The organism is Cupriavidus sp. GA3-3 (assembly GCF_000389805.1).
In the GTDB taxonomy this organism is placed as follows: domain Bacteria; phylum Pseudomonadota; class Gammaproteobacteria; order Burkholderiales; family Burkholderiaceae; genus Cupriavidus; species Cupriavidus necator_D.
This window is the reverse complement of sequence record NZ_KB944502.1, coordinates 88,830-145,360: the sequence shown is the minus strand read 5'-3', so window position 1 is coordinate 145,360 and position 56,531 is coordinate 88,830. Positions and strand designations below refer to the sequence as shown.

At 67.7% G+C, this 56,531-nt stretch carries 51 protein-coding genes and 1 pseudogene (1 of these 52 only partly in view); 32 read left to right on the top strand and 20 right to left on the bottom strand.

The annotated features are described in order from the left end of the window. Positions 1–916, top strand: the 3' portion of a protein-coding gene (locus tag C265_RS26145; RefSeq protein ID WP_010814397.1) for a Na/Pi cotransporter family protein. 764 nt of this gene lie to the left of the window's left edge; only the last 916 of its 1,680 coding nucleotides appear in the window; its start codon lies off the left edge, out of view; the stop codon is at positions 914–916. A gap of 9 nt (positions 917–925) precedes the next feature. Here the strand turns inward: C265_RS26145 and C265_RS26140 are convergent, their stop codons facing one another. Continuing rightward, the gene (locus tag C265_RS26140; protein WP_010814398.1) at positions 926–1,411 is read right to left on the bottom strand and encodes an adenosine-specific kinase; all 486 of its coding nucleotides are present in this window, start codon (positions 1,409–1,411) and stop codon (positions 926–928) included. A 142-nt stretch (positions 1,412–1,553) separates the two neighbouring features. Here C265_RS26140 and C265_RS26135 point away from each other — a divergent pair, with 142 nt between their 5' ends. Further along, a complete protein-coding gene (locus C265_RS26135; RefSeq protein WP_010814399.1) occupies positions 1,554–2,147 on the top strand; it encodes a histidine phosphatase family protein in 594 nt (197 codons plus the stop codon). Positions 2,148–2,272: 125 nt separating this feature from the next. Here the strand turns inward: C265_RS26135 and uvrA are convergent, their stop codons facing one another. Next, on the bottom strand, positions 2,273–5,134 hold the full coding sequence (gene uvrA / locus C265_RS26130) for an excinuclease ABC subunit UvrA (protein WP_010814400.1): 2,862 nt from the start codon (positions 5,132–5,134) through the stop codon (positions 2,273–2,275). A gap of 366 nt (positions 5,135–5,500) precedes the next feature. Here uvrA and C265_RS26125 point away from each other — a divergent pair, with 366 nt between their 5' ends. The 5 genes from C265_RS26125 to C265_RS26105 all read left to right on the top strand — a co-directional run bounded on the left by C265_RS26125 (position 5,501) and on the right by C265_RS26105 (position 10,666). After that, on the top strand, positions 5,501–6,751 hold the full coding sequence (locus tag C265_RS26125) for an MFS transporter (RefSeq protein ID WP_037025351.1): 1,251 nt from the start codon (positions 5,501–5,503) through the stop codon (positions 6,749–6,751). Between the two features lie 182 nt (positions 6,752–6,933). After that, positions 6,934–7,485, top strand: coding sequence for a single-stranded DNA-binding protein (locus C265_RS26120; RefSeq protein WP_010814402.1), 552 nt, complete (start codon positions 6,934–6,936; stop codon positions 7,483–7,485). Positions 7,486–7,688: 203 nt separating this feature from the next. Next, positions 7,689–8,732, top strand: coding sequence for a porin (locus tag C265_RS26115; RefSeq protein WP_010814403.1), 1,044 nt, complete (start codon positions 7,689–7,691; stop codon positions 8,730–8,732). 15 nt (positions 8,733–8,747) lie between these two features. After that, positions 8,748–9,734 (top strand): tripartite tricarboxylate transporter substrate binding protein, encoded by a 987-nt coding sequence (locus C265_RS26110; protein ID WP_037025349.1) that lies wholly within the window; start codon positions 8,748–8,750, stop codon positions 9,732–9,734. Then, positions 9,731–10,666 (top strand): BMP family protein, encoded by a 936-nt coding sequence (locus C265_RS26105; RefSeq protein ID WP_010814405.1) that lies wholly within the window; start codon positions 9,731–9,733, stop codon positions 10,664–10,666. The genes C265_RS26110 and C265_RS26105 overlap by 4 nt, the downstream gene beginning before the upstream one ends. A gap of 27 nt (positions 10,667–10,693) precedes the next feature. On the opposite strand, the gene C265_RS26100 is transcribed toward C265_RS26105, so the two are convergent. Further along, complete coding sequence (locus C265_RS26100) at positions 10,694–11,866, bottom strand: diguanylate cyclase (RefSeq protein ID WP_037025345.1); 1,173 nt, start codon at positions 11,864–11,866, stop codon at positions 10,694–10,696. A 397-nt stretch (positions 11,867–12,263) separates the two neighbouring features. Here C265_RS26100 and C265_RS26095 point away from each other — a divergent pair, with 397 nt between their 5' ends. Continuing rightward, positions 12,264–12,602 (top strand): RcnB family protein, encoded by a 339-nt coding sequence (locus C265_RS26095; RefSeq protein ID WP_010814407.1) that lies wholly within the window; start codon positions 12,264–12,266, stop codon positions 12,600–12,602. Positions 12,603–12,687: 85 nt separating this feature from the next. Here the strand turns inward: C265_RS26095 and C265_RS26090 are convergent, their stop codons facing one another. After that, positions 12,688–12,981 (bottom strand): hypothetical protein, encoded by a 294-nt coding sequence (locus C265_RS26090; protein ID WP_010814408.1) that lies wholly within the window; start codon positions 12,979–12,981, stop codon positions 12,688–12,690. A 63-nt stretch (positions 12,982–13,044) separates the two neighbouring features. Between C265_RS26090 and C265_RS32365 the strand changes: the two genes are divergently transcribed. From C265_RS32365 to C265_RS26070, 5 genes and pseudogenes are all read left to right on the top strand, one after another. Continuing rightward, the gene (locus C265_RS32365; protein ID WP_143010711.1) at positions 13,045–13,251 is read left to right on the top strand and encodes a hypothetical protein; all 207 of its coding nucleotides are present in this window, start codon (positions 13,045–13,047) and stop codon (positions 13,249–13,251) included. A gap of 203 nt (positions 13,252–13,454) precedes the next feature. Beyond that, complete coding sequence (locus C265_RS33135; protein ID WP_010814409.1) at positions 13,455–14,426, top strand: collagen-like protein; 972 nt, start codon at positions 13,455–13,457, stop codon at positions 14,424–14,426. A gap of 180 nt (positions 14,427–14,606) precedes the next feature. Then, positions 14,607–15,107: a potassium transporter Kef gene (locus C265_RS26080; protein ID WP_010814410.1), complete on the top strand. Its 501-nt coding sequence runs from the start codon at positions 14,607–14,609 to the stop codon at positions 15,105–15,107. 117 nt (positions 15,108–15,224) lie between these two features. Beyond that, positions 15,225–15,425 (top strand): annotated as a pseudogene (locus C265_RS26075) (DUF308 domain-containing protein); the annotation flags it as partial. A gap of 118 nt (positions 15,426–15,543) precedes the next feature. Further along, complete coding sequence (locus tag C265_RS26070) at positions 15,544–15,894, top strand: hypothetical protein (protein ID WP_010814412.1); 351 nt, start codon at positions 15,544–15,546, stop codon at positions 15,892–15,894. Positions 15,895–15,917: 23 nt separating this feature from the next. On the opposite strand, the gene C265_RS26065 is transcribed toward C265_RS26070, so the two are convergent. Then, complete coding sequence (locus C265_RS26065; protein WP_010814413.1) at positions 15,918–16,826, bottom strand: MurR/RpiR family transcriptional regulator; 909 nt, start codon at positions 16,824–16,826, stop codon at positions 15,918–15,920. A 287-nt stretch (positions 16,827–17,113) separates the two neighbouring features. On the opposite strand from C265_RS26065, the gene C265_RS26060 reads away from it, so the two are divergent. Genes C265_RS26060 through C265_RS26035 form a run of 6 tightly spaced genes read left to right on the top strand, consistent with a single transcriptional unit; the run spans position 17,114 to position 23,697 of the window. After that, on the top strand, positions 17,114–17,635 hold the full coding sequence (locus tag C265_RS26060; protein WP_037025339.1) for a type IV pilin protein: 522 nt from the start codon (positions 17,114–17,116) through the stop codon (positions 17,633–17,635). A 2-nt stretch (positions 17,636–17,637) separates the two neighbouring features. Continuing rightward, complete coding sequence (locus C265_RS26055) at positions 17,638–18,132, top strand: GspH/FimT family pseudopilin (protein WP_010814415.1); 495 nt, start codon at positions 17,638–17,640, stop codon at positions 18,130–18,132. Next, positions 18,129–18,752, top strand: coding sequence for a prepilin-type N-terminal cleavage/methylation domain-containing protein (locus C265_RS26050; protein WP_010814416.1), 624 nt, complete (start codon positions 18,129–18,131; stop codon positions 18,750–18,752). The genes C265_RS26055 and C265_RS26050 overlap by 4 nt, the downstream gene beginning before the upstream one ends. After that, positions 18,749–19,792 carry a PilW family protein gene (locus C265_RS26045; protein WP_010814417.1) on the top strand — a complete coding sequence of 348 codons (1,044 nt, stop codon included), beginning with the start codon at positions 18,749–18,751 and terminating at the stop codon, positions 19,790–19,792. Before C265_RS26050 ends, C265_RS26045 begins: the two co-directional genes overlap by 4 nt. Positions 19,793–19,826: 34 nt before the next feature. After that, complete coding sequence (locus C265_RS26040; protein WP_010814418.1) at positions 19,827–20,384, top strand: pilus assembly PilX N-terminal domain-containing protein; 558 nt, start codon at positions 19,827–19,829, stop codon at positions 20,382–20,384. Positions 20,385–20,424: 40 nt separating this feature from the next. Continuing rightward, positions 20,425–23,697: a pilus assembly protein gene (locus C265_RS26035; RefSeq protein WP_010814419.1), complete on the top strand. Its 3,273-nt coding sequence runs from the start codon at positions 20,425–20,427 to the stop codon at positions 23,695–23,697. A 10-nt stretch (positions 23,698–23,707) separates the two neighbouring features. Here C265_RS26035 and C265_RS26030 read toward each other — a convergent pair whose 3' ends face one another. The 5 genes from C265_RS26030 to C265_RS26010 are packed head-to-tail and all read right to left on the bottom strand — an operon-like array spanning position 23,708 to position 29,007. Further along, entirely contained in the window at positions 23,708–25,198 is a 1,491-nt protein-coding gene (locus C265_RS26030; protein ID WP_010814420.1) for an efflux transporter outer membrane subunit, read from the bottom strand. A gap of 11 nt (positions 25,199–25,209) precedes the next feature. Next, positions 25,210–26,373 carry an ABC transporter permease gene (locus tag C265_RS26025; RefSeq protein WP_010814421.1) on the bottom strand — a complete coding sequence of 388 codons (1,164 nt, stop codon included), beginning with the start codon at positions 26,371–26,373 and terminating at the stop codon, positions 25,210–25,212. Continuing rightward, complete coding sequence (locus tag C265_RS26020) at positions 26,370–27,338, bottom strand: ABC transporter ATP-binding protein (RefSeq protein ID WP_010814422.1); 969 nt, start codon at positions 27,336–27,338, stop codon at positions 26,370–26,372. Before C265_RS26020 ends, C265_RS26025 begins: the two co-directional genes overlap by 4 nt. After that, positions 27,335–28,315: an HlyD family secretion protein gene (locus C265_RS26015; RefSeq protein ID WP_010814423.1), complete on the bottom strand. Its 981-nt coding sequence runs from the start codon at positions 28,313–28,315 to the stop codon at positions 27,335–27,337. Before C265_RS26015 ends, C265_RS26020 begins: the two co-directional genes overlap by 4 nt. Further along, positions 28,312–29,007, bottom strand: a complete 696-nt coding sequence (locus tag C265_RS26010; RefSeq protein ID WP_010814424.1) for a TetR/AcrR family transcriptional regulator — start codon at positions 29,005–29,007, stop codon at positions 28,312–28,314. The genes C265_RS26015 and C265_RS26010 overlap by 4 nt, the downstream gene beginning before the upstream one ends. A gap of 183 nt (positions 29,008–29,190) precedes the next feature. On the opposite strand from C265_RS26010, the gene C265_RS26005 reads away from it, so the two are divergent. Next, complete coding sequence (locus tag C265_RS26005) at positions 29,191–30,561, top strand: carbohydrate porin (protein ID WP_099045629.1); 1,371 nt, start codon at positions 29,191–29,193, stop codon at positions 30,559–30,561. Between the two features lie 15 nt (positions 30,562–30,576). Here the strand turns inward: C265_RS26005 and queF are convergent, their stop codons facing one another. Then, positions 30,577–31,410, bottom strand: a complete 834-nt coding sequence (queF, locus tag C265_RS26000) for an NADPH-dependent 7-cyano-7-deazaguanine reductase QueF (RefSeq protein ID WP_010814426.1) — start codon at positions 31,408–31,410, stop codon at positions 30,577–30,579. 17 nt (positions 31,411–31,427) lie between these two features. Further along, a complete protein-coding gene (ilvA, locus tag C265_RS25995) occupies positions 31,428–32,966 on the bottom strand; it encodes a threonine ammonia-lyase, biosynthetic (RefSeq protein WP_010814427.1) in 1,539 nt (512 codons plus the stop codon). Positions 32,967–33,278: 312 nt separating this feature from the next. Here ilvA and otsB point away from each other — a divergent pair, with 312 nt between their 5' ends. Genes otsB through C265_RS25975 form a run of 4 tightly spaced genes read left to right on the top strand, consistent with a single transcriptional unit; the run spans position 33,279 to position 37,781 of the window. Beyond that, complete coding sequence (gene otsB, locus C265_RS25990) at positions 33,279–34,082, top strand: trehalose-phosphatase (RefSeq protein WP_010814428.1); 804 nt, start codon at positions 33,279–33,281, stop codon at positions 34,080–34,082. 13 nt (positions 34,083–34,095) lie between these two features. Then, a complete protein-coding gene (locus C265_RS25985) occupies positions 34,096–35,961 on the top strand; it encodes a glycoside hydrolase family 15 protein (RefSeq protein WP_010814429.1) in 1,866 nt (621 codons plus the stop codon). A gap of 48 nt (positions 35,962–36,009) precedes the next feature. Next, complete coding sequence (gene otsA, locus C265_RS25980) at positions 36,010–37,401, top strand: alpha,alpha-trehalose-phosphate synthase (UDP-forming) (RefSeq protein ID WP_010814430.1); 1,392 nt, start codon at positions 36,010–36,012, stop codon at positions 37,399–37,401. 35 nt (positions 37,402–37,436) lie between these two features. Next, positions 37,437–37,781: a 4a-hydroxytetrahydrobiopterin dehydratase gene (locus C265_RS25975; RefSeq protein ID WP_010814431.1), complete on the top strand. Its 345-nt coding sequence runs from the start codon at positions 37,437–37,439 to the stop codon at positions 37,779–37,781. Positions 37,782–37,793: 12 nt separating this feature from the next. Here C265_RS25975 and C265_RS25970 read toward each other — a convergent pair whose 3' ends face one another. The 8 genes from C265_RS25970 to C265_RS25935 all read right to left on the bottom strand — a co-directional run bounded on the left by C265_RS25970 (position 37,794) and on the right by C265_RS25935 (position 45,941). Then, entirely contained in the window at positions 37,794–38,399 is a 606-nt protein-coding gene (locus C265_RS25970) for an NTP transferase domain-containing protein (RefSeq protein ID WP_010814432.1), read from the bottom strand. Between the two features lie 19 nt (positions 38,400–38,418). Next, positions 38,419–39,456: an XdhC family protein gene (locus C265_RS25965; protein ID WP_010814433.1), complete on the bottom strand. Its 1,038-nt coding sequence runs from the start codon at positions 39,454–39,456 to the stop codon at positions 38,419–38,421. After that, positions 39,429–39,986 (bottom strand): CoxG family protein, encoded by a 558-nt coding sequence (locus tag C265_RS25960; RefSeq protein ID WP_010814434.1) that lies wholly within the window; start codon positions 39,984–39,986, stop codon positions 39,429–39,431. The genes C265_RS25965 and C265_RS25960 overlap by 28 nt, the downstream gene beginning before the upstream one ends. Continuing rightward, positions 39,977–41,233 carry a VWA domain-containing protein gene (locus C265_RS25955; RefSeq protein WP_010814435.1) on the bottom strand — a complete coding sequence of 419 codons (1,257 nt, stop codon included), beginning with the start codon at positions 41,231–41,233 and terminating at the stop codon, positions 39,977–39,979. The genes C265_RS25960 and C265_RS25955 overlap by 10 nt, the downstream gene beginning before the upstream one ends. 2 nt (positions 41,234–41,235) lie before the next feature. Next, positions 41,236–42,132: a MoxR family ATPase gene (locus tag C265_RS25950; RefSeq protein WP_010814436.1), complete on the bottom strand. Its 897-nt coding sequence runs from the start codon at positions 42,130–42,132 to the stop codon at positions 41,236–41,238. Between the two features lie 95 nt (positions 42,133–42,227). After that, positions 42,228–43,028, bottom strand: a complete 801-nt coding sequence (locus C265_RS25945; RefSeq protein ID WP_010814437.1) for a xanthine dehydrogenase family protein subunit M — start codon at positions 43,026–43,028, stop codon at positions 42,228–42,230. A gap of 27 nt (positions 43,029–43,055) precedes the next feature. Further along, on the bottom strand, positions 43,056–45,431 hold the full coding sequence (locus C265_RS25940) for a xanthine dehydrogenase family protein molybdopterin-binding subunit (protein WP_010814438.1): 2,376 nt from the start codon (positions 45,429–45,431) through the stop codon (positions 43,056–43,058). A 12-nt stretch (positions 45,432–45,443) separates the two neighbouring features. Continuing rightward, positions 45,444–45,941: a (2Fe-2S)-binding protein gene (locus C265_RS25935; protein WP_010814439.1), complete on the bottom strand. Its 498-nt coding sequence runs from the start codon at positions 45,939–45,941 to the stop codon at positions 45,444–45,446. A 346-nt stretch (positions 45,942–46,287) separates the two neighbouring features. Between C265_RS25935 and C265_RS25930 the strand changes: the two genes are divergently transcribed. The 8 genes from C265_RS25930 to C265_RS25895 all read left to right on the top strand — a co-directional run. Further along, positions 46,288–46,866, top strand: coding sequence for a YqaA family protein (locus tag C265_RS25930; protein WP_010814440.1), 579 nt, complete (start codon positions 46,288–46,290; stop codon positions 46,864–46,866). Positions 46,867–47,046: 180 nt separating this feature from the next. After that, positions 47,047–51,021, top strand: coding sequence for an FAD/FMN-binding oxidoreductase (locus C265_RS25925; RefSeq protein WP_010814441.1), 3,975 nt, complete (start codon positions 47,047–47,049; stop codon positions 51,019–51,021). Between the two features lie 9 nt (positions 51,022–51,030). Further along, on the top strand, positions 51,031–51,468 hold the full coding sequence (locus C265_RS25920; protein WP_010814442.1) for an HIT family protein: 438 nt from the start codon (positions 51,031–51,033) through the stop codon (positions 51,466–51,468). 123 nt (positions 51,469–51,591) lie between these two features. Continuing rightward, complete coding sequence (locus C265_RS25915; RefSeq protein WP_010814443.1) at positions 51,592–53,457, top strand: ABC transporter ATP-binding protein/permease; 1,866 nt, start codon at positions 51,592–51,594, stop codon at positions 53,455–53,457. Between the two features lie 72 nt (positions 53,458–53,529). Next, positions 53,530–53,952, top strand: coding sequence for a gamma-butyrobetaine hydroxylase-like domain-containing protein (locus C265_RS25910; RefSeq protein WP_010814444.1), 423 nt, complete (start codon positions 53,530–53,532; stop codon positions 53,950–53,952). Between the two features lie 34 nt (positions 53,953–53,986). Then, entirely contained in the window at positions 53,987–54,718 is a 732-nt protein-coding gene (gene ubiE, locus C265_RS25905; protein WP_010814445.1) for a bifunctional demethylmenaquinone methyltransferase/2-methoxy-6-polyprenyl-1,4-benzoquinol methylase UbiE, read from the top strand. 63 nt (positions 54,719–54,781) lie between these two features. Continuing rightward, positions 54,782–55,771: a Tim44 domain-containing protein gene (locus tag C265_RS25900; protein ID WP_011614522.1), complete on the top strand. Its 990-nt coding sequence runs from the start codon at positions 54,782–54,784 to the stop codon at positions 55,769–55,771. Positions 55,772–55,901: 130 nt separating this feature from the next. Next, positions 55,902–56,531: SCP2 domain-containing protein (locus tag C265_RS25895; protein WP_037025330.1), on the top strand; the 630-nt coding region annotated here is incomplete at its 3' end.

Here is a 56,531-nt window from a genome sequence, read left to right as displayed (position 1 = left end):
GCTGCTGGGCCAGGCCGAGGAGCTGCTGGCGCTGCTGGACCATGACCCGCAACGGCTGATCGTCAATTTCCACCTGCTGTTCAACGTCGCGCTGGCGGTGCTGCTGCTGGGCGCCACCGCGCCGCTGGCGCGGCTGTGCGAGAAGGTGCTGCCCGGGCGCAACACCGGCGACAGCCAGGTCACGCCGCGCCACCTCGATACGGCCGCGCTGTCCACGCCCACGCTGGCGCTGGCCAACGCCGCGCGCGAAGTGCTGCGCATCGGCGACCGCGTCGAGCAGATGCTGGACAACATGCTGCGCGTGCTGCGCACCAACGACGCCAAGCTGGCCGACGCCACCTGCCGCATCGACAACGAGGTGGACGACCTCTACACCGCGATCAAGCTCTACCTGACGCGCATCAGCCTGGAAGCGCTGGACGAGCGCGACGGCCAGCGCTGGACCGAGATCATCTCGCTCACCATCAACCTGGAACACGCGGGCGACATCATCGAGCGCATCCTGCTCGATACCAAGGACAAGAAGATCGCCCACAACCTGATGTTCTCGGAGGCGGGAATGCAGGAAATCGCCGAGATGCACGCGCGCCTGGTCGCCAACCTGCGGCTGGGCCTGTCGGTGTTTCTCAACGGCGACCTCAAGAGCGCCCAGGCGCTGATGGCGGAAAAAGCGAACTTCCGCGAGCTGGAGCGCAAGTACGCGCGCACCCACCTGCAGCGCGTGGCGGTGCAGACCGCCGAGAGCATCGAGACCAGCTCATTGCACCTGGATGTGATCAGCGAGCTCAAACGGCTGAATTCGCTGTTCTGTGCGACGGCTTATCCGGTGCTGGAGCAGGCTGGGGTGCTCAACCGCAGCCGGATGAAGGAAGACGATGTGCCGGCGGTGCCGGCGGTGCAGGCAGCGCAGCACTGAGCGGCGACGCTAGAGCTTGTAGCCGAACTTCCGCAACAGCGCCTTGCGCTCCGCCACATCGGCATCGGTCTCGATCCCCAGCGGCGAGGCACCATCGATCACGCCCACCACGCCGCGTCCGGCATCGGTCTGGGCGATGATCACCTCGGTCGGGTTGGCCGTTGCGCAGAAGATGCGGCACACCTCCGGCACTGCCCGCACCGCGGCCAGCACGTTGACCGGAAAGAACCCGTCGCCGAGGAAGATCACGAAGGTATGCCCGGCGCCGATGGCGCGGGCGTTCTCGCAGGCCAGGTCGATCAGGTCTTCATCTGTGCCCGACCAACGCACCAGGCGCTTGCCCGAGGCCTCGCAGAACGCCAGCCCGAAGAGGATGCCCGGCACCGTGCCGACCAGCGCCTCGTGCAGGTCTTCCACGGTCTTGATGAAATGCGAATGGCCGAAGATGAAGTTGGTGGCTTCCGGCTTGGTGACCGGTACGACCGTCAGTTCCATGGCTGGCTCCAGAATGGCGGCGCGGCTTGCCGCCATCCGGTTCATGGTAGGGCGCGGGGTGGTGAATGCAAGCGGGCAGGGATCCTCGCATGGCACGCGTACCTGCTATACCGGATGGACTGGCCCGTCACCGGAGACGCCGATGCCGCTTCTTCGCCTCTTCCTCGCATGGCTTGCCATGGCGCCGTGCGTGGCCGCCGCCCAGGTCGTTCCGGCATCACAGGGCGAAATCGCCGTCAGTGAACTGAAGCGCCCCAATGTCGTCGTCGTGCTGCGGCATGCGAGTGCGCCGGGGGTCGGCGATCCGCCGGGCTTCAAGCTGGACGACTGTTCGACCCAGCGCAACCTGGACGCGAACGGCCGGCAGCAGGCGGCGAGGCTCGGTAGCAGCTGGAAGGCGGCGGGCTTCCGGCCGACGCGGGTCTACAGCAGCGCCTGGTGCCGCTGCCAGGACACCGCCCGCCTGATCGACCTGGGTCCGGTGCGGGTCCAGCCATTGCTCAATTCATTTTTTGGCGCGGATGCACAGCGCCGGGAAGCGCAGACCGCGCAGCTTTCGCGCTTTATCGACGGGCTCGATCCGCGCGGCGGGCCTTACCTGCTGGTCACGCACCAGGTGGTGATCACCGCGCTGAGCGGCCACGGCGCCGACAGCGGTGGCGGCGTCGCGATCGAACTGCAGCCGGGCGGAGCGCCGCGCCGCGCGCGGGTGCTGCCCAACGCCGGGCTGGACTGAAGGGGCAGGCCCGCCTCAGCAGCGGCAAGCTCACCTCATCTTGATACACCTCAACTTGTGCAATCGCTTGCGTAAGCGAGTCGCGACAATTCTTGCCGGGCCTGTATCCGAAAATTCCTAAGGCCTTACCGCTCCAGCAATGGCTTCAGATACTTGCCCGTAAAGCTCGCCTTGCTCCTGGCCACATCCTCCGGCGTGCCGCGCGCGATCACCTGGCCGCCACCGGCGCCGCCTTCCGGCCCCATGTCGATCAGCCAGTCCGCGGTCTTGATGACATCGAGGTTGTGTTCGATGATGACCACGGTATTGCCCTGGTCGCGCAGCTTGTGGATGACCTTGAGCAGCAGCTCGATATCGTGGAAGTGCAGCCCGGTGGTGGGCTCGTCCAGGATATAGAGCGTGCGCCCGGTGTCGCGCTTGGACAGCTCCAGCGACAGCTTGACGCGCTGCGCCTCGCCGCCCGACAGCGTGGTCGCCGACTGGCCCAGCCGGATATAGCCCAGGCCCACGTCCAGCAGCGTCTGCAGCTTGCGCCGCACCACCGGCACCGCGCTGAAGAACTCGTGCGCCTGCTCGACGGTCAGGTCCAGCACCTCGGAGATGTTCTTGCCCTTGTACAGAACTTCCAGCGTCTCGCGGTTGTAGCGCTTGCCGTGGCAGACATCGCACGGCACATAGACGTCGGGCAGGAAGTGCATCTCGACCTTGAGCACGCCGTCGCCCTGGCACGATTCGCAGCGCCCGCCCTTGACGTTGAACGAGAAGCGGCCCGGGTCGTAGCCGCGCTCCTTGGCCGACGGCACGCCGGCGAACAGTTCGCGGATGGGCGTGAACAGGCCCGTATAGGTGGCCGGATTGGAACGCGGCGTGCGCCCGATCGGGCTCTGGTCGACGTTGATGACCTTGTCGAAATGCTCGAGCCCCTCGATGCGGTCGTGCGGCGCCGGCTCCGGCGTCGAGCCGTACAGGTGGCGCGCCACCGCATGGTAGAGCGTGTCGTTGATCAGCGTCGACTTGCCCGAGCCGGACACGCCGGTGATGCAGGTCAGCAGGCCCACCGGCACTTCGGCGGTGACGTTGCGCAGGTTGTTGCCGCTGGCGTTGACGATGCGCAGCAGGCGCTCATCGTCGGGCGCGGCGCGCTCCTTCGGCACCTCGATGCGGCGCTGGCCGGACAGGTACTGGCCGGTCAGCGATGCCGGCGACTCCTCGATCTGCCGCGGCGTGCCCTCGGCCACGATCATGCCGCCGTGCACGCCGGCGCCCGGGCCGATGTCGACCACGTAATCGCAGGCGCGGATCATGTCCTCGTCGTGCTCGACCACCAGCACCGAGTTGCCGATGTCGCGCAGGTGCTTGAGCGTGCCGATCAGACGGTCGTTGTCGCGCTGGTGCAGGCCGATCGAGGGCTCGTCCAGCACATACATCACGCCGGTCAGACCCGAGCCGATCTGCGACGCCAGCCGGATGCGCTGGGCCTCGCCGCCCGACAGCGTATCGGCGCTGCGCTCCAGTGACAGGTAGTCCAGCCCGACGTTGTTCAGGAAGTTCAGCCGCGCCGAGATCTCCTTGATGATCTTGTCGCCGATCTCGCGTTTGGCGCCGTGCATGTCCAGCGTCAGGAAGTAGGTCAGCGCGTCGCGCAGCGGCCAGCCGTTGATCTCGAAGATCGCGCGTGCCTGCTCGCCCTCGCCCAGCTTGACGTGGCGCGCCTCGGTGCGCAGGCGGGTGCCTTGGCAGGCGGGGCAGGGCTGGTTGTTCTGGTACTTGGCCAGTTCCTCGCGCACGGCGACCGAATCGGTTTCGCGGTAGCGGCGCTCCAGGTTGGGGATGATCCCTTCGAACACATGCTCGCGCACGGTGGTGCGGCCGCGTTCGTTGATATAGGTGAACGGGATTTCCTGCTCGCCCGAGCCGTGCAGCACCGACTGCTGCACGTTTTCCGGCAACTCCTCGAACGGGGTCTCGGTGTCGAAGTCGTAGTACGCTGCCAGGCCTTGCAGCATCTGGAAGTAGAACTGGTTGCGGCGGTCCCAGCCCTTGATCGCGCCCGAGGCCAGCGACAGGTTGGGGAAGGCCACCACGCGCTTGGGATCGAAGAAGGTGATCTGGCCCAGCCCGTCGCAGCTAGGGCAGGCGCCCATCGGGTTGTTGAACGAGAACAGCCGCGGCTCCAGCTCCTGCAGCGAGTACGAGCAGATCGGGCAGGCAAACTTGGAGCTGAACATATGCTCCTTGCCGCTGTCGAGTTCCAGCGCAAGCGCGCGGCCATCGGCCAGGCGCAACGCGGTCTCGAACGATTCGGCCAGGCGCTGCTTGATGTCGGCGCGCACCTTGACGCGGTCCACCACCACTTCAATGGTGTGCTTCTCGGTCTTCTTCAGTTTCGGCAGCGCATCGACCTCATAGACCTTGGCCTCGGCCTCGTGCGCGGTGCCGCCGCCCGAGCGGATGCGAAAGCGCACGAAGCCCTGCGCCTGCATGCTGTCGAACAGGTCCGAGTGCTCGCCCTTGCGGTCGGCCACCACCGGCGCCAGGATCATCAGCTTGGTGTCCTCGGGCAGGGCCAGCGCGGCGTCCACCATCTGCGACACGCTCTGCGCTTGCAGCGGCAGGTTGTGGTCGGGGCAGTAGGGCGTGCCGGCGCGGGCGTACAGCAGGCGCAGGTAGTCGTGGATCTCGGTGACGGTGCCGACCGTCGAACGCGGGTTGTGGCTGGTGGCCTTCTGCTCGATCGAGATCGCCGGCGACAGGCCTTCGATCAGGTCCACGTCCGGCTTTTCCATCAGCTGCAGGAACTGGCGGGCATAGGCGGACAGAGACTCCACGTAGCGGCGCTGGCCCTCGGCATAGAGCGTGTCGAAGGCAAGCGAGGACTTGCCCGAGCCCGACAGGCCGGTGATCACGATCAGCCGGTTGCGCGGCAGGTCGAGATTGATGTTCTTCAGGTTGTGGGTACGCGCCCCACGGATCTTGATTTCTTCCATATGCCGAAAAGTCGTCGCCAGACAGGCCGCCCTGCCGGGGTTGGCAAGGCTGTCTGAAGGAATCGCAAAACCCAGAAACAAGTACCGTATTTGGCACTTCCGACCGCTGGCGACGGCCGGAATGCGCGCCCGGGCACACGCCCGGGGGCCAGCTGGCATGGCCAGGTGACCCGGGAAGCGCGAAGGAGCAAACCTGTTAATATACCCAACTTCGGTTTCCGGGGTGGCCCGCGCCATGCAGGCGCCCGGCGAAGCCGCCGCCGGCCCCGGGTTCCGGGCGGCAACTTCCCCCCGCGATCCCGATCGAAACTGCCGTTGCGATGCACCGGCAGCCAGCCTGACAGATTCCACGATCCCACGATCGCAATGCCGTCGATCCAGTCTTCTTCCCCGGGTGCGGGTGCCGCTGACGCATCCCAGGCCCCCGCCCGCGAACGCATGACCCGCGCCGAGCTGCGCGCCGCCGTGTCGCTGGCCAGCATCTTCGCGCTGCGCATGCTGGGCCTGTTCCTGATCCTGCCCGTCTTTGCCGAATACGCGCACAGCCTGCCCGACGGGCACGACGCCCAGCGCGTGGGCCTGGCCATGGGCATCTATGGCCTGATGCAGGCATTCCTGCACATCCCGCTGGGCTGGCTGTCCGACCGCATCGGGCGCAAGCCGGTGATGGTGGCCGGGCTGCTGCTGTTCATCGCCGGCGGGCTGGTGGCCGCCTTTTCCGACACGCTCAGCGGCATCATCGCCGGCCGCGCGCTGCAGGGCACGGGCGCGATCTCCGCGGCCATCACTGCCTGCATCGCCGACCTGACGCGCGAACGGCATCGCACCAAGGCGATGGCGATGGTGGGCGGCAGCATCGGCCTGACCTTCGCGCTGTCGCTGGTGATTGCCTCGCCGCTGCTGCACAGCATCGGCATGTCCGGCATCTTCGGGCTGATGTCGGTGCTGGGGCTGGTGGCCATCGGCGTGACGCTGTTCCTGGTGCCGACCCCGCCGCCGCCGCATCCGGTGCGCCTGCCGTTCCGCAAGGTGCTGCTCAACGCCGACCTGGCGCGCCTGAACGTCGGCGTGCTGGCGCTGCACGCTTCCCAGGTGGCCATGTTCATGGTGGTGCCCGCCATGCTGGCCGATGCCGGCATGCCGCTGGACCAGCACTGGAAGGTCTACCTGCCGGTGGTGCTGGTGTCCTTCGTGCTGATGCTGGGCCCGATGATGGCGGCCGAGCGCTACGGCCGCGTGCGCCCGGTGCTGCTGGGCGCGGTCGCGCTGATGACCGCGGTGCAGCTGCTGTTTGCCGCCGTGCACGGGCTGTGGGCCATCGTCGGCGTGCTGCTGCTCTTCTTTGTCGCGTTCAACGTGCTGGAGGCGATGCAGCCTTCGCTGGTGTCGCGCTACGCCGCGGCCGCGCGCGGGGCGGCTCTGGGCGTCTACAACACCACGCAGGCGCTGGGCCTGTTCCTGGGCGGCGCGGCCGGTGGCTGGCTGCTCAAGCACGAGGGGCGCAGCGCCGTGTTCGTCGGTTGCGCGGTGGTGCTGTTGCTCTGGCTTATAATCGCCTGGAGCATGAAGGCGCCGCCGGCGCGCGGGCAGGAAGCTGCACCGGCAACGCCGGCCTGATCCGCATCACATCGTAAAGAATCCGGCCTGGAAAAGGCCTAGCATGATCGCGCCACCCGACGTCTGGCCGGGGGCGCGATGTTCGTTTACGTCGCCGCAGTATCGCGTCACACTACATCCGCTTTACCGTCATCGTATTGCCACGCTTTTCAACACGGCGCGTGGCTTTTGGAGAACATTTCATGGCATCGGTCAACAAAGTCATTCTCGTCGGCAACCTCGGCGCAGACCCGGAAACCCGCTACCTGCCCAGCGGCGACGCCGTGACCAATATCCGCCTGGCGACCACCGATCGCTACAAGGACAAGCAGAGCGGCGAGATGAAGGAGGCCACCGAATGGCACCGCGTCTCGTTCTTCGGCAAGATCGCCGAAATCGCCGGCCAGTACCTGCGCAAGGGATCGTCGGTCTATATCGAAGGCCGCATCCGCACCCGCAAGTGGCAGGACCAGTCGGGCCAGGACAAGTACTCCACTGAAATCGTTGCCGACCAGATGCAGATGCTGGGCTCGCGCCAGAGTGGTGGCGGCGGTGGCGGTGACGAAGGCGGCTACGGTGGCGGCGCAGGCGGCGGTGGTGGCTACAGCCGCGAAGCTTCGGGCGGCGGCTACGGCGGTGGCCGCGGCGGCCAGGGCGGCGGCCAGGGCGGCGGCCAGAGCGGTGGCGCTGCGCGCCGGCCGCAGCAGCCCGCCTCGAATGGTTTCGAGGATATGGACGACGATATCCCGTTCTGAGCACGGACTCGCTTCAAGCATCACCCCCGAAAGCCCGCATAAGCGGGCTTTTTTTGTGTCCGCATTTTCCGCGCAAACCGCATTTCCTCATGCGCACACATTCGTATGCGGATGTGCGGCCACATCCTATATTTTGCATTCTTAATTTGTATGCAAACGGAGGGTGGTGCGTGAAGGTGGGGAACACAAGGCGCAGTCACGCCATGGCGCTTGCCGGCGTGCTGGCGGGGGCGAGCTGCGGCGTTACGCAGCAGGCGCAGGCGCAATCAGTATCGACTTCCATATCGGTCTACGGCCTGATCGACACCATGGTCCGCTACTCGGACAACAACCGCGGGGACGAGCGCCTGGCTGAACTGAGCGAGGGCTACTTCAGCGGTTCGCGCTGGGGCGTGCGCGGCAATGAGGCGCTGGGTGCGGGATGGTCGGCGCTGTTCAACCTGGAAAGCGGCTTCGACCTGGCCTCGGGTACTTCGCTGCAAGGCACCGCGGCGTCGAACTACGGACAGGTTGGCACGCAGGGTACAGGCCGGCTGTTCGGCCGGCAGTCTTACCTGGGGATCGAGCACCAGGCGTGGGGGAAGCTGACGTTCGGACGCCAGTTCACCACGGCCTATGACGCGACCTTCCGCTTCCAGCCCTATGGCCATCCCAATCCCGATGCGGTGGCCATTCTTAACGGCTATACCGGTCCGCGGCAAGACAACATGGTGAAGTACGCGGGCAGGTGGGGCGCGTTCTCGGCGGCGGCGCACTATACCTTCGGCGAAGTGCCGGGCGATGCGGCGGCCAGCAGCAGCCGGGGGCTGGCGCTGGCCTGGACCACGGCACGGATCGACATTGGTGCCCTGTTCCAGAGCACCAATGCGCTGGCCACCGAAGAGAAGCGCACGATCTGGGGCATCGGCGGCAGCAGCCAGCTGGGGCGCGTCAAGCTGGCGCTCGGCTACCTGGACAACCGCTACCACCTGAGCCCGACCCGCAACCATGTGCTGACCGGCGGCGCCACGGTGCAGGCAACGCCCGCGCTGGCGGTGTCGCTGGCGGCCGGCTATGACCGGCAGAGCGCCGCCAGCGGCCACCGGCTGATGCTGACCAGCGTGGCGGAGTACAGCTTGTCCAGACGCACCAGCGTCTATGCGGAAGCCGATTTCAACCGCATCAGCGGCAGCTATGCGCTGCCCGCCTTCATGGGCGTGCGTGGCAACAAGTTCGGCGGCGGCGTCGGCCTGCGCCATCGCCTGTAAAGCCGGAGGGCCACCGTGATTTCGAGAAGACAGTTCCTTGCCGCGGCGCTGGCCGCGCCGGCATTGCCGGGGATGCCGGCGCGCGCGGACAGCGGCGCCGCGGCATGGCCGCGCCATCCGGTGCGGCTGGTGGTGACTTTCCCGCCGGGCGGGTCCAGCGACATCGTGGCGCGGCTGCTGGCACCGGTGCTGCAGGAAAAGCTGGGGCAGCCATTCGTGACCGACAACCGGCCGGGGGCGGGATCGACGATTGGCGCGGCTGCGGTCGCCGCGGCGCCCAATGACGGCTACACGCTGCTGATGTCGAACTCGGCGGCGCTGAGCATCTCGCCGTTCCTGCTCAGGCGGCCCGCCTACGACCCGGTACGCAGCTTCACGCACGTGCATTACATCGGCGCGGTGCCGACCGTCTTTGCCGTGCATCCGTCGGTGCCGGCGCGCAACCTCGCGGAGCTGGCGGCGTGGATCCGCGCGCAGCGCGAGCCGGTGCCGTTCGGCAGCGGCGGGGCGGCGTCGGTGGCGCATATCGTCGGCGAGCTGTTTGGCCAGCAGGCGGGGTTGCGGCTGACCCATGTGCCATACAAGGGCGCGGGTCCGATGCGCGCCGACCTGCTCGGCGGACAGATCCCGTTTGCGGTGGATGCCCTGCCGCAGAACCTGCCGTTGCTGCAGTCCGGCGCCTTGCGCCTGCTGGCGGTGACCTCGGCGCAACGCGTGCCGCAGGCGCCCCGGCTGCCCACCGTGGCGCAAGCCGGCTATCCCGGCCTGGTGGCCGAAAACTTCGTCGGCGTCTCCGCGCCGGCCAACCTGCCTGAGGACATCGTGCAACGCTTGCATCAACAACTGCAGGTCATCCTGCAACAACCGGCCCTGCGCGGCCGCCTGGAAGCCCAGGGCTTTGTGCTGGCCGAGCGCCGGCCCGATGAGTTTGCCGCCTACGTACGCCAGCAGGCGCAGGCCTGGGGTCCTGTGGTCGTGGCAACCGGGGCGACGCTGTCATGAGCGCGCGCATCCAGGTAGTGCTGTTCGGGCCCGAAGGACGCGGCAGCTTCAATGAAGCCGGGCATGCCGGCGCCATGCGCGCACGCAATGCCGGCCACGACGTGGCGGTGACGTGGATTGCCGATCCGGATCCGCAGGCGCGCGCAGCAGCGCTGCTGGCGCTGTGCCAGACCGGCACGGACCTGATCGTTGCGCATGGCGGACAGGGGGACTATCCCGTTTCTGTTGCCGCGGCTCGCCATCCCGCCCGGCGCTTCGTGGTCACGCAGGGCAGCGTGCTGTGCGCCAACACCGCGAGCTATGAGGTGCTGCAGGAACAGTCCGCCTTCCTTGCCGGCGTGCTGGCGGCGACGGATTCGCGCACCGGCGTGGTCGCCCATTTGTCGGGCGAAAAGGTGCGCCCCGGGCTGAAGGGGCGCGCGGCGTTTCTCCATGGCGTGCGCAGCGTAGTGCCTGGCCTGCCGGCACTCACGACCTTCTGCGGCAACCAGCACGATCCGGCGTTGGCCGGCGACGCGGTTGCCGCGCAGGCCCGCGCCGGCGCAGATATCGTCTTTGCGATGATCGACGGCGGCCGCGACGGTGCCATCGCCGCCTGCCGTGCCGCGGGCATCCGCCAGATCGGCAACGTGGTCGACTGGACCAGCAGGCATCCCGATGTCTTCCTGGCTTCCGCGGTGGCCGACAGCGGCTTGTGCGTCGAGCAGGCGATCGGGGATTTCGAACGGGACCAAATTGCGTGGGGAACCACCCGCAGCTTCGGGCTGGAAGCGCCGGCGGCCGTCCGCCTTGCCCTGGGCCGCGATGTCAGCCAGGCCGCGCGCGCGGCGCTCGACCACTGGAGCCAGCGGTTGCTCGATGGCGGCGTGTCCGTGGCGCAGAGCTATGACGGGCCGGAGTTTGCGGTGGTGGGCACGCCCACGGTTGCTTAGCCGCGCCGGACGGGAGGCACGGCAGCATCATGCCAGCACCGGCAAGCCGGCCTCCCGTTCCCACTCCACGCAATTCCTGCCCTTGTTCTTGGCCGCATACAGCACGTTATCCGCGCGCATCAGCAGGGCTTCCAGGTCTTCGCCGGGCCGCAGCGTGGCCACGCCAAAGCTGGCGGTCACCGTGTGCATGCCCGGCAGGACGTCCATTTCCGTGCTCTCCAGCGTCTGGCGCAAGCGTTCGGCCAGGTGCAAGGCTGCATCGGGCGGGGTATCGGGCAACAGCACGACGAACTCCTCGCCGCCCAGGCGCGCGGCGATATCGCGCCGCCGGATGCCGGCGGCGATGATCCGGCCGATTTGCGCCAGCACCGCGTCGCCGGCGCTGTGGCCGTAGTTGTCGTTGATGAACTTGAAGAAATCGAGATCGCACAGCAGCACGCTCAGCGGCTTGCCCTGAGGTGGCGGGATTTCCCGCGCGGCCAGCGCCTCCAGGCTGCGGCGCGTGTGCAGCTGCGTCAGCGGATCGGTGTCGCGTTCATGCCGCAGGCCGTCGATCACGTCCAGCGTGGTCGCCGCCAGCAGCGCCAGCGCCAGCGTGAGCAGCAGCAATGCCATGGTGACCTGCAGCCACAGCCAGTAGGCCGAGCGGGTGAGGGCGGCAGCGTCCTGTCCGATGACCGGAGCAATGGTCAGCACCGTGCGCGGCAGGAAATGGAGGGCAAACAGCAGGAAGACCCAGAACAGCACCTGGTCCGCGGTGCTGCCTGTGCGCAGGCGGGCCAGCGGCGCGATGCCCAGCAGCAGGATCAGCGCGATGCCGACATTCAGGATGCAGATGCGGGCGACCAGCTGGGGTTGCATGAAATCAAACCAGGCAAGCGCAGCAAACAGGGCCAGCGGCAGCGACACCAGCGCGCAGGTATCGACGCGCGCGCCGATGCGCGCCAGCATGCCACGCAGCATCAGCACGGCGCTGCCCAGGTAGAGCGCACCGGTGACGGTGGCGTTGCCGCCGCCGTTGCGCGGCTGCCAGATGATCTGCAAGGTGATGGCAACCGCGTACAGCAAATAGCAGGCACCTAGCTCCAGCAGGTAGTGCCGCGTGCGCTCATGGTTCCAGGCCAGCAGGAAGCAGAGCGAAAGCAGGATGGCCATGGCGGGATTGACCAGGGCCAGGAATTGACCAGTATCGTGCAACACGGAGAGTCCCCAGTTTTTATGGTTCTCTGGCAGGGACGGGTGCCCGCGTGCGAAGCGCCGTGAACAGGGCGTAAGCCAGGGAACATCGAGGGCGGTACGCGCCCGCGGCGCGGGTCGCGGGGCCGCGGCCCGCTGACAGCTGAGTGGCGGCCGCCCGTAACAAATTGTTTCTGTCAGGACCCATTCTAGTCACGGGTGGCGTCGGCGGCTCCCCCCCAATGGGTGCCAACCGGCAAACAATTGTGAACAATCTGTCAGGGCGCGAATGCCCCGTCGGTCAAATCGAGCGCCAGCGCATGGACGGCGGATGCCGCAGTTGTCCGCATTTGTGACTAATCTGGTAGATGCTGTCCGGATCCTCCGGCAGTTCGGTTTTCCCGTACGCAAGGAGATCACGATGAAGACCAAGAAAGCGATGCCGGCACTGTTGCTGGCGGCAAGCGTGCTGGCGGCGCCGTTTGCGATGGCGCAGGGTGGTGCCAAGTCCAAGCCGATGGCAGATCCCATGGCCGCCTCCGCGCCGGCGGCGCAGAACTCGCCTTATATGCAGGTGCAGCAGTGGAAGAAGGGTGACCGGCTGCCCACCGAGTTCAGGGACCGCCAGTATGTGATCGACGACTACAAGCAATACGACCTGCCCGCGCCGCGCAAGGGCACGCGCTGGGTCGGGATTGGCGCGGAATATTACCTGGTGGCGCCCAACGGTGTGGTCCAGCAGGTTGGATCGGGGTCCTGACCCGGCCTGCTGCGGCGACGACCGCGGGAAAAATAAACAAAGCCGCCACGCCTGGGCGCGTGGCGGCTCTTCTTTGCGATCGGTCTCAGATACCCAGGATCTTTTTCGCTTCGAGCAGCGATTTCATCGATTCGTCATGCTTGCCGGCCTTGTGATAGGCCTCGCCGTCGGCGCGCAGCTTGGCAACCTTGGCGGAATTTTCCGGCGACAGCGCCGGCTTGGTCGACAGTTTGGCGTCGATGGCCTTCATCTCGTTGGGGCAGTTATGGGCCAGCGCCAGGCCGGGGGCGCTGGCCAGCAGCAGTGCCGTAAGGACTAGGACAGATTTGCGCACGATGGCCTCCGTGAGGACGCTGTTGGGATTTCCAGCATAGTCCATCGCCGCGCCATGCTGCGCCTGGCCGTTTGCCGGTGCCGCGCATATTCCCCCACGAAGGGGTAAATGGCGATTATTCGTTTCTCCTTTGAACAGCCCGGAGCCACGCTATCCCATCCGCAACTCAACCGTTCGGGCGAGATATTGCCGGTATTTTCTGGTCGCACCGGCGCGCACGGATGCGGTCGTGTGGTGCTTGAATTCGCCCGCTCTGAATCGGGCCAGGTGCCCGCCGTGTTACCGCCAGGCGCGGCAATCCGGGTATTTTCATAATTATTATCCCGAGTCATCCGGGATTTCAAACGGGCGTTGACGCTATTAGGACGGGGCAGTTTTTCGCCGCTCCGGAAACGCGCTTCATTAATGAAACAGCCCGTGCAAATGCACGATTTATCGGAATCACCGCGATCTCTAGATTGAACTCACCCGGCACAGATCCGGGCATGCCATTCATGAGAAACCGGGGGGCTTCCATCGTGCAACGCATTGACCTGAAACTCGCGGCGATCCCGCTCGCCTGCCTCGCCATCCTGCTCGCAGGATGCGGTGGCGGTGGCGGCGATTCCGCGCCAGCCAGCGCCGCTCCATCCGCCAGCGCGGCCGGCCCGGCCGGCGCGAACGGCAAGACCATCCTGTCCGGCGCCAATGCGCCCGCGGCGGACGTTGGCACGGACGGCGACTTCTACCTCAATGCCTTGACCTCGACGCTCTACGGACCCAAGGCTGACGGGGCCTGGCCTGCCGGCGTGTCGCTGGTCGGCCCGCAAGGCGTGGCCGGGGCGCCCGGCGCCGTGCTGCTGCACGGCGCGGCAGATCCCACCGCTGCCGATGGCAGCGAAGGCAGCTTCTACCTCAATACGGCCACCAATACGCTGTTCGGCCCGAAGACGGCCGAGGGCTGGCCGGCCGGGGTCTCCGTGGTTGGCCTGACTGGCCCGGTCGGGGCGCAAGGTCCGCAGGGCGAGAAGGGCGAAAAGGGCGACACCGGCCCCCAGGGCCAGCAAGGAGAGACAGGCGCCGGCGCGACGATCTATACCGCCAACTTCGCTGTGTACGACTCGCCGGATGGCAATGGCACCTATGTCATGACCGGCACCGCGCTGGACCGGCAAAGCAACGATCCGAATTTCGGCGCGGTGATGCCGGTGGGCTGCAGCGGCGGCCTGACCCTGAACGCGAGCCTGGCGGGCCCGGTGCCCGATGACGAGGTCAAGTACACCCTGGCGGCATACCGTGTCGCCAGCGGCGCGGCGCTGGAAACGATCGCCCCGCTTGCCATCACCGATGCGTCCGCCTGTTCGCTCGGCGCCACCGTGCGGACCTGCTCGGCGCCGGCCACGACGGCGGTGGCGGCCAACGACATTGTCCAGGTGCAGGTCAGTGGCAACCGCAACTTCAAATGGGGCGGCGGGCTGTACGTCAACCTCTCCTGCAAGAGCAGCAGCTGATCCATGCGGCGGCCACCCGGCCGCCACCGACCCTCTGCCAGGGCTACGAGCACGGCCGCGCGCCCGCCGCGCCCGCTCCCTGGTTTTCCTGCACGCCTTCCAGTGATATTTTGGAGGGCGGCTTTTTTTTTCCGCGCTGTTCCCGATCGTCCCGGACACCGACCAGGCCTGCCGCTGCGCATGGAAACTTCCGCCGAACACTATTCGCTGGCCCTGCTGTGCGCCGCCGTCCTGACCGTGACCGTGGTCGGCATCCACTACGAGGCACTGCGGCTGCTGTCAGCGATACACCCCCGGCGCTGGAGCGGGCGCATGAACATCGGCGTGCTGATCGTCTGCATCATCGTGGTCCATTGCCTGGAAGCGCTGGTGTTCGCGCTGGGTTTCTGGTTCGCCGACCAGGTGCTGGGCCTGGGCGGACTGACCGCGATGGGCGTTGCCGGCGTGTCCGGCGTCCACACGCAGCCAGGCGCGCTGGTCTACGCCTACTTTGCGCTGGAGACCTTCACCACGCAGAGCCTGGGCGACATCGTCCCGGTGGGCGCCAGCCGCCTGATCGCCAGCATCGAGCCGCTGGTCGGCCTGATCCTGATCGGCTGGTCCACCTCGTTCACCTATGTCATGATGCGCCGCGACTGGGAGCTCGAGCGGGACGAAGGAGGCGGGCGTCGCGCGCCCTAGCGGAATCTCCGCGCCACAGCTTGCTGTTGGCCGTATTGTCCTGTGGCCCAACCACGGGCCGCTCCCGCCGCCGGTCCGGCAACCGATACGGCTGCTGCCGCCGATGCGCCCGACATGACCATCTGGGACGGTCCGCCCGGACCCGGCGAGCACGCGCTGACCGTGCATGTCTGGACCCCGGTCGGGTCCGCCCGCGGCGAAGCGCGCCGCCAGCCGCTGGTCGACCGCTATATCGCCGCGGTGGACCGCGACGGCGTGATCTCCACCGGCCATGCAGCGCTGGAATCGCCCGAGGGCATCTATATCAGCCTGTACCCGGGCAGGCGCAGGTGGCATCGACGCCGCAAATGCCGGAAATGCCGGTAGTGTCAGACAGGCCGCGAACGATTAAGCTGGCAGCCTTTGCATAATTTCATCGAGCCACAGGAGAGAAGTCATGCCGAGCCAGCGAACCCTGACCCGCATTGCCGCCATCGCCGCCCTGGCGATGGCCTGCAGCGCGCATGCGCAGAGGCCGGACGGGGACAGCGCTGCCGCCGCCGCCATCAACGAAGCGGTGCAGCAGGGCACCACGCCCTACCGTCCCGACCCGGCCGCGACGCCGGGCAGCATCCAGTCGGACGAATGCCGCGCCCTGGCCGCGCAGATCGCCGAAGCACCCAAGCGCGAATACCGTGCCACCCAGCCGGCCATCGAGACCGCGCAGGGCCGCATGATTCCGGAACTGGAGCGTGACCGGCCGAAGAGGTCGCTGCAGCAGGCGTACCGGGAGAAGTGCACGCAGTAGTGATGAGTGACTGGGGGCCACCCTCACTCGCGCCCCGCCACCACATACGCCCCGGTCCGGTGCAGCTCGCCCTCGGCTTGTTCCAGCGCGCGGATCGCGCCCTTGCCCTTGCGCGCCAGCAGCTGCTCGACCAGGGCCTCGACCACGGCCACGCCGGCGGTGACTGACGGGAAGAACGACGGGCTTTCCACCGAGAACAGCAACGTGCAGTCCGCCGCCAGCGCGATCGGCGCGACCGTGCTGTCGGTCAGCGCGATCACCTTGCAGCCGCACTCGCGCGCGGCGGCGGCGACGCGGATGCTTTCCTGCGAGTAGGGGGCGAAGCTGACCACCAGCACCGCATCCTTGGGCGCCAGGCCGCGCAGCTCCATCTCCAGCGTGCCGGCATCGGCGCGGATCAGGTGCACCGTGCTGCGGAACAGCCGGTAGACATAGTGGAAGGTGAACGCGATCGGAAAGCACGAGCGGAAGCCCGCCACATGCACGCACGCCGCATGCGACAGCAGTTCCGCCGCTTGCTGCAGCGTCTTCTCGTTGTTGGCGGCGATCATGTCCAGGTTGTGGTGCTGCGCGTCCAGCATCTCGCCCAGCATGCGGCTGGAGCTGCTTTCACGCACCACCTTGCGCGCGCGGCGCGCGTACGGCTGGCTGCCGCCGCGCAGCGCATCGACGAACAGTTCACGCAGCCCCTGCCAGCCCTCGAAGCCGAGATGCTGCGACAGCCGCACCAAGGTGGCAGGCTGCACCCCGGCACTGGCCGCGATCTTGCGCATCGACAGCACCGGCACGTCCTGCGGATGGTCGAGCAGGTAGCGCGCGCCGCCCTGGAACTGCGTGCTGAGCGTGGGGAAGTTGCTGCGCAGCAGCGCCAGCAGGGCGTCCAGATCCTGCGGCGGCGCTTGCGGCGATGGGGTAGGGCTGTCGGGCGGCATGGGCATTCCGGATTCGGTGTTTGTAACGATTGTTGCACAGGTGCGCCCGGGCGCGCATCGGGCCGGTCGAACAGGGCGGGTCAGGGTTCCCCCTCACTGACGGTTAACGTCTGCATATGCCTTGGCTGTATGTCCTGAGCAGGTCTCGTAACACCACTGTCTGTTCGCTACAACGCCGGTCGGCCGGCATCATATTTTCCTTACCCGCTTAGCAGATCGTGACTTACACTCCGCGCCATAACCTCCGGAATTGGTCATCCGGAACATAATTGGTATCGGAGCGCGGCATGGGACATAGAAGCCCGGCAGTGCGACACGGCGGGAGGGTCAACCCGTCGTTTCGGGTCATTGGGGAAGTTGGGGCAACCGGCAATCCGTGCCGGGGCTGGCGCCTGCGCGGCGCCAGGGCAGCGCATGGCTTCACGCTGATCGAGGTGATGATCACCGTGGCGGTCATTGCCATTCTTGCCGCCGTCGCCATTCCAAATTACAGCCGTCACGTCGTGCGCTCGCACCGGGCCGCGATCGAGTCCTTCATGCTGGAGGTCGCGAGCGCCCAGGAGCGCTACCTGGTCGACAACCGCGCCTATGCCGCCAATCTGGGCGCGCTGGGCATGTCGGTGCCGGCCGCGCAGGCAACGCGCTACGGCGTCGCCGTGACGCCGAACGCGGCGCTGCCGCCCGGCTACAGCATCGTGGCCACGCCCAAGGGCAGCCAGCTCGCCGGCGACGCCGACTGCGGCTCGCTGACGCTGACCAGTGCCGGCGCGAAATCGGCGTCTGGTTCAGGCACCGACTGCTGGAACTGACCATGCGGCGCGCCACGTTCCCGCCGTCTTCGCCCGGCCGGCCCACCCGCCGCGGCTTCACCCTGGTCGAACTGCTGTGCGCCATGTCGGTGCTGGCGATCCTCGCGGTCGCGGCGGCGCCGTCGTTCTCTTCACTGATCGCCAACCAGCGCGTGCGCGGCGCCTCACATGACCTGACCTCGGCACTGCTGCTGGCGCGCAGCGAGGCAGTCAAGCGCAATGCCACGGTCACGCTGGCAGCCACCGGCGCCGCATGGACTGCCGGTTGGGCAGTCACCGCAGGCGCCGAGACGGTGCGCAGCTTCGGGCCCTACGGCGGCCTGACCATCACGCCCAGCGCTGCCGGGGCCCTTGCGCTTGGCAACGACGGCCGCCTCACGGGCGCGGCCATGACTTTCGAAGTGGCGCCCAACGGCGATACGGCAGCGGCGTCGCGCGTCTGCGTGCAGGTCAGCGAGACAGGCCGCGTCGCTTCCGACACGGGAGCCTGCTCATGAAGCAAAGAATTCCGCGGCTGCGGCCGAGCATGCCTGTCCGCCGCACGCAGCGCGGCTTCCTGCTGATCGAGGTGCTGGTGGCGGCGGTGATCCTGCTGGTCGCGCTGCTCGGCACCGCCGGGCTGGTGGCGCGCTCGGGCCAGACCGAGATGGAGTCCTACCAGCGCGTGCAGGCGCTGGCGCTGCTGCAGGACATGGTTGCGCGCCTCAACGCCAACCGCCAGGTGGCATCGTGCTATGCCAACGGCGCGACCGGCATGCAGCTGGGCAGCGCGGCGGCGCCGCCGGCGGCGTGCACGCAGGGCACCGCCGCGCAGAAGGCTACCGCCGATGCGGACCTGCAGGCCTGGAACACCGCGCTGCTGGGTAGTGCCGAGATGCGCCTGGGGGCCAGCGCCGCTGATGCCGCCCAGGCCGTCGGCGCCATGATCGGCGCGCGCGGCTGCATCGAGACCGTCGACGCCGTCAACAATATCTACCGCATCACCGTGGCCTGGCAGGGCCTGGCCACCACCGGCGCGCCCGCGCTGGGCTGCGGCAAGGGCCAGTACGGCAACGATGCCTATCGCCGCGCGGTCAGCACGCAGATCCGCATCGGCACCCTGGGAACCGTGTCATGAGCCCCCTGCGCCTGTCCGCGCGCCGCCTGCGCCGCCAGCGCGGCATCTCGCTGGTCGAGCTGATGATCGGCATCACCATCGGCCTGGTGCTGCTGACCGCGCTGGCGAGCCTGTACCTTGCCAACAGCCTGTCGCGCACCGAATTCACCAAGTCTGCCGAGCAGGTCGAGAACGGCCGCTACGCGCTGGAGCAGATCCGGCGCGAAGTGGAGCTGGCGGGGTTCTTCGGCGTCGGCAACATTGCACGCAGCACCAAGGCCGCGGATCCGGCGCTGTGCGCGACGGATGCAGCCGCCCTTGGCTTCTCGCCTGCTGCCGAAACCGTGCCGGTGGCGCTGACCGGCTATGCGCCGGGCGTGGCGGCACCATGCCTGCCGGACCTGGCGCCGACTTCCGAGGTGCTGGTGATTCGGCGCGTGTCGACCACGGCGGTTGCCGCCCCGGCACCGGGCGTGCCCTACCTGCAGGTATCGGCCTGTTCGCAGGACACGCAGACCTTTGTCTTCGATGCCAGCGGCGCGGCGGCCTTCGGGCTGCGCACCAAGGCCTGCGATCCGGCCCAGCCGGCTGAACTGCGCCGCGCCATGGTGCGCATCTTCTACCTGGCCGGCTGCGACCGCTGCAGCAACGGCGGCGACGGCATCCCCACGCTGAAGATGGCCGAACTGGTCAACGGTGCGTTCCAGTCGCGCTCGGTCGCGCAGGGGGTGCAAGACATGCATGTGCTGTACGGTGTCGACCAGGACAGCAACGGCTCGGCCGACTGCTACGTGTCCGATCCCCGCGCGAACAACAGCGCCGTCTGCACCGCCGTTCCCGGCTATGACTGGGGCGTGGTGCTCAACAACCTGGCCAATGTCACCACGGTGCGCGTGCACCTGCTGGCGCGCACGCTGAAGCCCTCGGGCGGGCATTCAGACAACCGCACCTATGACCTCGGCCGCGCGGCGGCCGCAGGCCCGTTCAATGACGGCTACAAGCGCCACGTCTACGCCCAGGTGGCGCGGCTGGTCAATGTGGCCGGGCTGCGCGAGCAATAACGCCATACCGATTCAACACAGCGAAGAGCGAGCAATGATGAAGTCAACGGGCAGGCCGCTGCGCCGCAGGCAATCCGGGGTCACGCTGGTGGTGACGCTGGTGTTCATGGTGCTGTTCCTGCTGGTCGCCGTGGCCATGGTCAATTCGGGGCTGGTCAACGTCAAGGTGGCGGGCAACCAGCAGCACAGCGCCGAAGCACGCGACGTGGCGCAGCAGGCGATCGAGCAGGTGATCAGCGACGACTTCACCAAGGCGCCGGTTGCGGTGGATGTGCCGGTGGACGTGACGGGTGACGGCAAGGCGGATTACATCGCGCAGGTGGCGGCACCGACCTGCGTGACCAGCAAGCCAGTGGCCAAGGTGATCGATCCGGAAAAGCACCCGGAGGATGCCGAATGCACGCTGGGCAGCAGCACCGGCAATGGCAACCTGGTCATGGGCGCAAGCGGTGTCAGTGCGATCAGTTCGCTTTGCAACGATACGCAGTGGGATGTAGCAGCCACCGTCAATGACGTCAATACAACCGGCGCCGTCGCGACGGTGCACCAGGGCGTTGCGGTGCGCACGCTGTATGGCTCCACTTGCCCCTGAAGTCTCGGGCCAGATCCGGATCTTGAAAGGAAGAACCAGCATGTCCATGCCCGCTCGCCGGCTTCGCGCTTCCGCTGCCTGTGCCACAGCCCTGCTCGGGCTGGCTGCCGCGCCCGCGGCGATAGCCGAAGACATCGACCTGTTCACCGGCCTGCAGGCCAACTCCGGGTCGCGTCCCAACGTGCTGCTGATACTCGACAACGCATCGGCGTGGAATGCCAATGCCCAGGTCGATTGCGAAACGCAGAACGTGGTGAGCGCCAACAACGATAACAACAACGTCGGCGCAGAGCAGTGCGCACTGTACAAGGCGGTGTCGGACCTGATCAATGATGACAAGACGAACGGCAAGATCAACCTTGGCGTGATGATGTTCGGGCAGGGCACCAATACGGGTGGCCAGTTCCGCTTCCCGAAGGTGACGCCGCCCACCGCGCCGTCCGGGCTGGTGCTGATGGAGAAAGGTGCGGGCGGACAGGACATGCTCGACTACATCAAGACCATCGACCGTACCAAGGACAGTGCCAACAACTCGCAGGTCGGCGGCGCCATGCAGGAGGCATGGGCCTTCTTCTCCGGCAAGACGGGATTGTCCGGCACCACATACAAGTCGCCGATCACCAACCCGTGCCAGAAGAACTTCATCATCTACATTGCCAACGCGCTCAACAACGGCAAGCCGCAGGACTCCGGCCAGGATGCCTACAACAAGCTCAAGGAGGCGGGCGCCACCACCGCGCAGCTCACTCCGATCCCGCTGCCCAGGGGCAACAACATCGACAACTGGGGCGATGAGTGGGCGCGCTTCCTGAACGACCTGGACCTGAACGCCGCCAACAACGCGGGCTCGACCACGGCGACGCGCCAGAACATCATTACCTACACCATCGGCGTCACTGACGGCAGCCAGCAAAGCCAGGACTACCTGCAGTTCGTCACCAGCATGGCCCAGAAGGGCGGGGGCGGCAACTTTACAGTCCGGGCCGGAGATGACGACGCGCTTTCGAAGGCGCTGAAGGACATCTTCAACGAGATGCAGGCGGTCAACAACGTATTTGCCTCGGTCAGCCTGCCGGTCAGCGTGAACGGGCAGGGTTCGTACCTGAACCAGGTCTATATCGGCATGTTCCGCCCGGACGGTAAGGCCCGTCCGCGCTGGGTGGGCAACCTCAAACAGTACAAGCTGGGCTATGACAGCAACGGCAATCTGGTGATGCTCGACGCCGGGGTGCAAGGCGCGATCGACCAGCCCCCGAAGAATGCGGTTAGCAACGCGGGGACCGGGTTTATATCGCCCAATGCCCGCAGCTACTGGACCGAGGATCCGCCGAAGGCGGTGGGCAGCTCCAGTATCGTGACGGACTGGCCCTCGGACGGGTTCTGGAAGAATGCCTCGTCGCTGCTGCGCAATGCCAAGGATTCACCCGACGGCGAGGTCGTCGAGAAGGGCGGCGCAGGAGAAATGCTGCGCGCAGACTACCTGACCAGTCAGGCCGGGCGCCGGCTGCTGACCTGCGCCGACGCGAAATGCAGCAAGGGGACCGCGCTGGCGAATTTCGATACCGCCAACAAGGCCCTCACCGAGGGCAACGGTCCGTCGCTGCTGAAGACCACTGCCGCGGATGTGGCCAATATGATCAGCTGGGTGCGCGGCAAGGACGTCTTCGCCACGCTGACCGGCACCGACCCCAAGAAAGAGGCGGAGCCCGGCCCCGGCGGCAACGTCACGGTGCGCGGCTCGATCCACGGCGACGTGCTGCATTCGCGCCCGGTGGTGGTCGACTACGGCGGCACCACTGGCGTAGTGGTTTTCTACGGTGCCAATGACGGTGTGTTCCATGCCGTCAACGGTAACCGCACTGCAGCCATTTCCACCACCGCGGGCACGGTGCGCGCGGGCGGTGAACTGTGGGGCTTCATCGCTCCCGAGTTCTACGGCAAGCTGGCGCGGATCTATAGCAACGCTCCCGAGGTGCGGCTGACGGGCAGCCCCCAGGACACCGCCGAGGTCCAGTTTGTTCCACGCGACTATTTCTTCGACGGCACCACGACGGTCTACCAGGACCTGAGCACCCCGGCCACGCCCCAGGTAAAGATCTACCTGACAGCACGGCGCGGCGGTCGCCTGATTTATGCATTGGACGTCAAGGATCCGGCAAAGCCGGAGTACCTTTGGAGCAAGACCAACGCCGACATCCCTGAACTGGGGCAGACCTGGTCGCAGCCGCGGGTGATGCGCGTGCGCGGCTACCCGACGCCTGTGCTGATCATGGGTGCGGGCTACGACCCCGATGGCGAGGATACCGACCCAGCGCTCAATGGCATCGCCACGGCGACGAACAAGCAAGGCCGCGGCGTGATCGTGCTCGACGCCGGGACGGGCGACGTGGTCTGGGCAGCCCTGGCCAATTGCGCTGGCATCAGCACGGGCACCTGCGTCACCATCAACAGCCGCGCGATTCCTTCCGACGTTGCCGTGGTGGACCGCAATGGTGATGGCTATGCCGAAAAGGCTTATGTCGGCGACGTCGGCGGCAATGTCTGGCGTATCGACTTCGGATCGACGGATACGGATACTCCGTCGACGTGGACGGTCGGCAAGCTCGCGCAATTGGGCGGCGCAGTGGACACCAACGAGGCGCGCAAGTTTCTCTATCCGCCCGATGTCGTCGCGACCGGCAAGTACGACGCGGTGATGATCGCCTCGGGCGACCGCGAAAAGCCGCTGTACTCGCTGAGCCAGACCCCTGGCGCGGCGCAGAACGTGCAGAACCGCTTCTTCATGGTCAAAGACCCGAACGTCGATGGGAGGCTGCCTTCGACCTGGACGGCGGTCAAGGCGGCCGATCTTGTCGATGCGACCAACGTGGCCTACCGCGATTCGGCGGTGGCTAGCGGCTTCTACTTGTCGCTGGAATTCGGCGAGAAGGCGGTCAATGCGCCGCTGACCGTGGCGGGCTACACGTACTTCGGCACCAACACGCCTTCCAAGGTCGAGCCCGGAGCCTGCTACCCCGACCTGGGCGTTGCGCGGGGCTACGCGGTGTCATTCCTGAGCGGGCTTGGCATGAACAACGGGCCGCGGTTTGTCAGGTTCGACAACGGCGGGCTGCCGCCGTCGCCGGTGTTCGGCATGGTGTCGGTCACGCAGACCGACGGATCGACCCGGCTGGTCCCGGTGCTGATCGGGGGCGGCAAGGCTGGTGCCTCGGGCGGCGACGACAAGTCATCGCTGGGCGGCCAGGAGGTGAAGCCCGCCAGCACCGGCAAGCGCAAGCGCACCTACTGGCACACGCAGAGCGACAAGACCTAGCCAGCCGCCATCACCGCGGTGCTGCCGCCACAGCGCCGCCTTCCTCCTCCCACCACCCACCCCCCAACGCCTGCAGCAGCGCGGCCGAATCCGCCAGCCGGTCGGCGCGCGCCTGCGCCAGTTCCAGCGACGCCTGGCGCGACTGCCGTTCGGCATCCAGCACCGTCAGCTGGCTGACGCCGCCGAGCCGGTACTGCTCCGACACCACCGCCAGCGTATCGCGCGCCTGCCGCGCGCTGTCGGCGCGTTCGCGCAGCGCGGCGGCATCGGTTTCGAGTGCGCGCAGCGAATCGGCCACGTTCTGCAGGCCCTGCAGCACGGCTTGGCGATACGCGGCCAGCGACTGCTCATAAGCCGCCTCCGCCGCGCGTTTGCGTGCCTGCAGCTCGCCGCCGCGGAATACAGGCTGCACCAGCCCCGCGGCCAGGCTCCATACGTTCAGGCTGCTGAACAGGTCGCGCGCCGCGGTGGCCTGCGTGCCGCCGCTGGCGCTCAGCGTGATCTGCGGATAGAGGTTGGCGGTGGCCACGCCGATATTGGCCGAGGCCTGGTGCAGCAGGGCCTCGGCCGCGCGGATATCGGGACGGCGGCGTGCCAGCGTGGCCGGCAGGCTGACCGGCAGCGTGTCTGGCAGGTGCAGGTCGTCGAGGCGGAATTCGGGCAGCGTGGCCGAGGCCGGGGTCTGGCCCGTGTACACCGCGAGCTGGTGCCGCGTGGCATCGAGCTGGCGCTGCAGGGCCGGCACCAGGGCCTGGGCTTTCGCAAGCTCCGCGCGCTGGCGCTGCACGTCGACGCGCGCGACGCCGCCCGAGCGCAGGCGTTCCTCGGTGATGCCAAGCTGGCGCTGCTGGGCCGCCGCCACGGCGGCGGTATCGGCCAGTTGCGCGCGCAGGCCGGCTTCGCGGATGGCCGCGGTGGCCACGTTGGCGGCCAGCGCCAGGCGCGCGGCTTCCAGTTCATAGCGCTGGTAGTCCACCGCTGCCTGCAGTCCTTCCAGTTCGCGCCGCTGGCCGCCGAACAGGTCGAGCACGTACGACACCTGCACCGTGGCGCCGTAAAGCGTGAACGGGCCCGGGCTGGGGATCGCGGTGATGCCCAGGGACTGGAAGTCGACCTGCTGGCGCGTGGTGTTCAGTTTTGCGTCGACGGCGGGCCAGCGCGTCGCGCCGGTGCGCGCGGCCAGGTTCTCCTGCGCCTCGCGCAGCCGGGCGCGCGCCTGCGCCAGCGTCGGGCTGGCATCCAGCGCGCTGCGGATGGTGGCGTCCAGCGCCGGGCTGCGGAACAGCGTCCACCACTGCGCGGGCACGTCAGCGCCGGCGGCCAGGGTTTGCGCGTGGGATTGCCCGGCGGCGTCGGCGCTGTCGGCCGCGACGGTTGCCACCGGCTGCGGTCCCGGCACGTAGCCGGCGTCATCGGGCGGCGCGGGCGCGCGGAAGTCGGGGCCGACGGCGCAGCCGCACAACAGTGCCGCGGCGGCAAACAGAGGCGTGAGTCGTTGCATGGCCAACCCCTTCAGTCCAGCGTGCGGCGGTAGAAGCGCACCGCAATTGCCATCACCACCACGATGAACAGCGCCATCGGCCACACATTGGGCCATAGCTCGACCCAGCCGTTGCCCTTGAGCAGGATGCCGCGCACCATGCGGTGGAAATACGTCATCGGCAGGATGTTGCCGATGGCCTGCGCCCAGCCCGGCATGCCGGCGAACGGGAACATGAAGCCGGACAGCAGGATGTTGGGCAGGAAGTAGAAGAACGTCAGCTGCATCGCCTGCAGCTGGTTCTGCGCCAGCGACGACAGCGTGATGCCCACCGTCAGGTTGGCCGCGATAAACAGCAGCGCCGCCAGGTACACCGCCAGCACCGAGCCGACGAACGGCACGCTGAAGATCCAGCGCGCGGCCAGCAGCACGATGGTCGCCTGGATCAGGCCGATGAAGATATAGGGCACGATCTTGCCGGTCATCACCTCGAGCGGCCGCACCGGCGTGGCCAGCAGGTTCTCCATGGTGCCGCGCTCGCGTTCGCGCGTCATGGCCAGGCCGGTCATCATCACCATGGTCATCGTCAGGATCACGCCCATCAGGCCGGGAATGATGTTGTATTGCGTGATGCCTTCCGGGTTGTAGAGCCGCTGCACCTGCACGTCGAAGGGCGGCTTGCCGCCGGCCAGCGGCGCCAGCGATCCCTTCAGGTCATGCGTGGCCACGCGGTAGGGCAGCTGCGGTAGCGCGGCGATGGCCTGGCCGGTGGCGGAGGGATCGGTGGCATCGGCCTCGACCAGCAGCGCGGGCCGTTCGCCGCGCAGCAGACGGCGCGTGAAGTCGGGCGGGATGGTCAGCACGAACTGCACCTCGCCCTTCATCAGCGCCTCGCGCCCGGCCTGTTCGTCCGGCAGCGTGCCGACCAGCTTGAAATACGTCGATTGCTCCATGCTGGCGATGAAGGAACGCGTGAATTCGCTCTGGTCGGCGGCAATCACCGCGGTCGGCAGGTGGCGCGGATCGGTGTTGATGGCAAAGCCGAACAGCAGCAGCTGCATGATCGGCAGCCCGATGATCATGCCGAAGGTGACGCGGTCGCGCCGCAGCTGCAGGAATTCCTTGAGCACGATGCTCCACCAGCGTTGCAACGAGAAGCGCTGTTGCGCGGCCGGGTTGCGGGCGGCGGCTGTCATGACGCCTCCCTGGCCTTGCGGGCTGCCATATTGTCTTCGGCCCCGCTCATCATGTGGATGAACACGTCTTCCAGGCTGGTCTGGGTCTGCTCGACGCGCCGGCCGGGTCCGGCCAGCCGCGCAAGCGTATCGGCCAGCGCCTGCGCATCGCGCCCGGTCACATGCAGCGCGGTGCCGAAGGCCACGGTCTGCTCCACGCCCGGCGCACCCTGCAGCTGCTCGGACAGCGCGGCGAGGTCGTCGCCTTCCACGCTCCAGGTCGACAGCTTCTGGCTGGCCACCACTTCATCGGCGGTGCCCTGCGCCAGCAGCTTGCCGTAGGCGATATAGGCCAGCTTGTGACAGCGCTCGGCCTCGTCCATGTAGTGCGTGCTGACCAGCACCGAGATGCCGCGCGCGGCCAGCTGGTGCAGCTGCTCCCAGAAGTCGCGCCGAGCCTTGGGGTCCACGCCCGCGGTGGGTTCGTCGAGCAGCAGCAGCTCGGGCTCGTGCAGCAGGCACGCCGCCAGCGCCAGCCGCTGCTTCCAGCCGCCAGACAGCGCGCCGGCCAGCTGCGCCGAGCGCGTGGCCAGGCCCAGGTCTTCCAGCGCGCGGTCGACCGCCTCGCGCCGGTTCGGCATGCCGTAAACGCGCGCCACGAAGTCCAGGTTCTCGCGGATCGACAGGTCGTCCCAGTAAGAGAACTTCTGCGTCATGTAGCCGACGCGGCGCTTGATCTCGTCGGACTCGCTGCGGATGTCGTAGCCCAGGCAGGTGCCCGCGCCGGAATCGGGTGTCAGCAGCCCGCACATCATGCGGATCGAGGTGGTCTTGCCGCTGCCGTTGGGGCCGAGGAAGCCGAAGATCTCGCCGCGCGCGACCTGCATGCTGAGGTCGTTGACCACGTGCTTGTCGCCGAAGTGCTTGTTCAGGCCGCGCACGTCGATGGCGAGTGCGGCCGCGCCGCCGTTCGCTCTGGTGTTCATTGCCGCACCACCTCGACGGGCTGGCCCGGCCGCAGCTTGGGCGCATCGGCCGCCGCCGGGCGCGCTTCGACCAGGAACACCAGCTTGCGCCGCGTCTCGTTGCTGTAGATCACCGGCGGCGTGTATTCGGCCTCGTTGGCGACGTAGCTGATGGTGGCCGCCACCGGCGCGGCGCAGCCGTCGCAGCGCACCTGCACCGCCTGGCCGTTGCGCAGCGCGCCCACCACCGTCTCCGGCACATAGAAGCGCACCTTGACGTTGCCCGGCGGCAGCATGCGCACCACGGGGCTGCCCGCCGGCACCCACTCGCCGAGGCGGTAGGGCGTGTCGTAGACCAGCCCCGCCTGGGTCGTGGCCACGGTCTTGCGCGACAGCTTCCACTCGGCCTGCGCCAGCGCCGCGCGCGCGGCCGCCACCTGCGCGGCCTGCGCGGCTTGCTGCGCATCCCGGCCCGGCAGCCGGGCCACGTCGATATCGCGCTGCAGTTCGCGCACGCGGGCGGCGTCGCTGCTGGCCTGTGCGCGCGATTCGTCCAGCTGCGCCTGCGCGATGCCGCCGATCTCATACTGGCGCTGGTCGCGCCGCAAGGCCGCGGCACTGCGCTGCGCCTGGGCCTGTGCCTGCGCCAGCTGGGCGCGGCTGACCTCGACTTCGACCGGGCGCTTGCCGGTCTTCATGTCTTGCAGCTGTGCCTCGGCTGCGCGCAGCTGGTCTTCGGCCTGCTGGCGCGCGGCGCGCTCGTCGTCGGATTCGAGTGCAAACAGCGCGGCGCCCTGGCCGACCTGCTGGCCGCGCTGCACCGACAGCGTGTCGAGGCGCCCGGCGAACGGCGAGGCCACGCTGACGAATTCGCCTTCGACATAGCCTTGCCAGGTGTCGGCGCGTTCACGGCTGCAAGCGGCGAGCAGCAGCACCGCCGCCAGCGTGGCAAGCGCCGCTGCCGGCAGTTGCGGGCGGGTGGGGTGGGCGTGCTTCATGATGACTCCGGAGAAAGCCTGGACTTGCCGGCATCGGGCGCCGGTGCCAGCCCGTGCGTCAGCAGCGCGGATACGTGGCGCACCAGGGTGTCGGTATCGACCGCTTCGCCGCCGGGCAGCCGGCGCCAGATATGGGTGGTGGCCAGCGGCAGCAGCGTCAGGCCGATCAGCGACGGCATCACCAGTGCCGGCTCCAGGCCGCTATTGAGTTGCCCGCGCGCGATCGCGGCCGCCAGCGGCGCGCTCAGTGCACCGGCGCGCTGCAGCGCGAAGCGGTCCAGCACGCGCTCGCGCAGGGCGCCTTCGGCGCTGGCGACTTCGCGGATCCACAGCCCGGGGAACCAGGGCGTGGCGGCCGCGGTGCGGATCAGCTGGCCGGCTATGCCGATCAGCATGGCCATCGGCTCGGCATCGCCGGCGGCAGCGAAGACGCCGGCCACCAGCGGCTGCAGCTTTTCCTCGACCACGGCGTCCAGCAGCAATTCGCGGTCGCTGAAGTAGTAATGGACCAGCGCCGGCGTCACGCCGGCCTGGGTGGCAATCGCCTTGACCGGGGTGCCGGCCACGCCCTGGCGCGAGAACAGCTCGGTGGCCGCATCGAGGATGCGTTCGCGCTGGCCGGGCTGGCCGGCCGCAGGGCGACCGGGGCTGCGGCGGGCGGAGGGTTTCGGTTTGGCGGGTGGGCGCGGCATGGGCAAACGGATGCAAGCGGTCTCCAGTGAATATTAATTTTTGCGTTAATTAATTCAAGGGCGGTTACAACGTCGGCCTTCCGGCACACCCTTTGGCAGGTAGACATGTCATGGGTGCTTGGCTATGCTGCGGGCGCCGGAGCGCGCCGCCTCCGGCACATCCCTTGCCGATCGCCTCTGCCGATGCCGTTTCCGCCACTTGCCAGCGCTCCCGTTCGTATCCGTTTTCGTCGTGTGCTGGCAGCGCTGGCCTGTTGTGCGTGCCTGCCAGCGATGGCGCAGCAAGCGGAGCCGGTGCAAGGCCCGGCTGAAGCGGAGAGCCCGTTTGCCTTTCACGGCCAGAGCACCTACATCTGGCAGCGCAAGCCAGCATTCGGCGCGGCCTACTCCGGCCCCAACAGCCTGGGTACCGAACGGGCCAAGAGCTACTCGTTCAGTGCGACGCTGGATCTGGGACTGAAGCTGTGGCCGGGCGCGGAGTTCCACTTCAATCCGGAAGCCACGCAAGGCGTGCCGTTTTCCGGCCTGCACGGCCTGGGCGGCTTGTCCAACGGAGAACTGGGCAAGGCCGCCAGCACCAACCCGGTGTTCTACCGGGCGCGCGCGTTCGTGCGGCAGACCTGGGGCCTGGGCGGCGGCGGCGAAGCGCTGGAAGCGGATTTCAACCAGTTTGGGCGCACCGTCGATCAGCAGCGCGTGGTGCTGACAGCGGGCAACTTCAGCGTGCTGGATGTCTTCGACCAGAACGAGTTCGGCTCGGACCCGCGCACGCAATTCATGAACTGGTCGTTCATGACGCATGGCGCCTTCGACTATCCGGCCGATGCGCGCGGCTATAGCTGGGGCCTGTCGCTGGAATACATCGGCGACGGCTGGTCGGCGCGCATCGGGCGCTTCCTGCAGCCGCTGGAATCCAACGGGCTGCGGCTCGACACCCGCATGTTCGAGCACTACGGCGACATCATCGAAGTGGAGAAGCGCTACCAGCTGGCTGGCCGGCCCGGCACCGCGCGGCTGCTGTGGTTCCGCAACAAGGCGCGCATGGGCGCGTTCAGCGATGCCATCGGCTTCGGCATGGCCAACAACACCACCCCGGACGTCGCCGACGTGCGCCGCGAGCACGCCAAGAGCGGCGTGGGCGTGACACTGCTGCAGCAGGTCACCGATTCACTGGGGATGTTCGCGCGCGCCAGCCTGTCCGACGACAAGACCGAGACCTACGCCTTCACGGAAATCGGCCGCCAGGTGTCGGCCGGCGGCGTGCTGAATGGCGATGCGTGGGGACGTGCGCGCGATGCGCTGGGCGTGGCGGTGGCGATCAACATGCTGGGCCCAAACCACCGCAACTACCTGGCCGCGGGCGGGCAGGGCGCGTTCCTGGGCGACGGTGCGCTGCACTACGGGCCCGAGCAGATCCTGGAGATCTACTACAGCTTCCAGCCGGTGAAGTACCTGAGCATCAGCCCGGACTTCCAGTACGTGCGCAACCCCGGCTACAACCGCGACCGCGGGCCGGCGAAGTTCTACGGGGTGCGCCTGCACGGGGAGTTCTGATCCTCCCCGCCTGCCTCATTGCCGCGCGTTGCGCTTGTTATCCGGCCACGCCGTATTGAAGTTGGTGCGGAACGGGTTGATATCGAGCCCGCCGCGGCGCGTGTAGCGCGCATACACCGCCAGCTTGACCGGCTTGCACTCGCGCATCACGTCCATGAAGATCCGCTCCACGCACTGCTCGTGGAACTCGTTGTGGTTGCGGAACGAGATCAGGTACTTGAGCAACCCTTCCTGGTTGATCGGCGCACCCACGTAGCGGATCTGCACGCTGCCCCAGTCCGGCTGGCCGGTGACCAGGCAGTTGGACTTCAGCAAATGCGACACCAGCGTTTCCTCCACCGGCGATTCTTGCTGGTCGGCAGAGAGCAGCTCGGGCGCGGGCTCATAGCGGTCCACCTCGATGTCGAGCCGGTCCAGCAGCAGGCCATCGAGCTCGCCCATCTTCTGCTTGCCCAGGTCCGCTTCAGTCACCAGCCGCACCTGCACGGTGCCGCCGGTGGCTTCGGACAGGTCGTGGTGCAGCAGCTGCTGCAGCGCCTCGGGTGAAGCAATCCTGGTCTGGTTGAACGAGTTCAGGTACAGCTTGAACGACTTGGACTCGATGATATTGGGCGTGTCCGACGGGATGATGAAGCTGGCCAGCGCCACCTGCGGCTTGCCCTTCAGGTTCAGCCACGACAGCTCGTACGCATTCCAGATATCGACGCCGAAGAATGGCACCGGCTTGCCTTCGGGCAGGCCGATCTCGGTGCGCTTGGGCTGGCGCGGGATCGGGAACAGCAGCGAGGCGTCGTATTCGGTCTTGTAGGCCGAGGGCTTGCCCAGCGGCGAATGTTCAGGGAGGCTCATGGGGCGCTCAGCAGGTGTCAGGACAGGAACAGCTTGTACACCGGGTTGTCGGTCTCGTCCCAGTGTACGTAACCCAGCGTCGAAAGGAAGGCGCGGAAGGCGCGCTTCTCGTTCTTCGGCACCTGGATGCCGACGAGGATGTTGGAGGTATCCGCGCCCTGGTTGCGGTAGTGGAACAGGCTGATATTCCAGTTCGGGCTCATGCTGGACAGGAACCGCATCAGCGCGCCCGGCCGCTCGGGGAACTCGAAGCGGTACAGCAGCTCGTCATGCGCCAGCGCCGAGCGCCCGCCCACCATGTAGCGGATATGCTGCTTGGCCAGCTCGTCGTTGGACAGGTCCAGCGTGTCGAAGCCGTGCTTGCGGAAGCTGGCCGCGATCTTGTCATTCTCGGCGCGGCTGGCGATCTGCACGCCAACGAAGATATGCGCCATGCTGGTATCCGCGATGCGGTAGTTGAACTCGGTCACGCTGCGCGTGCCCACCAGCTCGCAGAAGCGCTTGAAACTGCCGCGCTCTTCCGGGATGGTCACGGCGAACACGGCTTCGCGCGCCTCGCCCACCTCGGCGCGCTCGGCGACAAAGCGCAGGCGGTCGAAGTTCATGTTGGCGCCGCAGGCGATCGCCACCAGGTGCTGGCCCTTGAGCTTCTCGCGCTCGGCATAGGCCTTCAGGCCTGCCACGGCCAGCGCGCCGGCCGGCTCCAGGATGCTGCGGGTGTCCTGGAACACGTCCTTCAGGCCCGCGCAGATGGCGTCGGTATCCACCAGGATGATGTCGTCGACCAGCTCGCGCGTGATGCGGAAGGTCTCCTTGCCGACCAGCTTGACCGCAGTGCCGTCCGAGAACAGCCCCACTTCCTTCAGCTCGACGCGCTTGCCGGCGTCGACCGAGCGCTTCATCGCGTCAGAGTCCACCGTCTGCACGCCGATCACCTTGATCTCGGGGCGCACCGCCTTGATGTACGAGGCGATGCCAGAGATCAGCCCGCCGCCGCCGATGGCGACGAACACGGCATGGATCGGGCCCGGGTGCTGGCGCAGGATCTCCATGGCGATGGTGCCCTGGCCGGCGATGACCTCGGGATCGTCGAACGGATGGATGAAGGTCAGCTTGTGCTTCTTCTCCAGCTCCGCGGCGTGGTTGTAGGCGTCGCTGTAGGACTCGCCGTGCAGCACGATTTCCACCCACTGGCCGCCGCGTTCGCGCACGGCGTCGATCTTCACCTGCGGCGTGGTGACCGGCATGGCGATGATGGCCTTGCACTGCAGGCGCGCCGCGGACAGCGCCACGCCCTGCGCGTGGTTGCCGGCCGAGGCGGCGATCACGCCGCGCCTGAGCTCTTCCGGCGTCAGCGAGGCCATCTTGTTGTATGCGCCGCGCAGCTTGAAGGAGAAGACCGGCTGGGTGTCCTCGCGCTTGAACCAGACCGAATTGCCGGTGCGCGCCGACAATTGGTGCGCGTAGGTCAGTTCGGTCTCCTGCGCCACGTCGTAGACCTTGGCGGTCAGGATCTTCTTCAGGTAATCGGGTCGGGCGGCGGACGTGCGGGTCATGGTCTCGGGGCGGGCCGTGGGGCGGCGCAAAAAAAGGCGGAAATTCTGGCGGAAACCGTCAATGATAAAGGATGGCGGCGACTTCCACCCGGCCCGGGCGACGCTCCCGCCGCCCGCGACGGGCGGCCCGGGCCGCGCGGAGGTCACTCTTCGTGTGGATGACGATGCACTCATGCGGGCAAGGCGAGCCAGGGCGCAGCGGGGGCCGCAGACGCTTGGCCCTGGACTTGCGTCGAGGCCAGGTTGCGTGCGCGCCATGTAGGACGGCGTCCGGTGGACGCCGGTCAAAACGACGTGTTACGGTGTAACGCGATGCCACAACTACCGCTAATCGAATCCAATACCGCCCTGTTTCTCGACTTCGACGGCACCCTGGCCGACCTGGCCCCGCGCCCGGAACTGGTGCAGGTCGAACCCGAACTGGTCGGCACGCTGCACACGCTGTTCCAGCGTCTGGACGGCGCGCTGGCCGTCATCTCCGGGCGGCCGATCTCTGAACTCGACCACTTCCTGCAGCCGCTGCGGCTGCCGGCGGCCGGCGTGCATGGTGCTGAATTCCGCACCGACGGCGGCATGGTGTCCAAGACTTCCGCCGCCCCCGGCCTGGAACTGCTGATCCCCCACCTGGAAGCGCTGGTGCGCGCCTATCCCGCGCTGCGGCTGGAGCGCAAGTCCGTCGCCGTCGCCATCCACTACCGCCAGGCGCCTGAACTTGCCGGCGTGGTCGATGCCGCGGTCACCGAGGTGCTGCGCCATGCCGTCGGACTGGAAGCGCTGCCCGGCAAGATGGTGGTCGAGATCAAGCCGGCCGGCGTCGACAAGGGCGACGCCATTGCCGCATTCATGAAATCCGCGCCGTTCGCCGAGCGCATGCCACTTTTTGCCGGCGACGACCTGACCGACGAGCCGGGCTTTGCCGCCGTGCGCAAGCTCGGCGGGCTGGGCGTGCTGGTGGGCCAGCGCGAGACCGTGGCCAGCGTCACCGTGCCCGGGCCGGCCGCGCTGCGCAGCTGGCTGCACCGATCGGCCCGCGCGCTGGAAGGCGCCGGCGGCCACCCGCGCGCCGTGCCGAATGAGGCCGAGCCAGGCCCGGCCCGGCGCACAACGACATCCTGAGGGAGGTATCGCTGTGACCAATCCGAGCAGCCCGAGCGAACCGGGCCAGCCGCCGACCGAAGGCGTGCACAAGACCGTGGACGGCGGCAGCCGCTTTGCCAATCCGTCGTTGTCGCTTGGCATGATCGGCAACTGCGCCATCTCTGCGCTGGTGGACTGCCGCGCGCGCATTGTCTGGTCGTGCCTGCCGCGCTTCGATGGCGACCCGGTGTTCAACGCCCTGCTGGACCCGAGCGAGAACGCCGGCCATTTCTCGATCGAGATCGAGGACTTCCAGTCGTCGCGGCAATGGTACGAGCCCAATACCGCGGTGCTGCGCACGCGGCTGACGGACATCCACGGCAACTGCCTGGAGATCACCGACTTTGCGCCGCGCTTCTTCCGGCTGGGGCGCTATTTCCGCCCGACCACGCTGGTCCGGCGCATCCGCCCGGTGCGCGGCGCGCCGCGCGTGCGCGTGGTGGTGGCGCCGCGCTTCGAATGGGGCCGCAAGGCGCCGCAGACGACGCGCGGCAGCAGCCATGTGCGCTATATCGGCGACGACATGACCCTGCGCATGACCACCGACGCGCCGATGGCGTATGTGCTGTCGCATACGCCGTTCCTGGTCACGCGCGGGTACAACTTCATCCTCGGCCCGGACGAGACCCTCGCGCACGGCGTGGAAGAAACCGCGCGCGACTTCGAGCAGGAGACCACCGCCTACTGGCGCCTGTGGAGCCGCCGCCTGGCGGTGCCGCGCGAATGGCAGGACGCGGTGATCCGCGCGGCCATCACGCTGAAGATGTCGCTGTTCGAAGAGACCGGCGCCATTGTCGCGGCGATGACCACCAGCATCCCCGAGGCGCCGGGCAGCGGCCGCAACTGGGACTACCGCTTCTGCTGGCTGCGAGACGCCTTCTTCGTGGTGCGCGCGCTCAACAGCCTGTCCGAGGTCGGCACCATGGAGGATTACCTGCGCTGGCTGTCCAACGTGGTGATGCAGTCGCAGGACGGACATATCCAGCCGCTGTACGGCATCGGCCTGGAGCGCGAGCTGCCTGAAAGCATGCTCGACCATCTGCCCGGCTACCGCGGCATGGGCCCGGTGCGCGTGGGCAACCAGGCGCAGGAGCACTTCCAGCACGATGTCTACGGCAACGTGGTGCTGGGCGCGGCCCAGGCCTTCCATGATCACCGGCTGCTGCACCGCGGCGGCCCCGCTGAATTCCGCCGGCTGGAAGAGGTCGGCGAACAGGCAGTGAAAGTGTTCGGCACGCCCGATGCCGGCATGTGGGAGCTGCGCACGCGGGCGCGCGTGCATACGTCGTCGGCGCTGATGAGCTGGGCCGCCTGCGACCGCCTGGCCAAGGTTGCCGACAAGCTCCAGCTGCAGGCGCGTGCCGCCTACTGGCACGACCATGCCGAGCGCATGAAGGAGCGCATTCTGGCCGAATCCTGGAGCGAGGAGCGCCAGGCCTTTGCCGAGAGCTTCGGCGGGCGCGAGCTGGATGCCAGCGTGCTGCTGATGGCCGAAGTCAATTTCATCGAGCCGCGCGATCCGCGCTTCATCGCCACCGTCAAGGCGCTGGAGGCATCGCTGTGCGACGGGCCCTATATGCGCCGCTACGAGGCGCCCGACGATTTCGGCAAGCCCGAGACCGCGTTCAACATCTGCACGTTCTGGCGCATCGATGCCCTTGCGCGCATCGGCCGGCGCGAGGAAGCGCGCGAGATTTTCGAGTCGATGCTGGCCTCGCGCAATCCGCTGGGGCTGCTGTCCGAGGATACCCATCCGGTGACCGGCGAGATGTGGGGCAATTTCCCGCAGACGTATTCGATGGTCGGGCTGATCAATGGCGCGATGCGGCTGTCGGCGCCGTGGGACACGGTGATCTGAACCGCCTGCGCGCACGGCAACCAGAACAGAGGACTCCAAGAACAACATATGCCAAGACTTGTAGCGGTATCCAACCGGGTCGCCGATCCCCGCAACGTGGCGGCGGGCGGCCTCGCCGTGGCGCTATCCGAAGCCCTGCGCCAGACCGGCGGCATGTGGTTCGGGTGGAGCGGCAAGGCGCTGGAAACCGCCCAGGGCGGCACGCCCGGTGAAGGCGACCTGCATCTGCAGCAGGCCGGCAACGTGACGCTGGCCACCGTCGACCTGAGCCGCGAGGACCACGACGCCTATTACCTGGGCTACAGCAACGGCGTGCTGTGGCCGGTATTCCACTACCGGCTGGACCTTGCGGACTTCGACTCCAATTTCCTGAACGGATACCGGCGCGTGAACCAGCTGTTCGCGCGCAAGCTGGCGCCGCTGCTGCAGCCCGACGACATCATCTGGATCCATGACTACCACCTGATCCCGCTGGCGTCAGAGTTGCGCGCGATTGGCTGCGGGCAGAAGATCGGCTTCTTCCTGCATGTACCGCTGCCGCCGCCGCTGATCCTGGCCGCCATCCCGCAGCACGAGTGGCTGATGCGCGCACTGTTTGCCTACGACCTGCTCGGCTTCCAGAGCCATGCGGATGTCGAGCACTTCTCGCGCTATGTGCAGGCCGAAGCGCAGGCCGAGCCGATGGGCGAGCACCGCTACCGCGCCTTCCACCGCACGGTGCGGGCGCAGGCCTTCCCGATCGGCATCGACGTCGACGAGTTCATGGAGCTGGGCCGCGGCGCGGACGCGCAGGAAACCTACGAGATGATGTGCGCGCAGTACGCGCGCCGCCGGCTGCTGCTTGGCATCGACCGGCTCGACTATTCCAAGGGCCTGCCGCAGCGGCTCAAGGCGTTCTACCGGCTGCTGGCCGAGTACCCAGAGAACCGCTCGAGCGCAACGCTGGTGCAGATCGCCGCGCCCTCGCGCGAGTCGGTCGATGCCTACGTCGACCTGCGCCGCGAGATGGAACAGCTGAGCGGCTCCATCAATGGCGAGTTCGGTGAGCTGGACTGGATGCCGGTGCGCTATATCCACCGCACCACCGCGCGCAAGCGGCTGCCCGGCCTGTGCCGCGCCAGCCGCGTGGCGCTGGTGACGCCGCTGCGCGACGGCATGAACCTGGTGGCCAAGGAGTTCATCGCTGCGCAGGACCCCGAGGACCCGGGGGTGCTGGTGCTGTCGCGCTTTGCCGGCGCCGCCGAGCAACTGCGCGAGGCGCTGCTGGTCAATCCGTACGACACGCGCGCCACCGCGCAGGCGATCCAGCAGGCGCTGCACATGCCGCTGGCCGAGCGCCAGCAGCGGCATCAGAAATTGCTGGAGCGCATCCGCGCGCAGGATGTGCACTGGTGGAGCAGCGAGTTCCTGCGCGCACTGACTGAGACCGAAGGGGCCTGAGGCGCGGGCTGTTCTTCCGGTCGGGGAGCATGACCATGAGCGAAGACCTGGCAGCGCAATCGTGCACGCCTTGCCGTGGCGGCGTGCCGCCGCTGACGCCGGCTGAAGCCGAGATGCTATTGCAGCAGGCGCCGGGATGGGAGCTGGTCGATAGCGCGACGCGGATCGAACGGCGTTTCACCTTCGGCAATTTCGCGCAGGCGCTGGCGTTCGTGAACGGCGTCGGGCAACTGGCCGAGACGCAGGGGCATCATCCCGAGATCAGCTTTGGCTGGGGGCATGCCACGGTGTCGTGGCGGACCAAGAAGATCAAGGGCTTGCACCGGAATGATTTCATCATGGCGGTGAAGACGAGCGAGCTGGCGGAGGGGATCGGGTGAGGTTGGTGGGGGTCACTTCAGATCCCCGGGCGTATCAATATCCCGAAACGCCCCTTCATCCTCGGTCAGGATCCGCGTCACAGGCTTGTCCTTCAGCAACGCCCGCGCGCCCTCATCCCCATCCAGCTTCAGCAATTCCTCGCGCCAGGCTGCGCCAAAACCCACCGGATGCCCACGTTGCCCGTTGCGCCAAGGGGCGGCGATGGTGTCCGGCGCGGTGATCGTCAATGCCACCGCCCGGATCAGTTCCATCGGCAGCCAGGGCATGTCCGCCAGCGCCACCACCCAGCCGCGCGCTTCGGGCGTGGCGGCCACGGCAGCACGCAGGGCAGCGCCCATGCCGGCTTCGGCGTCGGGCGACTCCAGCACGCGGCAGCCGCCGCGGCGCAGTTCCTCCGCCAGTGCCGGGTTGCCCGGACGAATGACGGCGATCGATTCCGGCAGCGCCGCGGCCAGCGTGCGGGCGCTGCGCCAGGCCACGGAGCGGCCGCCGGGCAGCACCTCCAGCAGCTTGTTGCGTTTGCCGGCGGCGTCGAAGCGGCGGCCGTAGCCTGCGGCCAGCAGGATGCCGGTGGGCAGGTCGGTGCGGAGCAGGGGAGCGTTGGGGGCGGCAGTCATGGCGGCACTTGCGAGGTCGTCAGGTGGGATCGGGCGCGACGTCGCAGCTGCTGCCGGTGCCGGCAGCCATCTCGCGTGCGGCCTTGGCGCCTTCCACCTGCAGGATGTCGGGCAGCGATACGTGGTTCCTGGCCGCGATCACCTCGGCCAGGATCGAGATGGCGATCTCGGGCGGCGTGCGGCTGCCGATGTAGATGCCCACGGGGCCATGCAGCCGCGCCAGCTGCAGCTCGGTCAGGTCGAATTCCTTGAGCCGTTCGCGGCGCGCCTGGTTGTTGCGGCGCGAACCCAGCGCGCCCACGTAGAAGGCGCGGGTGCGCAGCGCTTCCATCAGCGCCAGGTCGTCCAGCTTGGGGTCGTGCGTGAGCGCGATCACGGCGCAGCGCTCGTCCAGCTTCATGTCGGTGACGGTGTCGTCGGGCATGGTGCGCACCATGGTCACGCCGGGGATGTCCCAGGTCTCGGTGTATTCCTCGCGCGGGTCGCACACGGTGACCTGGAAGCCCAGGCCCACGGCGATCTGGCACAGGTACTTGGACAGCTGCCCGGCGCCGATCACCAGCATGCGGTAGCGCGGGCCGTGGATGGTCAGCAGGGTCTTGCCGTCGAACACCAGGCCGTCGGTGGCGTTGGCCGGGCCCAGCGTGGCGGTGCCGGTGGCCATGTCGAGCGTGCGCGCGACCAGGCGGCCGTTCTCAACGGCATCGAGCAGCTCGGCGATGCCGCTGGCCGGGGTCAGCGGTTCGGTCACCAGCTCGATGGTGCCGCCGCACGGCAGCCCGAAGCGGTGGGCTTCCTCGGCGCTGATGCCGTACTTGATCGCTTCCGGGTGGTCGGCGGTGATGCCCTGCCGGCGCACGCGGTCGATGATGTCGTCCTCGATGCAGCCGCCCGAGACCGAGCCCACCACCAGGCCGTCGTCGCGCACGGCCAGCATCGCGCCTTCGGGCCGGGGCGACGAGCCCCAGGTCCGCACTACCGTGACCAGCAGCACGCGATGGCCTTGCTGCTGCCACTGCACGCTGTTCTTCAGGACTTCGAGATCCACGCTGTCCATGATCGTTTCCGCTTCGGTTCCTCTGTTGGTTCATTGTCGCCGGCGGCCGCGGCGGGGGCGCCCTCGGCCGCTGGCGTGTCGTCGGTGGCGTCAGGGGTGACGGCCTCGGTGAAGCGCGCAAAGAAGGTGTCTGCCATCTTGCGTGCCGCGGCGTCCACCAGCCGCGAGCCGATCTGAGCGATCTTGCCCCCCACGTGGGCGTTGACGGTGTAGGTCAGCACGGTCTCGTCACCGTCTGCTTCCAGCCGGACCTGGGCGCTGCCCTTGCCGAATCCCGCCGCGCCACCCTGGCCATCGAAACGGATGGTGTAGCTGTCGGGGGCCTGGATGTCTTCCAGTGCCATGCGGCCCTTGAAACGCGCCTTGACCGGGCCCACCGCGGCCGTCAGGGCCAGCTGGTACGCGTTGTCGCCGTCGGGCTCGATACTCTCACATCCCGGGATGCAGTGCTTGAGCAGCTCGGTGTCGTTGAGCGCTTCCCATGCCACCTGCTGCGGGACGGGCAGGCGCTGGCTCTGGTTCATTTCCATGGCGGGGCTTCCTTGTTGTGCCTGGCGAGGGCAGGGGTGGCGGCCCGGGGCGGGCCGCCATGGTCGGACAGCAGCGTCTCGAGCGCCAGCAGGCTGTCCAGGTTATGGGCCGGGCGCAGTGCGTCCACGTGCGGCAGGATGGCTTGCACGCCACGCGCCTGCGGGGTGAAGCCGGGGTAGCGCAGCAGCGGGTTGAGCCAGACGATGCGGTGCGCAAAGCGGCGCAGCCGTGCCATTTCGTCGCCGAGCAGGTCGATATGCTCGTGGTCCAGGCCGTCGGTGACCAGCAGTACGGTGGCGCGCCCGGACAGCGTGCGCCGCGCCCAATGGCGGTTGAAGCTGGCCAGCGCCGCGCCGATGCGGGTGCCGCCGGCCCAGTCGCGCACCTGGCCGGTGATCAGCGCGACGGCCTCGTCGGGGTCGCGTTCGCGCAGCGAGCGCGTGATGTTGGTCAGCCGCGTGCCGAACAGGAATACCGACAGCCGCTCGCGCGACTGCATCAGCGCATGGCAGAAGTACAGCACCGCGCGCGAGTACTGGCTCATCGAGCCGGAGATGTCGAGCAGCAGCACCACCGGCGGCTTGCGCTCGGCGTGCTTGCGGAATTTCCAGCGCAGCCACTCGCCATGCTGGCGCACCGCCAGGCGCGCGCTGGCGCGCAGGTCGGCATGGGTGCCACAAGTGGCGGCGCGCAGGCGGCGGGTGCGCTGCAAGGCCAGGTGGGCGCGGCGCGTGCGCACCAGGTGCTGCAGCGCGCGCCATTCCTGCGCGGTCAGGGTTTCAAAGTCGCGCTGCGCCAGGCGTTCCTGGTCGGAGAAGGTCAGCGGCACGTGGATGCGCTCGGCTTCGGCCTGTGCCGGACGTGACTGCGCTTCGGGCTGGCGCGCGGCCAGGGCATCGGCCAGCCGGTTGCTGCGTTTCGGTGGCGGCGCGCCGCTGTCGACGCGCGGCAGCAGCAGCGCGCGCAGCTTGCCTTCCCAGTCGGGATCGCGCCAGAACAGGTCGAAGGCGGCATCGAACAGCGGGCGCTGGTCGGGGCCGGACAGCACCAGCGCCGCCAGCGCGGCGCGTACCTCGTCGCGCTGGCCGATATCGATATGGCGCAGCGCCTCCAAGGCATCGACAGCATGGGCCGGCGACAGCGCGAAGCCGCCGTCGCGCAACAGCCGCATGAAGTGCGTGACGTTGCGCGCCAGCACCGGCAGGGCCGGTGCGGCGGGCCGTGCGGCGGCGTGCAGCGTGGCCATCTTCAGCCTCCCGGCGTGGCACCCGCCAGCAGCTCGGCCACGGTGGGGCCGTCCACGCGCGCCAGGTCGTCCTGGTACTTGAGCAGCACGCCCAGCGTGTCGCGCACGGACTGCGGATCGAGCTCGGTCGCGCCCAGCGCGGACAGCGCGCGGCACCAGTCGATGGCCTCGGCGATGCCCGGCGCCTTGAACAGGTCGATGCCGCGCAGCCGGTGGATAAAGTCGATGGCCTGGGCCTGCAGCGCCGCGGCGGCCTCGGGCGCGCGCGCGGCCACGATCTGCAGTTCGCGGTCGCGCTCGGGGTATCCCATCCACTGGTACAGGCAGCGGCGCTTGAGGGCGTCGTGGACTTCGCGGGTGCGGTTGGAGGTGATCACGATCAGCGGCGGGCGCTCGGCGCGGATCACGCCGATCTCGGGGATCGACACCTGGAATTCGGACAGCACCTCCAGCAGGAACGCTTCGAAGGGCTCGTCGGCGCGGTCGATCTCATCGATCAGCAGCACGCGCGGCACGTCGGGCGCGGCGGGGTCGGGCAGCAGGGATTCCAGCAGCGGGCGCTTGAGCAGGTAGTCATCGTGGTACAGCGACTGCGCCTCGGGCCGCTCGCCGCGCGCCTCGGCCAGGCGCAGCGCCATGATCTGGCGCGGGTAGTCCCATTCGTACAGCGCGCTGGCGGCGTCCAGCCCTTCATAGCATTGCAGCCGCAGCAGCCGCGTGCCGAGCACGCCCGCCATCGCTTGCGCCATGGCGGTCTTGCCGACGCCGGGCTCGCCTTCCAGGAACAGCGGCCGCTGCATGCGCAGGGCGAGATAGAGCACCGTGGCGGTCTCGCGGTCGGCGAAGTATTGCTGGCGTTCCAGCTGGGCGATGGTGTCGTCGATGGAGGTGGGAAGCATGAGCAATCTTGTGTGCCAACGCCACAAAAGCGCCGGCGGTTTGCTCCCCTCTCCCGCCGTGCGGGAGAGGGGAGACAACAAGCGGCGGCGAAGCGCTACCCCTTCGCCGCCGCCTCCACTGCCCTTGCCGCCAGCACCGGGATCAGATGCGCCCGGTACTCCGCCGACGCATGCAGGTCGGCATTCAGCGTCGACGCATCGACCTTCACCCCACGCGCCGCCTGCGCGGTGAAGGCGGCCGACAGCGCCTGCTCCAGCGGCTGGCAGCGGAACACGCTGTCGGCCGCGCCTGTCACCGCCACGCGCACCGTGTTGCCGGTGCGCGCCACCATCACGCCCACCAGCGCGAAGCGCGAGGCCGGGTTGCGGAACTTGGCGTAGGCCGCCTGCTCCGGGATCGGGAAGCGCACCGCGGTGATCAGCTCGTCCGGTTCCAGCGCGGTCTCATAGAGGCCCTTGAAGAAGTCGTCGGCGGCGATGGTGCGGCGGTCGGTGACCACGGTCGCCCCGAGCCCCAGCACACCCGCGGGATAGTCGGCAGCGGGATCGTCATTGGCGAGCGCGCCGCCGATGGTGCCCATGGCGCGCACCTGGCGGTCGCCGATGCCGCCGGCCAGTGCCGCTAGCGCCGGGATGCGCCGGCGCACCTCGGCATGCTCGGCCACATCGGCATGGCGCGCGGCGCCGCCGACCACGATCTCATTGCCTTCGACGCGGATCTCGGCCATGCCGGGAATACGCGCCACGTCCACCAGCACGGAGGGCGCGGCCAGCCGCAGTTTCATCGCGGCCAGCAGGCTCTGGCCGCCGCCGAGGAACTTGGCGTCGGGATCGGCCCTGAGCGTGGCCACGGCCGCCTTGGCATCCGCGGCGCGTTCAAAATTGAATGCGTACATGTCGGTTTCCTTTGCGGTGTGCGTGGGTCACGGCCGGGCGGCCTGGATGGCCTGCCAGACCCGGTGCGGCGTGGCGGGCATCTGGATGTCCGTCACGCCCAGCGGGCTGAGCGCATCCACCAGCGCGTTGATGAACGCCGGCGGCGAGCCGATCGCGCCGGCCTCGCCGCAGCCCTTCACGCCCAGCGGGTTGTGGGTGCAGGGCGTGCCGGTGGCGGTCTCGACGGTGAAGTCGGGCAGGTCGCCGGCGCGCGGCATGGCGTAGTCCATGTACGAGCCGGTCAGCAACTGGCCGCTGTCGTTGTCGTAGACGCACTGCTCCAGCATGGCCTGGCCCAGCCCCTGGCCGATGCCGCCATGGACCTGGCCTTCGACGATCATCGGGTTGATGATGTTGCCGAAGTCGTCCACCGCGGTGAACTTGACCACCTGCGACTCGCCGGTATCGGGATCGACTTCCACCTCGCACACATAGGCGCCGGACGGGTAGGTGAAGTTGGTCGGGTCGTAGAACGCGTTTTCGTTCAGGCCCGGCTCCAGCTTGTCGAGCGGATAGTTGTGCGGCACGTAGGCGGAGAGCGCGACTTCGCCGAAGGTCTTGGTGCGGTCGGTGCCGGCCACGCGGAACACGCCGTTGCTGAACTCGATGTCGGTGTCGGCGGCTTCCAGCAGGTGCGCGGCGATCTTCTTGGCCTTGGCCTCGATCTTGTCGAGCGCCTTGACGATGGCCGAGCCGCCCACCGCCAGCGAGCGCGAGCCATAGGTGCCCATGCCGAACGGCACCCGGCCGGTGTCGCCGTGCACGATCTCGACCTGGTCCAGCTGCAGCCCGAGCCGGTCGGCGACCACCTGCGCGAAGGTGGTCTCGTGCCCCTGGCCATGGCTGTGCGAGCCGGTGAACACGGTCACGGTGCCGGTCGGGTGCACGCGGATCTCGCCCACCTCGAACAGCCCCGCGCGCGCGCCCAGCGCGCCGGCGATATTCGACGGCGCCAGCCCGCAGGCCTCGATATAGCAGGAATAGCCCAGGCCGCGCAGCTTGCCGCGCTGCTTCGCTTCGTCGCGCCGGGCCGGGAAGCCCTTGACGTCGGCCAGCTCCTGCGCGCGCGCGAGGCACGGCTCGTAGTCGCCGGTGTCGTAGGTCAGGCCCACCGGCGTGGCGTACGGGAACTGGCGGATGAAATTCTTGCGGCGCAGCTCGGCCGGGTCGATCTTCATCTCGTGCGCGGCGGTTTCTACCAGGCGCTCGACCACATAGGTGGCCTCGGGCCGGCCGGCGCCGCGATAGGCATCCACCGGCGCGGTGTTGGTGAACACGGCCTGCACCTCGGCGTAGATCGCGGGCGTGGCGTACTGGCCCGCCAGCAGCGTTGCATACAGGATGGTGGGCACGCTGCTGGCGAAGGTCGACAGGTAGGCGCCCATATTGGCGGTGGTATGCACCCGCATCGCCAGGAACTTGCCGTCGGCGTCGAGCGCCAGCTCGGCCCTGGTCACGTGGTCGCGGCCGTGGGCATCGGTCAGGAAGGACTCGGAGCGGTCCGCGGTCCACTTGACCGGGCGCCCGATCTTCTTCGAGGCCCAGGTCAGCGCCACGTCTTCCGGGTACAGGAAGATCTTGGAGCCGAAGCCGCCGCCCACGTCCGGTGCGATGATGCGCAGGCGCGATTCGGGTAGCCCCAGCACGAACGCGCCCATCAGCAGGCGTTCGACGTGCGGGTTCTGGTTGGCCACGTAGACGGTGTAGCTGTCGTCCTGGCGCGTGTAGCTGGCATTGACCGCGCGCGGCTCGATCGCGTTGGGGATCAGCCGGTTGTTGACGATGTCCAGCGTGGTCACGTGCGCGGCCTTGGCAAAGGCGGCGTCGGTGGCGGCCTTGTCGCCGTGGCCCCAGGTGTAGCAGGTGTTGGCGGGCACGTCGTCATGCACCAGGGTGGACGCCTTGGCGGCATCCGCGGCGCTGACCACGGCGGGCAGCTCTTCATAGTCGACGTCGATCTTCTCTGCCGCGTCACGCGCCTGCTGCAGGGTCTCGGCGATGACCAGCGCGACCTGGTCGCCGACGTGGCGCACCTTGTCGTGGGCAATCACCGGGTGCGGCGGCTCCTTCATCGGCGAGCCGTCGATGCTGTGGATCAGCCAGCCGCAGGGCAGGCCGCCGACCTTGTCGGCCGCCAGCTCGTCGCCGGTCAGCACGGCGATCACGCCGGGCGCGGCCAGGGCCTCGGTCTTGTCGATCGAGCGGATGCGCGCATGCGCGTGCGGCGAGCGCAGGAAGTACGCGTAGCTTTGCTGCGGCAGCACGACGTCGTCGGTGTACTGGCCGTTGCCGGTCAGGAATCGATAGTCTTCCTTGCGCTTGACCGGCGCGCCTACCAGGCGCTGGCTTTCGGGTGCGTTCATGGCCGGTCCCCCTTATTCAGCGCTGGCGGCGGTGCCCTGCATGGCCGCCTGGCCCTGCTGCACTGCGCGCACGATGTTGTGGTAGCCCGTGCAGCGGCACAGGTTGCCTTCCAGGTGGGCGCGGATGGTGGCGGCGTCGGCGCCCGGGTACTCCTGCACCAGCGCGGTGGCGCTCATCACCATGCCGGGCGTGCAGAAGCCGCATTGCAGGCCGTGGCATTCACGGAAGGCTTCCTGCATCGGGTGCAGGCCGTTGCCGGCCTTGTCGCCGGCGAGGCCTTCGATGGTGGTCACGGCGGCGCCGTCGGCCTGGACCGCGAGGATATTGCACGACTTGACCGCCCGGCCATCCAGGTGGACCGTGCAGGCGCCGCACTGCGCGGTGTCGCAGCCGACGTGGGTGCCGGTCAGCCGCAATTGTTCGCGCAGGAACTGGACCAGGAGGGTGTTGGGTTCTACCTGCGCGTCAACGGGCTTGCCGTTGACCGTCAGGCGGATCGGAATCGCCATGCTTGTCTCCATGTGGGGTGGACGCGCATGACCAATTGCCCGAAATCCCGAAAGAACTGCGCGGGACTGGCCACGACGCGGTACTGCCGCTTAAGACGGCTATAGGACGGCTAATTCGTGATATTGGTGCTGCCGCTACAACTGCTGTAGGTGCGCCAGCGCACGCGGCGAGCGGCTTCAATGCTGGCGCGAATGCTGCGGCCGGCGAACGATTGGCCACAACAGGCTCTAACAGTTAATCACAAATCCAGCACAGGTGCCATGTGGTTTGCCCGCTCCCCATTCGCGGGGCGGGGTCCTGGCAGGGCCGCTGCTAGAATGGCCCGGCCCCCTTGCTCACCCTGACATGGAAGCCTTCTTCGACTGGCTGTTCGAGACCATTGCCCTGCCCAAGGTGGGCCTGCCCGCGATCTTTGTGATCAGCCTGATCTCGGCCACGCTGCTGCCGCTGGGCTCGGAGCCGGCGGTGTTCGGCTACGTCAAGCTCAACCCGCAGATGTTCTGGCCGGCGATCGTGGTGGCCACTGCCGGCAACACCGTGGGCGGCGCCATCGACTGGTGGCTGGGCTATGCCGCCAAGCTGGCGCTGGTGCGCTACCACAAGCGGCGCCGGGCGCGCGAGCACGACCGTGAGCACCTGGAGCACCGCGAGCACGCGCGCAAACCGCCCAAGCCCAAGCTCGACGCGCGCTACTTCCGGTGGATGCGCCGGCTTGGCCCGCCTACGCTGCTGTTCTCGTGGCTGCCCGGCATTGGTGATCCATTGTGCACTTTAGCCGGCTGGCTGCGCCTCTCCTTCTGGCCCAGCCTGGCCTGGATGGCGGTCGGCAAGTTCATCCGCTATCTGTTCATGACCGCCAGCCTGCTTTGGATCCCGGACAGTTTTTGGCAGAACATTGCGCAAACGTTCAAGGCCTGGTTCTGATCCGGTGCGTTGCCGGCACCACCGTGGGGCGCCATTGCCAGGCCAGAAAGCCGCCTAATCCCTTGTTCCGACAAGGATTCCTCTATGTTGCGGTGCGGCGAAAGCAGGGGTTGAAGTACAATCGCCCTTTAATGAACGATTCGCGCACAGTCCCCGTGCGCAGCAGGAAGCGGTCCCCCAATGAACGCCCCACTCGTGCTCGACGCCAAGCTCGCCGCGCAGGACGCCCCGCCGCGCCTGCGTGAAATCCCTTATAACTACACGTCCTTCTCGGACCGCGAGATTGTCATCCGCCTGCTGGGCGAGGAAGCCTGGCGCATCCTGGACGAGCTGCGCAGCGAGCGCCGCACCGGCCGCTCGGCCCGCATGCTGTACGAGGTGCTGGGCGATATCTGGGTGGTCCGCCGCAATCCCTACCTGCAGGACGACCTGCTGGAAAATCCCAAGCGCCGCCAGATGCTGGTCAGCGCGCTGCACCACCGCCTGAACGAGATCGAGAAGCGCCGCGCCGCCGACCGTGCCGAGCACGCCGAGCCCGCCGCCGAGGACCGCTCGCACCGCGTGGAGCAGCTGGTCGCGTTCGCCAAGCAGGCGATCGAGGATTTCAAGAACGAATTCGCCGCGGCCTACGACCTGCGCAAGCGCGCGCAGCGCGTGCTGGGCAAGGTCACGCAGAAGGACAACATCAAGTTCGATGGCCTGTCGCGCGTGTCGCACGTGACCGACGCCACCGACTGGCGCGTGGAATACCCGTTCGTGGTGCTGACGCCCGATACCGAGGAAGAGATCGCCGGCCTGGTCAAGGGCTGCTTCGAACTGGGCCTGACCATCATTCCGCGCGGGGGCGGCACCGGCTATACCGGCGGCGCCGTGCCGCTGACGCCGATGAGCGCGGTGATCAATACCGAGAAGCTGGAGCAGCTCGGGCCGGTGGAGCAAACCGACCTGCCGGGCGTGTCGCACAAGGTCGCGACCATCTTCTCCGGCGCCGGCGTGGTGACGCGCCGCGTGGCCGACGCTGCCGACAAGGCAGGCCTGGTGTTCGCGGTCGACCCGACCTCGATCGATGCCTCGTGCATTGGCGGCAACGTGGCCATGAACGCGGGCGGCAAGAAGGCCGTGCTGTGGGGCACCGCGCTGGACAACCTGGCCTGGTGGCGCATGGTGGATCCGGAAGGCAACTGGCTGGAGATCACCCGGCTGGACCACAACCTGGGCAAGATCCACGACGTGCCGGTGGCCACCTTCGAACTGAAATGGTCGGACGGCAACCGCGCCCCGGGCGAGAAGGTGCTGCGCACCGAGACGCTGGCCATCGAGGGCCGCAAGTTCCGCAAGGAAGGCCTGGGCAAGGACGTCACCGACAAGTTCCTGGCCGGCCTGCCCGGCGTGCAGAAGGAAGGCTGCGACGGCATCATCACCAGCGCGCGCTGGATCCTGCACCGCATGCCGAAATTCATCCGCACGGTCTGCCTGGAGTTCTTCGGCCAGGCGCGCGACGCGATCCCCAGCATCGTCGAGATCAAGGACTTCCTCGACGCCGAGACCAAGAAGCCCGGCGGCGCCATCCTGGCCGGCCTGGAGCACCTGGACGAGCGCTACCTGCGCGCGGTCGACTACGCCACCAAGAGCAAGCGCAACGCCTTCCCGAAGATGGTGCTGATCGGCGATATCGTCGGCGACGATGAAGACGCCGTGGCGCGCGCCACCTCGGAAGTGATCCGCATGGCCAACGGCAAGAGCGGCGAAGGCTTTATCGCCGTCAGCCCCGAGGCGCGCAAGAAGTTCTGGCTGGACCGTTCGCGTACCGCCGCCATCGCCAAGCACACCAACGCCTTCAAGATCAACGAAGACGTGGTGATCCCGCTGAACCGGATGGGCGAGTACACCGACGGCATCGAGCGCATCAATATCGAGCTGTCGATCAAGAGCAAGCTCAAGCTGGTCGACACGCTGGAAGCGTTCTTCGCGCGCGGCAACCTGCCGCTGGGCCGCAGCGACGACGCCAACGAGATCCCCAGCGCCGAGCTGCTGGAAGACCGCGTGCAGCACGCGCTGACGCTGCTGCGCGAGGTCCGCGCGCGCTGGCGCTACCTGCAGGACCACCTGGACCTGCCGCTGGTGCAGGCCAAGGCCTCGCTGATCGGGCATGGGCTGGGGCTGCTCGGGCAGGAGTTCGAGGCGCGGCTGCAGCAGCAGCCGGACGCCAACGTGTTCCACCTGCTGCAGGACCGCACCATCCGCGTGTCGTGGAAGTCGGAGATCCGCGCCGAGCTGCGCAAGATCTTCAACGGCGGCGAATTCAAGCCGATCCTGGACGAGGCCCAGAAGATCCACAAGCAGGTGCTGCGCGGCCGCGTCTTCGTGGCGCTGCACATGCACGCCGGCGACGGCAACGTGCACACCAATATCCCGGTGAATTCCGACGACTACGACATGCTGCAGGACGCGCACCGCGCGGTGGCCCGCATCATGGACCTGGCGCGTTCGCTGGACGGCGTGATCTCGGGCGAGCACGGCATCGGCATCACCAAGCTGGAATTCCTGACCGAGGAAGAGATCGGCGACTTCCGCGCCTACAAGCTGAAGGTCGATCCGCAAGGGCGCTTCAACAAGGGCAAGCTGCTGCCCGGCGCCGATCTGCGCAATGCCTACACGCCGTCGTTCGGCCTGATGGGGCATGAGTCGATCATCATGCAGCAGAGCGATATCGGCGCCATTGCCGAAAGCGTCAAGGACTGCCTGCGCTGCGGCAAGTGCAAGCCGGTGTGCGCCACGCATGTGCCGCGCGCCAACCTGCTGTACAGCCCGCGCAACAAGATCCTGGCGACCTCGCTGCTGGTCGAGGCTTTCCTGTACGAGGAGCAGACCCGCCGCGGCATCTCGGTCAAGCACTGGGACGAGTTCTCCGACGTGGCCGACCACTGCACCGTGTGCCACAAGTGCGTGACGCCGTGCCCGGTCAAGATCGACTTCGGCGACGTGTCGATGAACATGCGCAACCTGCTGCGCAAGATGGGGCAGAAGAAGTTCAACCCCGGCACCGCGGCGTCGATGTTCTTCCTCAACGCCACCAACCCCGAGACCATCAACCTGACCCGCAAGGTCATGATCGACTGGGGCTACAAGGCGCAGCGCCTGGGCAACGAGGTGCTGAAGAAGTTCGCCAAGAAGCAGACCGCGCATCCGCCCGCCACCGTGGGCAAGCCGCCGGTGCGCGAGCAGGTGATCCACTTCATCAACAAGAAGATGCCGGGCAACCTGCCCAAGAAGACCGCGCGCGCGCTGCTCGACATCGAGGACAACGAGATCGTGCCGATCATCCGCGACCCGAAGGCGACCACGCCGGAAACGGAGGCGGTGTTCTACTTCCCGGGCTGCGGCTCGGAGCGGCTGTTCTCGCAGGTGGGCCTGGCCACGCAGGCGATGCTGTGGCACGTCGGCGTGCAGACCGTGCTGCCACCGGGCTACCTGTGCTGCGGCTATCCGCAGCGCGGCAACGGCCAGTACGACAAGGCCGAGAAGATCGTCACCGACAACCGCGTGCTGTTCCACCGCGTGGCCAACACGCTGAACTACCTCGACATCAAGACCGTGGTGGTCAGCTGCGGCACCTGCTACGACCAGCTCGCCGGCTATGAATTCGACAAGATCTTCCCCGGCTGCCGCATCATCGACATCCACGAATACCTGCTCGAGAAGGGCGTGAAGCTGGAAGGCGTGACCGGTACCCGCTACATGTACCACGATCCCTGCCACACCCCGATCAAGACCATGGACCCGACCAAGCTGGTCAACGACCTGATGGGCGGCAACACCGGTCTGGGCAAGATCGAGAAGAACGAGCGCTGCTGCGGCGAATCGGGCACGCTGGCGGTGACGCGTCCGGATATCTCGACCCAAGTCCGCTTCCGCAAGGAAGAAGAGATGACCAAGGGCGCCGACAAGCTGCGCGCCGACGGCTTTACCGGCGACGTCAAGATCCTGACCAGCTGCCCGTCGTGCCTGCAGGGTTTGTCGCGCTACAAGGAAGATGCCACGGTGCAGGCGGATTACATCGTGATCGAGATGGCGAAGCATCTGCTTGGGGAGAACTGGATGCCTGAGTATGTCGCGAAGGCGAACGCCGGCGGTATCGAGCGGGTGCTGGTTTAAGTCTCGACGATGGCGCGCGTACCCAACTGCCCCTTGTGCGAGACCGATGGCGGCGAACTGGTCTGGATGGGCGACCGCGCCCGCCTGATCCTGGTCGAGCATGACCGCTTCCCGGGCTTCTGCCGCATCGTCTGGAACGATCACGTCGCCGAACTGAGCGACCTGGACGATGCCGACCAGGCCTGGCTGATGCGGCTGGTCGCACGTGTCGAACGGGTGGTGCGCGAGGTCATGGCGCCGGACAAGGTCAACCTGGCGGCCTTTGGCAATATGGTGCCGCACCTGCACTGGCACATCATCCCGCGCTACCGCTGGGACACCCATTTCCCCGAGGCAATCTGGGCCGCGCCGCAGCGCGCGGCGGATGCCGTGCGCGTGCAGGAGCTGGCCAGCCGGCTGCCGGCGCTGCGTACGGCGCTTTCGCTGCTCGAAGCCGGCGACGCCTGAGGGGCGCGCGGAACCCACGCCTGGCCGTGACCGTCTGAATGCTGTTGCCGCCGTGGCCTGCCGCCACGGTATCCAGAACAACAAGCCCGGCCGGCATCCGCTGACGGGCCAAGCACTGCCGCTATGTCCTCCACTCCGACCTCAGTCACCGTACCGGGCCCTGCCGTCCCTGCCAGGGCCCTCAAGATCCAGAGCCGGCTGCGCATGGCTGCCACGTGGGCGCTGATCAAGCCTTACTGGAAATCCGAGGACCGCCTCGCCGGGCTTGGCCTGCTGGCGCTGGTGGTGGTGCTCAACCTCGGCATCGTCTATATCAACGTGCTGCTCAACGAGTGGAACCGCGTGTTCTACAACGCGCTGGAGCAGCGCGACTACGCCTCGTTCAAGGTGCTGCTGCTGCGCTTCTCATGGATCGCGGCGTTCTTCATCGTGGCGGCGATCTCGCGCCAGTACTACACCATGATGCTGCAGATGCGCTGGCGTACCTGGATGACCGGCCGCTTCATGGGCCACTGGCTCGGGCACCAGGCCTATTACCGCATCGAGCAGACCCACACCACCGATAACCCCGACCAGCGTATCGCCGACGATTTGCGCCTGTTCACCGACGGCGCGCTGTCGTTGTCGCTCGGGCTGCTCAATTCGGTGGTGACGCTGCTGTCCTTCGTCGGCATCCTGTGGACGGTATCGGGGCCGATCAGCTTTGCGCTGGGCGGCACCGAGTGGACCATCCCCGGCTATATGGTGTGGTTCGCGGCGGGCTATGCGGTGATCGGCTCGCTGGTGGCGCACGTGGTCGGCCGCCCGCTGATCGGCCTGAACTTCCAGCAGGAACAGTACGAGGCGGATTTCCGTTTCACGCTGGTGCGCCTGCGCGAGAACAGCGAGCCGGTGGCGCTGTACCGCGGCGAGCCCACCGAGCAGGCCGGCCTGCGCGCGCGCTTCGACCGCATCCGCGCCAACTGGAACCAGCTGATGCGCTATACGCGGCGGCTGACCTTTGTCAGTTCCGGCTATGCGCAGTTCGCCATCATCTTCCCGATCCTGGTGGCGGCGCCGCGCTACTTTGCCGGCAAGATGACGCTCGGCGGTCTGATGCAGACCAGCTCTGCCTTCGGCCAGGTACAGGGCGCGCTGTCGTGGTTTGTCGACAGCTACGCCACGCTGGTGGGCTGGAAGGCCGCCGCCAACCGCCTGATCGATTTCCAGGAAGCGATCCGCGTGGCCGAGCGCCAGGACCTGGCGCCGGGCGGCGTGCGCGATATCGAGGTGGAACATACCGGCAAGCCGCAGAATGGCATCACCATCGACGGCCTGGCGCTGGCACTGCCGGTGCGCGCCGCGCGCAGCGCGGCCGTGGGCCAGCGGCCGCTGGTGGCGCCGTTCTCGCTGTCGGTCGCGCCGGGCGAGCGCTGGCTGGTCAGCGGCCCGTCCGGCTGCGGCAAGAGCGTGCTGTTCCGCGCGCTGGCGGGGATCTGGCCGTACGGCAGCGGCACCGTGACCATGCCCGACGGCGCGCGCATGCTGTTCCTGCCGCAGCGCAGCTATCTGCCGATCGGCACGCTGGCCGATGCGCTGGCTTACCCCGACGCCGGCACCGTGCACAGCGCGGAAGCGCTGCAGGCGGCGCTGCGCCAGGCGCGGCTGGCGGCGCTGGCGGACCAGCTCGACGTGTTCGACAACTGGTCGCTGCGGCTTTCGCCGGGCGAGCAGCAGCGTCTAGCCTTTGCGCGCGCGCTGCTGCAGAAGCCCGATTACCTGTTCCTGGACGAGGCTACCAGCGCGCTGGACGAGGAAACCGAAGGCGCCATGTACCGGCTGATGGTGGAGTCGCTGCCGCAGGCGGCCATCATCAGCATCGCCCACCGCAGCACCGTGGCGGCCTATCATCAACGGCGCCTGCGTTACGTGCCGCAGGACGGGGAAGCGGCCCGGGCTGCGCAAGCCGGCGAGCCTGGGGTAAGCTATCGGGTCGTATGCGATGCGTGATGCCGTGCCGTACCGGCAGCATCGCGCGGCAATCACCCCCTCAGGAGCGACCCTAACCGGGCCGCGATCATCATGGCAGGCCTGGAAAAAGACACCCCTCATCCCACCGCGCTGACCGTCCATACGCAATCCCGCGTGCTGGAGATCGGCTTCGACAACGGCCGCAGCTTCCGGCTGCCGTTCGAGCTGCTGCGCGTGTATTCGCCGTCCGCTGAAGTCCAGGGCCACGGCCCGGGGCAGGAAGTGCTGCAGACCGGCAAGCGCGAGGTGGGCGTCAACGCGGTCGAGCCGGTCGGCAACTACGCGATCCTGATCCGCTTTACCGACGGCCACGATACCGGCATCTATTCGTGGGACCTGCTGTACCGCCTCGGCGACAACCAGGATGCGCTCTGGCAGGACTACCTGCAGCGCCTGGAAGCCGCCGGCGCCGACCGCGACACCCCGATGCCCGCCGCCGGCGCTGCCGGCGGCCACGGCTGCGGCCATCACTGAGCCGCGCCGAACCGATTACCCTGGAGTCTGAAAGATGAGTGAAACCCACTTCGGGTTTGAAAAGGTCGACGAAGCGGAAAAGGCCGACAAGGTTGCCGGCGTGTTCCATTCGGTGGCGAGCAAGTACGACGTGATGAACGACCTGATGTCGGGCGGCATGCACCGGCTCTGGAAGATGTTCACCATCGCCCAGGCTGGCGTGCGCCCCGGCCACAAGGTGCTGGACATCGCCGGCGGCACCGGCGACCTGGCCAAGGCGTTCGCGAAGCAGGCCGGTCCGACCGGAGAGGTCTGGCTGACCGACATCAACGAGTCGATGCTGCGCGTGGGCCGCGACCGGCTGCTGAACAAGGGTATCGTCACCCCGGTGTGCCTGTGCGACGCCGAGCGCATCCCGTTCCCGGACAACCATTTCGACCTGGTGACCGTGGCCTTCGGCCTGCGCAACATGACGCACAAGGATGCCGCGCTGGCCGAGATGCGCCGCGTGGTCAAGCCGGGCGGCAAGGTCATGGTGCTGGAGTTCTCCAAGGTGTGGAAACCCCTGGAGAAGGCCTACGACGTCTATTCTTTCAAGGTGCTGCCGTGGCTGGGTGAGCGGGTGGCAGGGGATGCCCCCAGCTATCGCTATCTCGCGGAATCGATCAGAATGCATCCAGACCAGGCTTCACTTGTACGCTTGATGGAACATGCCGGCCTGGAAAATGTCGAATACTTCAATCTGACGGCCGGAGTGGTGGCGCTCCACGTCGGGCGCAAGTATTAAGAAGACTTGAAATCGCCATGCCTCGCCCGCATATAGGGTGAAACTGACAGGGGATAGCAGAATATGTCGTCATTTCGTGGGAAATTCCTGGTTGGGTCGCTGATCACCGCGATTGCCTTGGGAGTAATGTTCGACGCCAATGCCAAGCGCATGGGCGGTTCGCGCAGCATCGGCAAGCAATCTGAGTCGGTCACGCAGCGCCAGCAGGCGCCGCAGCCCACTTCGCCGACCCAGCAGGCGCAGCAGCCCGCACAACAGGCAGCTCCGGCAACGGCCGGTGCGGCCGGCGCGGCCGCGGCCGCGGCGCCCAAGCGCAACTGGGGCGGCATCCTGGGCGGCATCGCCGCCGGCCTGGGTATCGGCTGGCTTCTGTCGCACTTCGGTCTGGGCGGGGCGGCACTGAGCTTCCTGTCCAATCTGATCCTGATCGCGCTGGTGGCGTTCGCCGCGATCTGGCTGATCCGCAAGTTCCGTGGCGGCAGCAAGCGCACCCAGCAGCCGGCCTACGCCGGCGCCGGCAACGCGCCGAACCTGGGCCGCAGCGCCGAGCCCATGTTCCGCGGCGAGCCGACGCCTGTGTCTTCGGGTAGCCCGGCAGGCCCGGCCGCCAATACGGTACTGCCGGCAGCATCGGCAGCCCCGGTCGCGGCCGATGCGGTGGCCCAGCAGCCGTGGGGCGTGCCGGCCGACTTCGATACCGAAGCCTTCCTGCGCAACGCCAAGGTTCATTTCGTGCGCCTGCAGGCCGCGTGGGATGCAGGCAACCTGGACGACATCCGCGAGTTCACCACGCCGGAGATGTTCGCCGAGATCAAGATGGACCTGGCCGACCGCGGCGCCGAGGTCAACAAGACCGACGTGGTCACGCTGGAAGCCCAGCTGCTCGGCATCGAGTCGGCTGCGGCCCAGCATATCGCCAGCGTGCGCTTCTCGGGCATGATCCGCGAGAAGTCCGGCGAGGCGGCCCAGCCGTTCGGCGAGGTCTGGAACCTGGCCAAGCCTGCCAGCGGCACCGGCGGCTGGCTGCTGGCCGGCATCCAGCAAGAGTCCTGATGCCGCACCCCGCGGCGGTGATGCGCCGGGGGGAGTAGCTTAGAATGGAGGCCCACGCGAAAGCGTGGGCCTTTTTTTGTTTGGGACGCCCGACCTGCGGCGTCGCTGCCTGCCCGCCAACCGCGCTGTCATGAATACTCTGCCTTCCGCCCTGGCCATGCCCGCCATCTCGGCGCTGAACCACCTGCTTGAGCAGGAGCCGTGGGCCCGCAACCAGCTCACGCCGTTTGCCGGGCGCGTGATCCGCTTCGATGCGGCCGCCTTCGTGCTGTCGCTGAAGGTGACGGAGCACGGCTGCACCGAACCAGCGCCCGAGGCCGAGGCGCCCGCGGTGACGCTGCGTGTGCCGGTGCAGCAGTGGCCGCTGGTGGCCGCCGACGTGGCCGAAGGCGGCCAGGCCGCCGCCATGCGCCATGTCCGCATCGAGGGCGACGCCGAGCTGGCCAACACCATCTCGACGCTGGCGCGCAACCTGCGCTGGGACGCCGCCGAAGACCTGTCGCGCGCGCTGCGCGGCATCCTGGGCGGGCCGGTGAGCGACAGCGTGGCGCAGCGCGTGGTCGACGGCGCGCGCCAGGTGCATGAGCAGGCCACGCGCGTGGGCCGCGCCCTGGTCGACAACGTCACCGACTACCTGCTGGACGAGCATCCGACCCTGGTGCGCCACGCCGCGCTCGATGCCTTCGGCACCGACGTGGGCCGGCTGCGCGACAGCCTGGCCCGGCTCGAAAAACGGCTGGAGCGGCTGGAGCGCGCCGGC

Coding starts and splice junctions, on each gene's coding strand:
- ubiE (WP_010814445.1), top strand. CDS start 53,987: ATGAGTGAAACCCACTTCGGGTTTGAAAAGGTCGACGAAGCGGAAAAG.
- C265_RS26135 (WP_010814399.1), top strand. CDS start 1,554: ATGCCGCTTCTTCGCCTCTTCCTCGCATGGCTTGCCATGGCGCCGTGC.
- C265_RS25955 (WP_010814435.1), bottom strand. CDS start 41,233: ATGGCCACGCTGCACGCCGCCGCACGGCCCGCCGCACCGGCCCTGCCG.
- C265_RS26120 (WP_010814402.1), top strand. CDS start 6,934: ATGGCATCGGTCAACAAAGTCATTCTCGTCGGCAACCTCGGCGCAGAC.
- C265_RS25910 (WP_010814444.1), top strand. CDS start 53,530: ATGGCAGGCCTGGAAAAAGACACCCCTCATCCCACCGCGCTGACCGTC.
- C265_RS26090 (WP_010814408.1), bottom strand. CDS start 12,981: ATGGACTATGCTGGAAATCCCAACAGCGTCCTCACGGAGGCCATCGTG.
- C265_RS25920 (WP_010814442.1), top strand. CDS start 51,031: ATGGCGCGCGTACCCAACTGCCCCTTGTGCGAGACCGATGGCGGCGAA.
- C265_RS26065 (WP_010814413.1), bottom strand. CDS start 16,826: ATGCCGCCCGACAGCCCTACCCCATCGCCGCAAGCGCCGCCGCAGGAT.
- C265_RS26010 (WP_010814424.1), bottom strand. CDS start 29,007: ATGCCGCGCCCACCCGCCAAACCGAAACCCTCCGCCCGCCGCAGCCCC.
- C265_RS25975 (WP_010814431.1), top strand. CDS start 37,437: ATGAGCGAAGACCTGGCAGCGCAATCGTGCACGCCTTGCCGTGGCGGC.
- C265_RS26105 (WP_010814405.1), top strand. CDS start 9,731: ATGAGCGCGCGCATCCAGGTAGTGCTGTTCGGGCCCGAAGGACGCGGC.
- uvrA (WP_010814400.1), bottom strand. CDS start 5,134: ATGGAAGAAATCAAGATCCGTGGGGCGCGTACCCACAACCTGAAGAAC.
- C265_RS26080 (WP_010814410.1), top strand. CDS start 14,607: ATGGAAACTTCCGCCGAACACTATTCGCTGGCCCTGCTGTGCGCCGCC.
- C265_RS26050 (WP_010814416.1), top strand. CDS start 18,129: ATGAAGCAAAGAATTCCGCGGCTGCGGCCGAGCATGCCTGTCCGCCGC.
- C265_RS25945 (WP_010814437.1), bottom strand. CDS start 43,028: ATGTACGCATTCAATTTTGAACGCGCCGCGGATGCCAAGGCGGCCGTG.
- queF (WP_010814426.1), bottom strand. CDS start 31,410: ATGAGCCTCCCTGAACATTCGCCGCTGGGCAAGCCCTCGGCCTACAAG.
- C265_RS26035 (WP_010814419.1), top strand. CDS start 20,425: ATGTCCATGCCCGCTCGCCGGCTTCGCGCTTCCGCTGCCTGTGCCACA.
- C265_RS26095 (WP_010814407.1), top strand. CDS start 12,264: ATGAAGACCAAGAAAGCGATGCCGGCACTGTTGCTGGCGGCAAGCGTG.
- otsB (WP_010814428.1), top strand. CDS start 33,279: ATGCCACAACTACCGCTAATCGAATCCAATACCGCCCTGTTTCTCGAC.
- C265_RS26115 (WP_010814403.1), top strand. CDS start 7,689: ATGGCGCTTGCCGGCGTGCTGGCGGGGGCGAGCTGCGGCGTTACGCAG.
- C265_RS25935 (WP_010814439.1), bottom strand. CDS start 45,941: ATGGCGATTCCGATCCGCCTGACGGTCAACGGCAAGCCCGTTGACGCG.
- C265_RS26045 (WP_010814417.1), top strand. CDS start 18,749: ATGAGCCCCCTGCGCCTGTCCGCGCGCCGCCTGCGCCGCCAGCGCGGC.
- C265_RS26070 (WP_010814412.1), top strand. CDS start 15,544: ATGCCGAGCCAGCGAACCCTGACCCGCATTGCCGCCATCGCCGCCCTG.
- C265_RS26020 (WP_010814422.1), bottom strand. CDS start 27,338: ATGAACACCAGAGCGAACGGCGGCGCGGCCGCACTCGCCATCGACGTG.
- otsA (WP_010814430.1), top strand. CDS start 36,010: ATGCCAAGACTTGTAGCGGTATCCAACCGGGTCGCCGATCCCCGCAAC.
- C265_RS25965 (WP_010814433.1), bottom strand. CDS start 39,456: ATGGACAGCGTGGATCTCGAAGTCCTGAAGAACAGCGTGCAGTGGCAG.
- C265_RS25950 (WP_010814436.1), bottom strand. CDS start 42,132: ATGCTTCCCACCTCCATCGACGACACCATCGCCCAGCTGGAACGCCAG.
- C265_RS25960 (WP_010814434.1), bottom strand. CDS start 39,986: ATGGAAATGAACCAGAGCCAGCGCCTGCCCGTCCCGCAGCAGGTGGCA.
- C265_RS26030 (WP_010814420.1), bottom strand. CDS start 25,198: ATGCAACGACTCACGCCTCTGTTTGCCGCCGCGGCACTGTTGTGCGGC.
- C265_RS26140 (WP_010814398.1), bottom strand. CDS start 1,411: ATGGAACTGACGGTCGTACCGGTCACCAAGCCGGAAGCCACCAACTTC.
- C265_RS26060 (WP_037025339.1), top strand. CDS start 17,114: ATGGGACATAGAAGCCCGGCAGTGCGACACGGCGGGAGGGTCAACCCG.
- C265_RS25915 (WP_010814443.1), top strand. CDS start 51,592: ATGTCCTCCACTCCGACCTCAGTCACCGTACCGGGCCCTGCCGTCCCT.
- C265_RS25900 (WP_011614522.1), top strand. CDS start 54,782: ATGTCGTCATTTCGTGGGAAATTCCTGGTTGGGTCGCTGATCACCGCG.
- C265_RS25940 (WP_010814438.1), bottom strand. CDS start 45,431: ATGAACGCACCCGAAAGCCAGCGCCTGGTAGGCGCGCCGGTCAAGCGC.
- C265_RS25925 (WP_010814441.1), top strand. CDS start 47,047: ATGAACGCCCCACTCGTGCTCGACGCCAAGCTCGCCGCGCAGGACGCC.
- C265_RS25930 (WP_010814440.1), top strand. CDS start 46,288: ATGGAAGCCTTCTTCGACTGGCTGTTCGAGACCATTGCCCTGCCCAAG.
- C265_RS25970 (WP_010814432.1), bottom strand. CDS start 38,399: ATGACTGCCGCCCCCAACGCTCCCCTGCTCCGCACCGACCTGCCCACC.
- C265_RS26040 (WP_010814418.1), top strand. CDS start 19,827: ATGATGAAGTCAACGGGCAGGCCGCTGCGCCGCAGGCAATCCGGGGTC.
- ilvA (WP_010814427.1), bottom strand. CDS start 32,966: ATGACCCGCACGTCCGCCGCCCGACCCGATTACCTGAAGAAGATCCTG.
- C265_RS26025 (WP_010814421.1), bottom strand. CDS start 26,373: ATGACAGCCGCCGCCCGCAACCCGGCCGCGCAACAGCGCTTCTCGTTG.
- C265_RS26005 (WP_099045629.1), top strand. CDS start 29,191: ATGCCGTTTCCGCCACTTGCCAGCGCTCCCGTTCGTATCCGTTTTCGT.
- C265_RS26125 (WP_037025351.1), top strand. CDS start 5,501: ATGCCGTCGATCCAGTCTTCTTCCCCGGGTGCGGGTGCCGCTGACGCA.
- C265_RS26015 (WP_010814423.1), bottom strand. CDS start 28,315: ATGAAGCACGCCCACCCCACCCGCCCGCAACTGCCGGCAGCGGCGCTT.
- C265_RS32365 (WP_143010711.1), top strand. CDS start 13,045: ATGGCGATTATTCGTTTCTCCTTTGAACAGCCCGGAGCCACGCTATCC.
- C265_RS26055 (WP_010814415.1), top strand. CDS start 17,638: ATGCGGCGCGCCACGTTCCCGCCGTCTTCGCCCGGCCGGCCCACCCGC.